We start from the raw sequence: 55,119 nt of genomic DNA on the forward strand, positions 1-55,119 counted from the left end.
AGTTCAACGAGGTCATGACCCCGCTGGCCGACAAGCTGGGCGCCGCCATCGGCGCCAGCCGCGCAGCGGTGGACGCAGGCTATGCGCCCAATGACCTGCAGGTCGGCCAGACCGGCAAGATCGTGGCGCCCCAGCTGTACATTGCGGCCGGTATTTCCGGCGCCATCCAGCACTTGGCCGGCATGAAGGACTCCAAGGTGATCGTGGCGATCAACAAGGACCCCGAGGCACCGATCTTCTCGGTGGCCGACTACGGCCTGGAAGCCGACCTGTTCCAGGCCGTGCCCGAGCTGGTGCAGGCGCTGTAAGCGACCAAAGCTGAAAAATGAGGGGCACAAGGCCCCTCTTTTTCCGTCACGGATGCCGGGATGGCCCGCTGGTCATGGTTCGCGGCAACGACTACAACAACGGCTTTGGCCGCCAGCGGGTGCTGGCAATGGCATGAACCGAGAGGGAGATTGAAATGAAGATGATGCGCTTGCGCCTGGCCCGCACGGCCGTGGCCTTTGTCTGTGGCGCCATGGCGCTGGCCGCCGAGGCCAATGCCTGGGTGGTGGGGCAGGTGGCACCCATGTCGGGAGCCGGCGCGACGCAGGGCCGGGCCTATGCCCAGGGCATGCGCCTGTACTTTGACCAGATCAACAAGGCCGGCGGCGTGCAGGGCCAGCCCGTGCAACTGGTCACGGTGGACGATGTGGGCCACCCCGATGAAACCGTGGACAAGACTCGCAAGCTGCTGGACGAGTCCAAGCCCGTGGTGCTGGCCGGCTACTTCGGCAACCGCAACATGGCTTCGCTGCTGGACAGCAAGCTGCTCGACCAATCCCAGATCTCCCTGGTCGGTTACCAGAGCACGGACACGCGTGTGCTGAGCCATCCCCAGATCTTCAGCACCCGCGCCAACCTGCCCGAGGAAATGGCCAAGATCGCCTCGCACCTGGCCACCGTGGGCATCACGCGCCTGGCCCTGCTGCATGACGAACGCCCGGATGCCAAGGCCGTGGCTGAACTTGTGGACAAGGCGATTGCGCCTTCCAAGGCCAAGCTGGTGGTCAGCGCTTCGCTGAGCACGGGCAAGGGCGCCATGGACAAGGCCGTGTCCCAGTTGCAAAAGGCCCAGCCTTCGGCGCAGGCCGTGATGGTGGTGGCCTCCAGCCCCGTGACCTCGGCCTTCGTCGAGGCGTACCGCATGGCGGGCGGCACGGCCCAGATCTACGCGACATCGGAAGCCGATATCGAGCAACTGGCCAAGCGCCTGCCCGTGGAGTTCATGAGCGGCCTGTCCATTGCCCAGGTCGTGCCCAGTCCCTACAAGGTGACCATGCGGCTGAACAAGGAGTTCAGGGACGCGGCCACCGCTGCCGGCAAGTCGCTGACCGTGCCGGTCAGCTACGCCATGATGGAAGGCTATGTGAACGCCCGCGTCATCGTGGAGGCCATGCGCCGCACCCAGCCGCTGACGCGCGAGAAGCTGGCCGCTTCGCTGCGCGGCCTGGACGCCTTCGATCTGGGCGGCTACTGGGTTACCTATCGTCCGGGCTCGCAGGCGGGCTCGAAATTCGTGGATTTGTCCATCGTCAACGCATCGGGCCGCGTCACGCAATAACGCAGCAATGCAGTAGTGCCGTGGCGGCGCGCCCGCTGTCCCAGGTCGCCGCGCGCTGCGCGCCGGCGGTCCAGGCTCTGTTCAGGAAGGTTCAACAATGACTTACTCGGCTCCCCTCAAAGACATGCTGTTCGCCATGGAGCATCTGGCGCAGATCGACCAGGTGGCGCAGTTGCCCGGTTTCGAGGAGGCTGGCCTGGAGACGGCCCAGGCCGTGCTGGAGGAATGCGCCAAGCTGTGCGAAGGCGTGGTGGCGCCGCTGAACCTGCCGGGCGACGTGTCGCCTTCCAGCCTCAAGGACGGCGTGGTCACCACCACGGCGGGCTTCAAGCAGGCCTTTCGCCAGTACGCCGAAGGCGGCTGGCAGGGCCTGCAGCATCCGCAGGATTTTGGAGGCCAGGGCCTGCCCAAGACGATTGGCGCGGCCTGCGTGGAAATGCTCAACAGCGCCAACCTGAGCTTTGCGCTGTGCCCGCTGCTGACCGACGGCGCCATCGAGGCCCTGCTGACGGCGGGCAGCGATGAGCTCAAGGCCACCTATCTCGAGAAGCTGGTGACCGGCGAGTGGACCGGCACCATGAACCTGACCGAGCCCCAGGCCGGCTCCGACCTGGCCCTGGTGCGCACCAAGGCCGAGCCGCAGCCCGATGGCAGCTACAAGGTCTTCGGCACCAAGATCTTCATCACCTATGGCGAGCACGACATGGCCGAGAACATCGTCCATCTGGTGCTGGCCCGCGTGGCCGGGGCGCCCGAGGGCGTCAAGGGCATCAGCCTGTTCGTGGTGCCCAAGTTCCTGGTCAACAAGGATGGCTCGCTGGGCGCGCGCAACGATGTGCACTGCGTGAGCATCGAGCACAAGATGGGCATCAAGGCCTCGCCCACGGCCGTGCTGCAGTACGGCGACAACGGGGGCGCCATCGGTTACCTGGTGGGCGAGGAAAACCGCGGCCTCGAATACATGTTCATCATGATGAACGCGGCCCGCTACGCCGTGGGCGTGCAGGGCATTGCCGTGGCCGAGCGCTCCTACCAGCATGCCGTGGCCTATGCCCGCGAGCGCGTGCAAAGCCGCCCCGTGGACGGCAGCGTGAAGGCCAGCGCCACCATTATCCACCACCCCGATGTGCGCCGCATGCTCATGACCATGCGCGCCTACACCGAGGGCTGCCGCGCCATGGCGGCCACGGCCGCTGCGGCCTACGACGCATCCCACCACCATGCCGACGCCCAGGTGCGCGAGGCCAATGCGGCCTTCTATGAATTCATGGTGCCCCTGGTCAAGGGCTACAGCACCGAGATGAGCCTGGAAGTCACCAGCCTGGGCGTTCAGGTGCACGGCGGCATGGGCTTCATCGAGGAGACGGGCGCCGCCCAGTACTACCGCGACGCCAAGATCCTGACCATCTACGAAGGCACGACCGCCATCCAGGCCAATGACCTGGTGGGCCGCAAGACGGCGCGCGATGGCGGCCAGACCGCGCTGGCCATTGCGGGCCAGATCGAGAAGACCGAGGCCGAGCTGGCCGCCAGCGGCACGCCCGAGGCACTGGCCGTGGCCCGCCAGCTGGCCGCCGCGCGCCAGGCTTTCGCGGAGGCGGTGCACTTCGTCTCGGGCCAGGCCAAGGCCGAGCCCAATGCCGTGTACGCCGGCAGCGTTCCCTACCTGATGCTGGCGGGCAACCTGGTGGCAGGCTGGCAGATGGGCCGCGCCCTGCTGGCGGCCGAGCAGCTGTTGCACAAGGGACAGGACGAGGCCTTCATGCGCGCGAAGATTGCGACGGCGCGCTTTTATGCCGAGCACATCCTCGTCAAGGCGGCGGGCCTGCGCGATGCCATCGTGCACGGCGCAGGCAGCGTGATGGCACTGCCCATGGACGCCTTCTGACCCGGCGCTCCCGCAAGGCACAACGCAGACAGAGATACCGAGAACCAACGGAGACAACGCATGTCCAAGCTTCCCCCGGCGCTGAAGAAACTGGCCCTGCCAGTGATCGGCTCGCCGCTGTTCATCATCAGCAACCCCAAGCTCGTGATCGCCCAGTGCCAGGCCGGCATCGTGGGTTCCATGCCCGCGCTCAACGCGCGCCCGGCCGAGCAGCTCGAAGACTGGCTGGCCGAGATCACCGAGACCCTGGCCGCCTGGGACAAGGCCCATCCGGACCGGCCCTCGGCGCCGTTCGCCATCAACCAGATCGTGCACAAGAGCAATGACCGGCTCGAGCACGACATGCAGATGTGCGCCAAGTACAAGGTGCCCATCGTCATCACCAGCCTGGGTGCGCGCGAGGACGTGAACCAGGCCGTGCACAGCTGGGGCGGCGTGGTGCTGCACGACATCATCAACAACAAGTTCGCGCACAAGGCCATCGAAAAGGGGGCCGACGGCCTGATCGCCGTGGCGGCGGGCGCGGGCGGCCATGCGGGTGTCAAGAGCCCGTTCGCGCTGATCCAGGAAATCCGCGAATGGTTCGACGGCCCCGTGGCGCTGTCGGGCTCCATCGCCTCGGGCGGTGCCATCCTGGCGGCCCAGGCCATGGGTGCGGACTTCGCCTATATCGGCTCGGCCTTCATCGCCACGCATGAGGCGCGTGCGCACGACGCCTACAAGCAGGCCATCGTGGACGGCACGTCCGACGACATCGTCTACAGCAACCTGTTCACGGGCGTGCACGGCAACTACCTGGCGCCGTCCATCCGCGCGGCTGGCCTGGACCCCGACAACCTGCCCGAGTCGGACCCCAGCAAGATGAACTTCGGCGGCGACGCCAAGAAGGCCTGGAAGGACATCTGGGGCTGCGGCCAGGGCATTGGCGCCATTCGCGAAGTCACGGGTGCGGGCGAGCTGGTGGAGCGTCTCAAGCGTGAATACAACCAGGCGCGCGACCGCCTGCTGTCCACCCCGTAAGGTTGGCAGAGCCCAGGACGGGCTCTTCTCCTACCCCGCCAGACGGCGCCTTCGGGCGCCGTTTTCTTTGGGTATTACCCACGCTGTGCGGGTCCGGTCCTCGAAGTTGTTTGCGCAAAACCCCTTGCGCACGCTTGACTGCTTCACTCGGCTTCCCACTACGAGCGACTTGCCTGGAGCAAGTTTGTTTAGAATTCTTTGCGTAATTTCAGTAAATACTGAAATTACAGAATAAATGAACAAACCTTGTACCCCGTCATTGCCTGAGTTCCACCAGCTGGCGCGTCGTCCGATGGCGGGTACGGGGCGCCTGGTGCTGGCCTCGCTGCTGTGGCTGCCGCAGGCGGCGCTGCTGGCGCTGGCCGTGCAGTCCATGGCCGATGGCGCAGGCGTGGAGCCGCTGTGGCCACTGTGGCAGCTTGCGGCCGGCGTGGCACTGCTGGGCGGGTTGCGCGCCTGGTGCGATGCCAGCGGCACGCGCCGTGCGAATCTGCAGGCGCGCAGCCTGGTGAGTGCGCTGCGCGCGCAGGTGCTGCGCACGCTGGCGGGCACCTCGCCGCTGGACCGCCAGCGCGCGGCCTCGGGCCAGGCGGCCAGCGCCATGGCCGAGCAGGCCGAGGCCATCGTGCCCTGGCTGTCGCGCTACCAGACCGCCATGTGGCGCGTGCGCACCGTGCCGCTGGTGATTGCGCTGGCCGTGGCCAGCCAGAGCTGGGTGGTGGCGCTGATCCTGGTGGTGGCCGCACCGCTGATCCCGCTGTTCATGGCCATCGTCGGCTGGCGCGCCAAGGCGGCCAGCCAGGCGCAGATGGTGGAGCTGGGCGGCATGAACGCCTTCCTGCTCGACCGGCTGCGCGGCCTGTCCACCCTGCGCGCCCTGGGCGCGGTGGATGCCACGGCGCAGCGGCTGCGCGCCAATGCCGAATCCCTGCGCGAACGCAGCATGCGCGTGCTGCGCATCGCCTTTCTGTCCTCTGCGGTGCTGGAGCTGTTCTCGGCCCTGGGCGTGGCCATGGTGGCCGTGTACGTGGGCTTTCACCTGCTGGGCCATCTGCCCTTTGGCAGCTGGGGCCAGACACTGAGCCTGGGCCAGGCGCTGTTCGTGCTGCTGCTGGCGCCCAGCTTCTTCGATCCCCTGCGTGAGCTGTCTGCCGTATGGCACGACCGCGCCAGCGGCGAGGCCGCACTGCAGGCCCTGGGCGATCTGGGTCGCGATGCGCAGCCGCTGCCCGGCGCGCTGAGTGCGCCCGGCAGGGCGGCCGGCCAGGCCTGCGCCCTGCACCTGGAGCAGGTGCGGCCCCAGGCGCCAGGCGGCGCGGTCACGCTGCCGGCGCTCACGCTGGACGTGCGGCCTGGCGAGCATGTGGCGCTGTGGAGCCCCAGCGGCAGCGGCAAGTCGCTGTTGCTGGCGCAGATTGCTGGCCTGCTGCCGGTGGCCGAGCCTGGGCGCATCCATATCGACGGCCAGCTGCTCGACGGCGAATCGGCCGGCCGGCTGCGCGCGCGCATGGCCTGGATGGGGCAGAGCCCGCATGTGTTCGCCGGCTCGGTGGCCGAAAACCTCCGGCTGGGCCGCCCGGGATTCACCTTCGGCGAACTGCGCCAGGCCTTGCGGCTGGCCGGTCTGGGCAAGCTGGCCGAGGCCCGTGCCGGCGCCACGCTGGGCGAGGGCGGAGCCGGCCTGTCGGGTGGGGAGATCGTGCGCCTGGCCCTGGCGCGCCTGGCCCTGTCGCGCGAGGCAGGCCTGCTGCTGGTCGATGAACCCACGGCCCACCTGGACCCGGCCACGGCCGCCCAGGTCACCGATGCCCTGCTGCAGCTGGCACGCGGGCGCACGCTGATCGTCGCCACCCACGATGCCGAACTGGCCGCCGCCATGCACCGCGTGGTGGAGCTGGCGGGCCATGCCGCCCCGCAGGAGCTGGCCGCATGAAGCCCCGCTCCACCCTCCGGCCCGTGCTTGCCGCCCTGGCGCGCATGGCGCCCCGCCGCCTGTGGCTGGGCGGCGCGCTGCTGGCCTTGCTCACGGTGCTCATGGGCATGGCGCTGCTGGGCCTGTCGGGCTGGTTCATCACGGCCACGGCGCTGGCCGGGCTGGTGCCGGCCACGGCCATCGTCTTCGACGTCTTCATGCCCTCGGCCGGTATCCGCCTGCTGGCCCTGGGCCGCACGGGCACCCGCTATGCCGAACGGCTGGTCACCCATGACGCCACCCTGGCCGTGCTGGCCGCCCTGCGCGAGCGGCTGCTGCGCAGTTGGGCCACTCCCGCCGCCGCCCTGAGCCTGCGCCTGCGGCCCGCGCGCCTGCTGCAGCGGCTGACGGCCGACGTGGATGCGCTGGACAGCCTGTACCTGCGCCTGTTCGTGCCCTTGCTGGCCGCCACGGGTGCCACGCTGGTGGCCGCCCTTGCGCTGGGACTGATGCGCTGGTGGCTGGGCCTGGCCTTGGCTGCGTGGCTGCTGGCCACGGGCCTGGGCAGCGCCCTGTGGCTGGCCCGCAGTGCGCGCCGGCCCGCCGTGCGCCGCGCGCTGGCGCTGGAGTCCCTGCGCGCCCGCACGGCCGACCTGGTGGCCGGGCAGGCGGAGCTGGCCATGGCCGGCACCCTGGCCGCGCATTGCGAACGCATTGCCGCCCTGGACGCCCGCGTGGCCGAGGCCGACGCCGCACTCCACGGCCTGGAGGCCCGAACCTCCTTCGTGCAGGGCCTGTGCGGCGCCCTGGCCCTGGCCGGTGTGCTGCTGGGCGTGGGCTGGCTGGCCGAGGCCGGCCTGCTGGGCGCCCCCGTGGCCGCGCTGGCCCTGTTGCTGGCGCTGACGGCCATGGAGCCCTTTGCCGCATTGCGCCGTGGCGCGCTGGAGGCCGGCCGCAGCTGGCTGGCCGCGCGCCGGCTGGCGCCTGCCCTGCGCGACGGCGCTGCGCAAGGCGCCTGCGAACCGGCTGCGCCCGGGCAGGGCTTGGCGGTTGAGCTGGAGCAGGTCGTGGCACCCCGTGCCGCCGTGCTGGCCCAGGACATCCGTATCGCCGAAGGCGAACGTGTCGCCCTGCTGGGCGCCAGCGGCGCGGGCAAGACCACGCTGCTGTCCCTGATGGCCGGCGAGCTCCAGCCGCTGGCCGGCGCCGTGCGTGCCCGGCGCTGCACCTGGATGACGCAGCGCACCGAACTGTTCGAGGACAGCCTGCGCGACAACCTTTTGCTTGCCTGCCCCCAGGCCGCCGAGGACACGCTGTGGGCGGCGCTGGAAGTCGCCGGGCTGGCCGGCGATGTGCGCGCCATGGCGCAGGGCCTGGACACGCGGCTGGGCGAGGGCGGGCTGGGCCTGTCCGGCGGCCAGGCACGGCGCCTGGCGCTGGCGCGGCTGCTGCTGAGCCCCGCGCGCTGCTGGCTGCTGGACGAAGTGACCGAGGGCCTGGATGCACGCACGGCCGCCGACCTGCTGGTGCGGCTGGACAGCGCAGCCCGGGGCCGCACCCTGGTGCTGGCCACCCACAAGCTGCGGGAGGCGCAACTGGCCGACCGGCTGCTGTGGGTGGAGCAGGGCCGCGTGGTGTCCGAGGCGCTGCGCGGCACACCGCCGTTCGAGGCGGCCCTGGCGCGCCTGCGACAGGACGGCTGATCAAGGATTTCACCAAGTACCCCGAGAGAAAGGATCTCACCATGGACCTCGACATCGTCGATCTATCGCGGCTGCAGTTCGCGGTAACGGCGCTCTACCACTTCCTGTTCGTGCCGCTGACCATCGGCCTGGCCGTGATCATCGCCATCATGGAGACCGTCTTCGTGATGACGGGCCGCACCATCTGGCGCGACATGACGAAGTTCTGGGGCACGTTGTTCGGCATCAACTTCGCCATGGGCGTGGCCACGGGCATCGTGATGGAGTTCCAGTTCGGCATGAACTGGAGCTACTACAGCCACTACGTGGGCGACATCTTCGGCGCGCCGCTGGCCATCGAGGGGCTGATGGCCTTCTTCCTCGAAGCCACCTTCGTGGGCCTGTTCTTCTTCGGCTGGGACCGCCTGAGCAAGGTGGGGCATCTGGTGACCACCTGGTGCGTGGCCCTGGGCTCGAACTTCTCGGCGCTGTGGATCCTGATCGCCAACGGCTGGATGCAAAACCCCGTGGGCGCGGCGTTCAACCCGCAGACCATGCGCATGGAGGTCACCGACTTCTTCGCGGTGCTGACCAACCCCGTGGCCCAGGCCAAGTTCGTGCACACGGTCTCGGCAGGCTACGTGACGGCGGCCATCTTCGTGCTGGGCGTTTCGGCCTGGTATCTGCTCAAGGGCCGGCACATCCAGCTGGCGCGCCGCTCCATGACGGTGGCCACCTCGTTCGGCCTGGCCGCCGCGCTGTCGGTGGTGGTGCTGGGCGATGAAAGCGGCTACCTGTCCTCGGAGCACCAGAAGATGAAGCTGGCCGCCATCGAGGCCATGTGGGACACCGAGCCCGCACCGGCCGCCTTCACGGCCTTCGGCTTTCCCGACAAGGCCGCACGGGAGACGCACTACGCCGTTCACATTCCCTGGGTCATGGGCCTGATCGGCACGCGCTCGCTGACCACCGAGATCCCCGGCATCAACGACCTGGTCCAGCGCACCGAGCAGTACATCCGCAACGGCATCGAGGCCTATGGCGCGCTGGAGGCCATCCGCGCCGCCGGCCCCACGGGCCAGGTGCCGGCCGAGGCCAAGGCCGTCTTCGAGGACAAGGGCGGGCAACTGGGCTACGCGCTGCTGCTCAAGCGCTACGTGGACGACCCGCGCCAGGCCACGGACGCGCAGATCGCCCAGGCCGCCTGGGACACCGTGCCGGCCGTGGGGCCGCTGTTCTGGGCCTTCCGCATCATGGTGGGGCTGGGCATGTTCTTCATCGCGCTCACGGCGGCCTTCTTCTGGCTGTCGGTGCGGCGCAGGCTGGACGCCCATCTGTGGATGCTCAAGCTGGCCGTGATCGCCATTCCCCTGCCCTGGATCGCGGCCGAGTGCGGCTGGATCGTGGCCGAGGTGGGCCGCCAGCCCTGGATCATCGAAGGCGTGCTGCCCACGGCGCTGGCCGTCTCCAACCTGGGCGCGGGCACGCTGCTGCTGACGATTGCAGGCTTCATCGCCATCTACTCCGTGCTCTTCGTCATCGAGATGAAGCTCATGGTGAAGGCCATCCGCAAGGGACCGCAGGAGGAAAGCGCACCGCACCTGACCACCTACTTCCCTCTGATGCAAAAACTCGCCCGCGGGCAATGACCAAGGGAGATTGTCACCATGATTCTTCACGAACTGATCAGCTACGACGTCCTGCGCCTGCTGTGGTGGGGCCTGCTGGGCGTGCTGCTCATCGCCTTTGCCGTCACCGATGGCTTTGACCTGGGCGCTGCCGCGCTGCTGCCGCTGGCGGCCAGGACCGACGTGGAGCGCCGCGTCGTCATCAACTCTCTGGGCCCGGTCTGGGAAGGCAACCAGGTCTGGCTCATCCTGGGCGGCGGCGCCATCTTTGCGGCCTGGCCGCAGCTGTACGCGGTCTCGTTCTCGGGCTTTTACCTGGCCATGTTCGCGGCGCTGGTGGCGCTGATCCTGCGGCCCGTGGCCTTCAAGTTCCGCAGCAAGCGCGAGGAGCCGGCCTGGCGCGCGCGCTGGGATGCCGTGCTGTGCATGGCCGGCGTGGTGCCCGCGCTGATCTTCGGTGTGGCCCTGGGCAATGTGCTGCAGGGCGTGCCCTTCCGCCTGGCGCCCGACATGCGCATCTACTACGAGGGCACGTTCTTCGGCCTGCTCAACCCGTTTGCGCTGCTGGCCGGCCTGGTCTCGCTGTGCATGCTGCTCATGCATGGTGCGTCCTGGCTGGTGTTCAAGACCGAGGGCGATGTGGCCGCGCGCGCGCGCCGCCTCGGCATGGTGGCGGCCGTCGCCACCACGGTGCTGTTCGCGGCGGCCGGCGTGTGGCTGGCCGCGCTCAACGGCTACCGCATCACCAGCGAGGTCAACACCACCGGACCGTCCAACCCGCTGTTCAAGACGGCTGCGCTGCAGGCGGGCGCCTGGTTTGCCAACTACCAGGCCCGGCCCGTGCTCTGGGCCGTGCCGGCCATCGGCCTGCTGATGCCGCTGCTGGCGGCGCTGGGCCTGTGGCTGCGCCGCGAGTGGCTGGCCCTGCTGTCCAGCGGCCTGGGCATTGCCGGCATCATCGCCAGCGTGGGGGCGTCCATGTTCCCGTTCATCCTGCCCTCGTCGCTGAACCCGCAGCACAGCCTCACGGTCTGGGACTCTTCGTCCAGCCATGTGACGCTGTTCATCATGCTGGTGTGCGCGCTGATCTTCGTGCCCCTCATCGTGGCCTACACCAGCTGGGTCTACAGCGTGCTGCGCGGCAAGGTCGACCCGATGGCCATCATCGAGGGCCGCGGCCACTCGTACTGATCCACCGAATCAAGCAACGACATTCAACGTCAAGAAAAGGACACAACACCATGTGGTACTTCGCCTGGTTGCTCGGCCTGCCGCTGGCGGCCGCCTTCGCGGTGCTCAACGCGATGTGGTACGAACTGATGGACGACGAGGCCACGCGCCGCGAACTCCTGGCCCGGGAGAAATAAAGCTCCCCCTGAGGCGCTTCGCGCCTTCCCCCTCTCTCTTCGGGAGGGGGACGACACCCTCGCTGCGGGGGCGGCCCTTGCTCGGTGTCCCTCGCTTTGGGCTACGCCAGTTTTTGCACGCGCTTACCGCCAATGAAGCATTGCTGTAAACACAATGAGCTCCCTCGGGAGCTCATTTTTGTACGCAGGCTTGCCAGGTTCAATCGTCGGTGTCGTCCGCCTTGGCGCGGCCCTTGCCGCCCGTGATGCGGTCCTTCAGGTCCAGCAGCCGGGTCACGGCCGTGCCCATGCCCATGAGCTGCATGGCGGTCTCGGGCGACAGGCGCTGTACGTCGTCAAACCAGTTCATGAGCCGGTCGATCAGCTCGTACATGTCGCGCATGCGCTGCTGGGCGTAGCGCTCTTCTTCGGTGGTGACTTCCTCCAGCATGGCGGCGCGCAGCATGGACTGGGTGGGCTCGATCTCGCGGCGGCGGCGTTCCTCTGCCAGGCGGCGGAAGATTTCCCAGACATCCTGCGGCGCCTCGAAATACTCGCGCCGGTCGCCGGGCTGGTGGCGCAACTGCACCAGGCGCCAGGCCTGCAATTCCTTGAGCCCCATGCTCACGTTGGAGCGCGAGAACTCCAGCGTCTCGGCGATCTGGTCGGCATTGAGCGGCTCGGGCGAAAGAAACAGCAGAGCGTAGATCTGGCCTACCGTGCGGTTGATGCCCCAGCGGCTGCCCATCTCGCCGAAGTGCGAGACGAACTGCCGGTTCAACGCCGGAAGAGGTTTGGGTTGCGTCATGGCATGCATTGTGCCTTCGCGTGCCGGCATGTCCTGTGCGGCTTGGAAAGCGGTGCGTCAGCTTTCTGCAAGACGCGGTCAAAAGGCGCACAATGGCGCCTTTGCGGGCTTGCGGCCAGGCGGCCCGGGCCCAGCGCCTCCCGCTTCCCGACCCGTTCGCAGATTGCAGATTGCCCCATGTCCCACGCTAGCCGCAGTGCGCTGATCGACTGCACCAAGGGCCTGGCCTGTGCCGCCATCGTCTGGCACCACCTGGCCTTCTACGGCCCCATGTCCGATATCGCCCATCCGGCCGCGCCGGACCTCATCGACTGGCTCTATGAATATGCGCGCATGGCCGTGCAGATCTTCCTGGTGCTGGGCGGCTACCTGGCGGCAGCCAGCATGGCGCCGCAAGGCCACGGCCTGCACAGCGATCCGTGGTCGCGTATCGGGCGCCGCTTCGTGCGCCTGGTCGTGCCCTATGCCGTGGCCCTGGTCGTGGCCGTCGTCGTCTCGGCGGCCGTGCGGCCCTGGTTCGACCATGCCTCGGTGTCGGGCGAGCCCGATCTCTGGCAGCTGGTGGCGCATGCGCTGCTGCTGCAGAACATCGTGGGCGAGGAGTCGCTGTCCGCCGGCGTCTGGTACGTGTCCATCGACTTCCAGCTGTTTGCGCTGACGGCGCTGCTGCTGGCCGGCACGCGCTGGGGCGGCGCCTTGCTGCGCCGACGCTTCGGCGGCCAGGCGCTGTCGCGCTGCTGGCCCTGGACGCTGAGCGTGGCGCAGGCGCTGGTGGTGATCGGCGTGGCGGCCTCGCTGCTGGGCTTCAATCTGGATGCGCAATGGGATGTGTGGGCGCCGTACTTCTTTGGCGCCTACGGCCTGGGCATGCTGGCCTACTGGGCCGCGCATGCGGACAAGTCCTCGACGGCCTGGAGCTGGTCCCTGCTGATCGTGGCCCTGGTCGTGGCGGCGCTGGCACTGCAGTGGCGCGACCGCATCGCGCTGGCCGGTGCCACGGCGCTGGCCCTGGTCGCGGCCATGCGCAGCCCCGCGTTTGCCCAGGCACAAGGCTGGGCGCCGCTGCGCCGGCTGGGCAAGATTTCGTACTCGGTGTTTCTCGTGCACTTCTCGGTCTGCCTGCTGGTCAACGCCGTGGAAAGCCATTTCTGGCCGCAGTCCATTCCCGCCGCCCTGCTGGGCATGTGCACGGCCTTTGTGCTGTCGATTGCGGCCGGCCATCTGCTGTACGAGCGCGTGGAGCGCCACGTTCCCAGCTGGCACATGGCGCTGCGCTGGCAGGCCGGCCTGGTGGGCACCGGCCTGATCGCGGCATTTGTGGCGGGCCTGCGCTGAGGCGCGGTGCGTCAGTCCACAAACAACAAAGGCAGCCGGTGGGCTGCCTTTTTCGCTTCACGCCGGTCGGCGTTCAACGGTGCAGCTCGCCTGCGCTTTCCGGCTGGAACTCGATGGCATCCACGCGCACGGTGACCTGGCCCGAGGGGCCGGGCATGCGGGACTGGTCGCCCACGCTCAGGCCCAGCAGGGCAATGCCCACGGGCGCGAACACCGACACCTTGTCGGCGCTGCCATCCATCTCCTTGGGATAGACCAGGGTCAGCGTATTGGTCTTGCCCGACTCCAGCAGCGTGAAGCGCACCGTGGAATTCATGGTCACCACGTTGGGCGGCATTTCCTTGGGCTCGAGCACGTCGGCACGGTCCAGCTCGGCCTCGAGCGCCTCGCGGCCGGGAAAGGCGGGCTGCTTGTCCAGCAGGGCCTCGATGCGTTCCAGGTCCAGGGACGAAAGAATGATGTGGGGCTTGCGCTCCATGGTGTTGGCTCCCTTGTGTGCTTGCGCCGTGGCTGCAGTGAAGGGCAGCGGCGCCCAAACGGACAAAAGCCCGGGCAACGCGGTTGTCCGGGCCAAGGCATCTTAAGAAAAGAGAAAAGCACCAAGTTGGTGCGATAAGGCCATTGTGCAGGCCCGTGCGCGTTCTGCCAAGCGAACCCGCACGGTGCGGTGCGGATTGGCGCGGGCACTTGCCAAGCCGGCAAAACCCACTTCGCAACCGCAGGCATGCGGGGAGTGCTTGTTGGTATGACTGTATTTTTATACAGTTGCTTCATGCTTTCCAGTCCTCCCACGCCTCATCACGACACGGCCCGGGTGCCCCTGCACGCCATCAAGGGCCGGGGCGCAGCCAGCCAACTGGCACACCGCTTCACCACCGACCCGCGCGAGGCCTTCGATGACGGCTGGGGCAGCCTTGAGGCGCCGGCCGAAGGCGAAGAGGCCGCTGCGCTGCGCACCGAACTGCGCTGGGAGCAGGCCCGCTCGGCGCTGAGCCGCCACCAGTCGCCCGACCTGCCGTTTCACATGGGGCTCAATCCCTACCGGGGCTGCGAGCATGGCTGCATCTACTGCTATGCCCGGCCCACGCACAGCTACCTGGGCTGGTCGCCAGGGCTGGACTTCGAGACCCGGCTCATCGCCAAGCAGAACCTGCCCGAGCTGCTGCGCGCCGAGCTGTCGCGCGCCAGCCATGTGGCCGCGCCCGTGATGCTGGGCTCGGTCACCGACTGCTACCAGCCCATAGAGCGCGAGCTGGGGCTGACGCGCCGCCTGATCGAAGTGCTGGCCGAGGCGCGCCACCCGTTTTCCATCGTCACCAAGGGCAGCGGGGTGGAGCGTGACCTGGACCTGCTGGCCCCGCTGGCGCGCCAGGGCCTGGCCTCGGTGCACATCACGCTGACCACGCTGGATGCCGACCTGGCACGCCACCTGGAGCCGCGCGCTGCCGCGCCGTACCGCCGGCTGCGCAGCATCCGCGCGCTGACCGAGGCGGGCGTGCCCGTGGGCGTGAGCCTGGCACCGCAGATTCCCTTCATCAACGAAGACCTGGAGAAGGTGCTGGAGGCGGCCGCCGACGCAGGTGCGCGCCACGCCTTCTATGCCGTGCTGCGCCTGCCCTGGGAAGTGGCGCCGCTGTTCGAGCAATGGCTGCAGGTGCACTACCCCGACCGCGCCCGCCGCGTGATGGAGCGCGTGCGCGACCTGCACGGCATCCAGGGCGAGCAGCGCGAGGCCGGCCGCGTGTACAACGCCGAGTTCGGCCAGCGCATGAAAGGTACCGGCCACTGGGCCGAGCTGCTGCGCCAGCGCTTCGCCCTGGCCTGCCGTCGGTACGGGTTCAACCGCGAGCCGCTGCGGCTCGATTGCAGCCTCTACCACCCGTCGCTTTTGCTGCCGCAACGCAGCCTGTTCTGAGAGCGGACCGGCAGGCTCAAACCGCCTCCAGAAACGACCTCACCAGCAGGCTGTCGCTGCGCTCGCGCATGCAATAGACATAGGTGGTGGTGCTGGCCGGGTCGCCCGCGATGCGCAGCGGGCGAAAGCGCGGGTCGGGGATGAATTCGGCTTCGGACACGGCGCCCAGTCCCAGGCCGCGCGCCACGGCTTCGCGTATGGCTTCGCGGCTGCCGATCTCCAGTTCGGTGCGCGGCTGCACCCCGGCGGCCTGCAGCACCGATTCCAGCGCGGTGCGCGTGGTCGAGCCGTGCTCGCGCAGCAGCAGAGGCTGGCCCTGCAGTTCGGACAGCGCGATTTCGCTGCGCCGCGCGAAGGGATGGGCGACATGGGCGAACAGGATGATGGCGTGGCGCGCGTACTCGCGCGCCAGCAGCTCCGGGCGGTCGTAGAGGCCGGCGAGCACGGCCACGTCGGTGTCGTAGCGTTCCAGGTCGGCCAGCACCTGCTGCGAGTTGCCCATGCGGATGGACAGCTGCATGCCCGGGTGCCGTGCGCGGTAGGCGGCCACCATCTCGATCACATGGAAGGGCCCCACGGCGCCGATCTTGAGCTCGCCCTGGTGCAGCTGCCCCGAGTCGCGCAGGAAGAATTCGGCCTCGGCCTCCAGCGCCATGATTTTCTGCGCCATGGGCAGCAGTCTGGCGCCTGCGCCCGTGAGCGTCATGCGGTAGCCGCGGCGGTGGAACAGCTCGATCTGGCTTTGGCGCTCCAGCGTGGCGATCTGGGTGGAGATGGTGGGCTGGCTCACGCCCAGTGCGCGGGCGGCGGCGCTGAGGCTGCCATGGTGGGCGACGGCGATGAAGGCGCGGTAGCGGGCGTTGCTCACGAAAGTCGGTATCTCAAGGTTTTGTCTATGGATGCTGTCAAAACCGATTCTGAAACTTTCACATGGCAGAAATATGTCGCTCCTAGCATTCAGCCATACCCACCCGCCTGCCGATTTGACCGGCGATTCACGGATCCACCGATCCGCCGATGTGCCTGACCTGATGCAAAGGAACACTCCCATGAAGATGAACCGCAAGACCTGGCTGCGCCATGCCGGCGCCGTGCTGGCCCTGGCCGCCACCGCCTCCACCGCTACCACTGCCGCCTTTGCCCAGAGCGCCGAGCTGCGCGTGGGCCTGATCCCCTCGGAGGACGCGCAGGCCATGATCCGCGCCAGCCAGCAGGTCATGGACCAGCTGGCCACCCGCACCGGCATGAAGGTGCGGCCCTTCGTGGCCAATGACTACAACGGCGTGATCGAGGCGCTGCGCTCCAACAAGATCGACATCGCCTTCCTCGGCCCGTTCTCGTACGTGCTGGCCAACCAGGTGGCAGGCGCCGAGGCCTTTGCCGTGGCCGTGACCAAGAAGACGGGCAAGAGCGCTTACCACAGCATGGTGATCTCCCGCAAGGACAAAGGCCCGGCCAGCGTGGCCGATCTCAAGGGCCGCAGCTTTGCCTTTGTGGACCCGACCTCGGCGTCGGGCCACCTGTTTCCCAAGGCGGGGTTGATGGCCGAGGGCTTCGATGCGGACAAGGGCTTTTCGCGCGTGATCTTCTCGGGCTCGCACGACGCCAGCATCATGGCCGTGGCCAACGGCAAGGTGGATGCGGCGGCCGTGGCCGACCGCATCTTCGACTCCGCCGTGAACAAGGGCCTGGTCAAGCGCGAGGACTTCCAGATCGTCTGGCGCTCCCAGCCCATCCCCGAGTCGCCCATGACTTGGCGCAAGAACCTGGACGCCGGCACCAAGCAGAAGGTGGCTGCGGCCCTGGTCGAGGTCAAGGACCTGCCCTGGGGTGACCAGGGCGTGCTCGACGGCTTCGCGGCCACGGATGACAAGGCCTACGACGTGGTGCGCCAGACGGCCAAGGCCCTGAAGCTGGACCTCGGGAGCATGAAATGATCCGCATCCGCCAATTGCGCAAGAGCTATGGCAGCAACCATGTGCTGCATGGCATCGACCTGGATGTGCAGCCCGGCGAGTTCGTCGTCATGCTGGGCCTGTCGGGGGCCGGCAAGTCCACGCTGCTGCGCTGCATGAACGGCCTGGCCCGCGCCGACAGCGGCACGCTGGAGGTGGGCGGCATGGACCTGATGCTGGTCGGCGGCAGGCACAGCCGGCGCGAGCTGGCTCGCCACGTGGCCATGGTCTTCCAGCACCACAACCTGGTGCCGCGCCTGTCGGTGCGCAAGAACGTGCTGACCGGGCGCCTGGGCCAGACCGGCACCCTGGCCTCGGTGCTGCAGCTGTTCCGCGAAAGCGATATCCGCCTGGCCGACCAGTGCCTGGAGCGCGTGGGCCTGGCCCACAAGGCGCTGGAGCGCACCGAGGCGCTGTCGGGCGGGCAGATGCAGCGCGTGGGCATTGCCCGCGCGCTGGCCCAGCAGCCCCAGGTCATCCTGGCCGACGAGCCCGTGGCCAGCCTGGACCCCAAGACCGCGCGCAGCGTGCTGCAGTACCTGCGTGATGCCACGCGCGAGCTGGGCATTGCCGTGGTCTGCAACCTGCACCAGGTGGACTACGCGCGGGAGTTCGGCGACCGCGTGCTGGGCCTGGCCCAGGGCCGCATGGTCTTTGACGGATCGCCGCAGGCGCTGGACGAGGCCGCGCTGCAGGCCATCTACCATGCGCAGCCCACTGCAGGGCAAGGAGCAGGGCAGGGCGCAGAACCGGACACACCACCGGGCACGCAGGCCGTAGGGCCTGCCGGCCTGCATGCGCAGGCGCCGGTGCATGCCTCGTGGATGCGGGCCAGCGCGCCCGCAGGAGGACTGTGATGACCAGCGCCAATTCCTGGAGCCCCGAGCCGCGCGACCGCTGGCAATGGACCGCGCCGCGCCCCCACGGCACCCTGGGCTGGACAGGCTATGCGGCTGCGGCCCTGGCCATCGCCTGGGTGCTGCACTGGAGCGCGGGCGGCGCGCAGATGAGCTGGGGCGAACTGGCGGCAGGCATGCCCCAGATCGCAGACTTCGTGGCGCGCTCCGTGCCGCCGGACTGGAGCATGCTGCCGCGCCTGATGGCGCCCGCGCTGGAGACGGTGCAGATCGCCATCTGGGGCACGCTGCTGTCCGTGGTGCTGGCGCTGCCGCTGTCCTTCATCGCGGCCAGCAACCTGCATGGCTGGCACTGGCTGCGGCGCATCACGCGTCAGTTCCTGAACGTGGTGCGCAGCATCAACGAGCTGATCCTGGCGCTGGTCTTTGTCTCGGCCGTGGGCCTGGGGCCGTTTCCCGGCGTGCTGGCCCTGGCCCTGCATGGCATGGGCATGCTGGGCAAGTTCTTCGCCGAGAGCATCGAAGAGATCGACGACGGCCCGCTGCAGGCCCTGCGCAGCGCAGGCGCCACGCAATTGCAGCTCATCGTCTTCGGCGTGATACCGCAGGCCATCACGGCCTGGATCGCGGTCGTGCTCTACCGCTTCGAGGTCAATCTGCGCTCGGCCACGGTGCTGGGCATGGTGGGCGCGGGCGGGCTGGGGTTCGAGCTGGTCGGCAGCCTCAAGCTGTTCCGCTACCAGGAGACGGCCACCTGCATCGTGGTCATCACCGTGATGGTGATCGCGGCCGATCTCGTCTCCCACTGGCTGCGCCGCCGCATCCAGCAGGGCACCCGCCATTGAGGGCTGCGCTTTTCCCGGCGCCCCCGTTTCATTCAAAGGACCGATTTGTGTGGACCTATCACAACCCCGTTGCCATCCATGCCGGCCCCGGCCGCCTGGACCGCCTGCCCGAGCTGCTGGCCGGGCGCGACTGCCTGCTGGTGACGTTTCCCGAGGCCGAATCCCTGGGCCTGGTGCAGCAGCTGCGCCAACAGCTGGGCAGCCAGCTGCGCGGCGTGGTGGACGGCATTGCGCCCAATCCCGATGTGCAGTGGCTGGCCCCGCTGTATGACCGCGTGCACCGCGAATACGCCGAGGTCCCGTGCATCGTGGCCCTGGGCGGCGGCAGCGCCATCGACTCGGCCAAGGCGCTGATGTGCGCCACGCCCACGCGGCGTTTCGGCGAGCTGCTGCAGGCCCTGGAGCAGGGGCTGGCCCTGCCGGCCGCAGGCCACAAGGCGCTGATCGCCATTCCCACCACGGCCGGCACGGGCAGCGAGGTCACGCCCTGGGCCACGATCTGGGACCAGGCCGCTGGCCGCAAGCACTCGCTGCACCAGCACTGGACCTGGCCCGAGGCCGCCATCATCGACGCGCAGCTCATGCAAAGCCTGCCGGCCGGCGCCACGCTGGCCTCGGGGCTGGATGCGCTGTCGCATGCGCTGGAGTCCATCTGGAACCGGCACCGCAATCCCGTCTCCACCACCTTGGCCGTGGGCGCCGCGCGCCGCACCCTGGCCACGCTGCCCGCGCTGATGCAGGACCTGGGCAGCCTGCCGCTGCGAAGCCGCATGGCCGAGGCCGCCCTGATGGCCGGCCTGGCCTTCTCCAACACCCGCACGGCGCTGGCGCATTCGCTGTCCTACGACATCACGCTGCGCCATGGCGTGGCCCACGGCATTGCCTGCTCGTTCAGCCTGCCGCTGGTGCTGGAGATGGCCCTGGGCGCCGACGATGAGGCCGATGCGGCCCTGCTGTCCATCTTCGATGCCGCCACGGGCGAGCTGGCCGTGCAGCGCCTGCGCAACTTCCTCGAAGGCCTGGGCGTGGCCACCGATCCCGCCCACTACGGCGTGCCTGGGGATGAGTGGCAGCAGCTGCTGCAGTCGGCCGCATCCGGCCCGCGCGGGCGCAATTTCATCCGCACGCTGGAATGAACAGGCGCGTGCGGCCCTCTTCTGTTTGAACCTCTTTCCTAGTCAAAAAGCACCATGAACCACACCACCGTCTCCACCGCCACCGCCGCCGATCTGTCGCCGCTGCAGGCCGTCATCTTCGACTGGGCCGGCACCCTGGTCGATTTCGGCTCGCTGGCGCCCACGCAGATCTTTGTCGAGGCCTTTGCCAGCTTCGGCATCACCATCACCCTGGCCCAGGCACGCGGCCCCATGGGCCTGTCCAAGTGGCAGCACATCCACGAGCTGCTGCAGGACGAGGGCATCCGCGCGCAATGGCACAAGGCCTTCGGCCAGCAGCCTGGCGACGCCGACGTGGATGCCATCTACGCCCGCTTCATGCCCATGCAGATCGCCAAGGTGGGCGAGTTCTCGGCACCCATCGAAGGCGCGCCTGAATTGCTGGGCTGGCTGCGCGCGCAGGGCCTGAAGGTGGGCTCGTGCTCGGGCTATCCGCGTGAAGTCCTGAACCAGCTGCTGCCCCAGGCAGCGGCCAACGGCCTGGCTCCCGACCATGTGGTGGCCGGCGATGAAATGGCCGCAGGCGGCCGCCCCGGCCCCTTCATGGCGCTGGCCAATGTGCTGGCGCTGGGCATCGGCGACGTGCGTGCCTGCGTGAAGGTGGACGACACCGTGCCCGGCATCGAGGAAGGCCGCAACGCCGGCATGTGGACCGTGGGCCTGACCCTGTCCGGCAACGAAGTCGGCTACTCCCCGGCCGAACTGGCCGCCGCCCCCGCCGAAGAAGTGCGCGAGCGCGTGGCCCGTGCCGAAGCCAAGCTGCGCGCAGCCGGCGCCCACCACGTGATCGCCAGCGTGAAGGAGCTGCCGCAGGTACTGGAGCGTATTGCGCAGGACATGCGCGCTGGCCATAGGCCAGGTTGAGGCAAGCTGCCCTGCACCTGTTGGGCGCATCACCCTTTGAAACTGGCGCGGCCAAAAAAACAGGGACGCCGAGCAAGAGCCGCCTCGCGGCGATGGCGTCGTCCCCCTCCCGCGAAGCGAGAGAGGGGGAAGGCGCGAAGCGCCTCAGGGGGTACTCAACTGCTTTGCATGATGGCGCAGATGGTCATCAATGAAGCTCTGGATGAAGTAGTAGCCGTGGTCGTAGCCCCCGTGGCGGCGCAGCGTCAGCGGCTGGCCGGCCTGGGCGCAGGCGGCCTCGAAGGCTTCGGGCAGCAGCTGCTTTTCGATCAGGAACTTGTCGGCCAGGCCCTGGTCCACGAGGATGCCGGCCGGGTAGGGCGCCTGGGTCTGCGCGGCCATCAGGCAGCTGGCGTCATGCGCTTCCCAGGCCTTGCGGTCATCGCCCAGATAGCCTGAGAAGGCTTTCTGTCCCCAGGGGCAGTTGACGGGGTTGGCGATGGGCGCGAACGCCGACAGGCTCTTGAAGCGGCCCGGATGGCGCAGCGCCAGCGTGAGCGCGCCGTGGCCGCCCATGGAGTGGCCGAAGATGCCCAGCCGCTGCGCGTCAATGGGCAGGCGTGCGGCGATCAGCGGCAGCAGCTCGCCCAGCAGATAGCTTTCCATGCGCCAGTGCAGTGCCCAGGGCCTGGTGGTGGCGTCCAGGTAGAAGCCCGCGCCCACGCCGAAGTCCCAGGCATCGGCCTCGCCGGGCAGGCCTGCGCCGCGCGGGCTGGTGTCGGGCGCGATCAGGGCGATGCCCAGCTCGGCGGCCAGGCGCTGGGCGCCGGCCTTGGTCATGAAGGTCTCTTCGGTGCAGGTCAGCCCGGCCAGATAGAGCACGGCGGGCACCTTCTCGCCGGCCACGGCCTTGGGCGGCAGGAAGACCGAGAACTTCATGTTCAGGCCGATCTCGGCGGAGAAATGCTCGTAGAAACGCTGTGCGCCGCCGAAGCAGGCATGGGCGTTCTTGAGTTCCAGGGGCGGCAGTGCGGACATGGTGTTCCTCAAAAAAGAAAAATGCTACGGGCACCTTGGCAAGCGGTGCGTGCAGCATTCAAAGATGGGAGTTGATACGCTATACACGGTCAACGGCCCATGAAACTGGCGCTGCCCAGGCGAGGGCGCCGTCCTCCTCCCTCGCGTAGCGAGTAGAGAGGCGCCGTGCAACGGGGGAGGGCGCGCAGCGCCTCAGGGGGAGCTTCAGTACACGACGACGGAGCGGATGGACTTGCCTTCGTGCATCAGGTCAAAAGCCTCGTTGATCTCCGGCAGGCCCATGGTGTGCGTGACGAAGGGGGCCAGCTGGATCTCGCCGCTCATGGCCTGCTCGACCATGCCGGGCAGCTCGCTGCGGCCCTTGACGCCGCCGAAGGCCGTGCCCAGCCACTTGCGGCCCGTCACCAGCTGGAAGGGGCGTGTGGAGATTTCCTGGCCCGCGCCGGCCACACCGATGATGACCGACTGGCCCCAGCCGCGGTGCGCGCATTCCAGGGCGGCACGCATCACGTTGACGTTGCCGATGCATTCGAAGCTGTGGTCCACGCCCCAGCCCGTCATCTCGACGATGACCTGCTGGATGGGCTTGTCGAAATCCTTGGGATTCACGCAGTCGGTGGCGCCGAAGGTGCGGGCCAGGTCGAACTTGGAGGGGTTGGTGTCCACGGCGATGATGCGGCCGGCCTTGGCCAGCTTGGCGCCCTGGATCACGGCCAGCCCGATGCCGCCCAGGCCGAACACGGCCACGGTGTCGCCTTCCTGGACCTTGGCGGTGTTCTTGACGGCACCCAGGCCCGTGGTCACGCCGCAGCCCAGCAGGCAGACCTGCTCGGGGTTGGCATCGGGGTGGATCTTGGCCAGCGAGACTTCGGCGACTACGGTGTATTCGCTGAAGGTGGAGCAGCCCATGTAGTGGTAGATGGGCTCGCCGTTGTACGAAAAGCGCGTGGTGCCGTCGGGCATCACGCCCTTGCCCTGGGTGGCGCGCACGGAAACGCACAGGTTGGTCTTGCCGCTCTTGCAGAACAGGCATTCGCCGCATTCGGCGGTGTACAGCGGGATCACGTGGTCGCCGGGCTTGACGCTGGTCACGCCTTCGCCGACCTCGACGACGATGCCCGCGCCTTCATGGCCGAGCACGGCGGGGAAGATGCCTTCCGGGTCGTCGCCCGACAGCGTGAACGCGTCGGTGTGGCAGACGCCGGTGTGGGTGATCTTGATCAGGACCTCGCCCTTCTTCGGGGGGGCCACGTCGATCTCGACGATCTGCAGGGGTTCTCCAGCCTTGAAGGCGACGGCGGCTTTGGATTTCATGGGCGTGTCTTTCTGTCGGGGTGGCTCAGGAGCGGCAGTGCGCGCGCTCCGCGAAGCCTTGAATGTAGGCCATGGCCGGGCGGCCCGGCCGCATCATGGCCGCAGCCCCAGGTGATATGTCCGAATCTGAGGGGTGTGGCCGGCGTCGGCCGGGCCTGCAGGCCGTGGGTGCTTGCGTCTTTTCGTATAGTCCGCCCCATTCTTTCCACCCTGACCGCCTCCGAGCCCGCCGTTTCCCATGGACCACCGCCACGCCAGCGCCCACCGCATCGATCTTGTCGTCTACCCCGGCTTCAAGGCGCTGGAGGCCATAGGACCCATGTCGGTGTTCGACTATGCCAACGTGCACCTGCGCGCGCGCGGCCAGAGCGACGGCTACGAGGTGCGCGTGGTCTCGCAGCGGCAAGGGCCCGTGCGCTCGGACACGCTGATGTCGCTGGAGGCCACCCACACGCTGGCCGGGCTGGAGGCTGCAGGCATGGGCTGCACCGTGGTCGTCGTGGGCTCGCGCCATATCGAGCAGGTGCTGGGCGGCTCGGCCGAGCTGGTCGCCTGGCTGGGCCGCGTGGCGCCACGCGTGCAGCGGCTGATCGCGCTGTGCTCGGGCAGCTTCTTCCTGGCCGAGGCGGGCTTGCTGGACGGCCGGCGCGCGGCCACGCACTGGAGCGTGACGGCGCAACTGGCCCAGCGCCATCCGCGCGTGCAGGTCGATGCCGATGCCATCTACCTGCGCGAGGAGATCCGCGATGGCGAAGGCAGCCGCCAGCTGTGGACCTCGGCCGGCGTGACGGCCGGCATCGACCTGGCCCTGGCCGTGGTGGAAGAGGATTTCGGCCACGCGCTGGCGCTGGAGGTGGCGCGTGACCTGGTCATGTACCTCAAGCGTCCCGGCGGCCAGTCGCAGTTCAGCGTGCCGCTGGCGGCCCAGGCCGCGCAGCACGGCGGCGTGCAGGCCGTGCAGCAGTGGGTGATGGCCCATCTGGCCGAGCCTCTGACCCTTGCGCAGATGGCCGAGCAGGCGCACATGAGCGAGCGGCACCTGCGCCGCGTGTTCCAGCAGGAAACCGGGCAAAGCCCCACGGCCTTTGTGGAGAGCGCGCGGCTGGAGGCGGCCAAGCAACTGCTGGAAAGCCAGGCCCATCTGCCGCTCAAGACCGTGGCCGCGCGCGTGGGCCTGGGCTCGGAGCAGGCGCTGCGCCACCTGTTCGTGCGCCACCTGGGCATTACCCCGGTGGCGTACCGGGATCGCTTTGGTGGGCGAGGCGGCGCGGGCTGAACCGGAAACGCTCAGTTCTTTTTTGCGGTCTCGGCTGCTTCGGCGGCCGCGGCGCGCAGCTTGTCCTTCTTGCTGGGGCGGCGGCCCTTGATGCCGCCGTTGCCGTCCTGCGCCACCGGAGGCGGCGGCACGGGCTCGGTGGGCTCGAAGCCCGGCAACTGCTCCAGTTCAAGGTCCAGCTGGTTGCGCTTGCAGATCAGCGCCCAGTGCGCCTGGTCGGCCGGCGTGACAAAGCTGATGGCCGTGCCGTCCTCGCCCGCGCGGCCCGTGCGGCCGATGCGGTGCACATAGTCGGTGGCCGAGCGCGGCAGGTCGTAGTTGACGACCAGGGGCAACTGGGTGATATCGATGCCGCGCGCCGCCAAGTCGGTGGTGATCATCACCTGCCAGCGCCTGGCCTTGAAGTCGGCCAGCGCTTCCTTGCGTGCGCCCTGGCTCAGGTCGCCATGGAAGGCCGTGGCGAAGATGCCGGCCTTGTAGAGCTTTTCCGCCACCAGTTCGGCCGTGTGCCGCGTGGCCACGAAGACCAGGGCGCGCTCCAGCGTGGCGGGGTCGGTGCCGGGCGCCGTCTCCCCCTGTACCAGTGTGCGCAGCAGCTGGGTGCGGCGCGCACGGTCCACGGCAATGGCGCGCTGGGCAATGCTCTGGGGGCTGGCGGCATCCTGGCCTTCGGCGGCATCGACGCGGGCCTGAACGGGATCGTGCAGCAGGCCTGTGGCCAGCGATTGCACGGCATCGGGATAGGTGGCCGAGAACAGCAGGGTCTGGCGCTGCTTCGGCAGCAGGGCCAGCACGCGCTGCAGCTCTTCCTGGAAGCCCAGGTCCAGCAGGCGGTCGGCCTCGTCCAGCACCAGATGGCGCACGGCGGACAGGCGCACGGCGTTGTGCTCCACCAGGTCCAGCAGGCGGCCGGGCGTGGCCACCAGGAAGTCGGCACTGCCGCGCAGCATCATCATCTGCGGATTGATGGACACGCCGCCATAGACCACGCCGATGCGCGGCGGCTGCTTGAGCGCGCGGCCCAGGTCGGACAGCGTCTCGCCCACCTGCTGGGCCAGCTCGCGCGTGGGCACCACGATCAGCGTGGTCAGGGTGCGCACAAAGCCGCCCTGGGCACCCTGGGCCTTGCCGCCATCCATCCAGCGCTGCAGCAGCGGCAGCAGGTAGGCGGCCGTCTTGCCCGAGCCCGTGGGCGCACAGGCCCAGAGGTCGCGGCCCGCAAGCACGGGGGCGATGGACTGGGTCTGTATGGGCGTGGGATCGACCAGGCCCAGGTCTTGGAGGCTGGAGACCAGCGCCGGGCTCAGGCCGAGGGAGGCAAAGTTCATGGTGTGCAGGAATGGCTGGGGCCGGAACCCCGGCGCAAGAAAGGCCCGGCCACGAGGGCCGGGGGGGCATTGTCGGCGAAACCGCGCCGCTGCGTGAAGCAGGGGGCTTGGCCCGGGCGCTCAGGCCAGGCGGCGCTGCCGACCAGCAGGCTGTTCACCAGGCCGCCAGCCGTTGCAGCCGGGCCGGTGGCGCGTGCCTGTCCAGGGATCGGGCATCGCCGAAATGAGTGCCCAGAAGATCGAATGGAGGCGGCTCATGGAGGAAGTCGTCCCTGCCTCTTCAGCTCCTTGAGCCGTCGTTCGGTTGCGCGGTCCAGGGCGTCCTGCAGCAGGTCCATCTTGCGTTTGTTGCAGGGTTGGCAGTCGTAGAAGCTTCCAGGTACTCCAATAGGGTCCAGCTTTTTGTTGGCCTCGAAAAGATTAATACGTCCTGTGGGTTCGATTCCCATGACGATGATTTTTCCGCTCTTGAACTTGACGGACGCTCCTCCTGAACACCCTGTTCTTTCCATATATTCACCGAAGTAGTGCTTCTCTGAAATTTTGCGCATGTGCTGCAGCGCATATCGCACATCCTCTTCGGTCAATATCACATCGTTGCAATCAAGCCAGTTCTTGTCTTCCCAAGAAGAGCCGCCTGAGGGCTCGATGATGTCGATTTTCTGTACTTGCCTGACTGGGTATCTGGCATCGGCCGCATGGAGCATCGATGCCATGGCCATTGCCGAAATCACAGTCACAGTGCGAAAGAAAATGAAGCTCATGGTGCCATTTCCCAGTTTGCGCCTTCTGCCTCGGACAGGTTCTTCCGGCTTACTTCAGGGTGCTTGAAGACTTCACTGGGCGATAGTTGCATGGAATCTTGCAGTGCTTCAACCAGCCATGTCAGAGCACGGTTTTGTGCCTCAGTCGGTGTGGGGTAGACGCCAAATTCTCCCCGAATCCCTTCCGGACTCAGTTCCTTTCGTCGCTGAGGGGGCTTGAACCCTTTCGGCAGCACAGCCCTGCCAACCATCTCGATGCCTATGGCTTCCATGTTGCTCGGATAGCGATCGCCAGGGGCTTTCATCATCTCGATGCGGTGCATTCCCTTTACGCCTGCTCCTTCATAGTCCTTGGCCCTGCATTTCCCCACAAGCAGGCATCTTGCCTTCAGCGGCCCCACATGGTTGGTGCGCTGGTAGATGGCCGCCGTCTGGTAGATGGTGCCGTCCTTGTCGATGAGAAAGTGTGCCGCATTGGCCTTCGGGTTTTTGTAGCTGTTGAGCGAAGACTGGGCCGTGTTGGCATCGGTCTGGTGCACGACGATGCCGGTGATGGCGGCGGTCCGCTTTCCTCTCTCGATGGCGGGGCTGCGCGCATTCTTGACGCGCGCATGGATGAGCATTCCGTCCTTGGTGATTTCGACAAGCATGTGAGTCCCAGGGTTGCGTTGAACGGCAGCGGGCATTGCGCTGAGCCTCCATCCCGTTTCAGGGAGGGTCAACGGTCACCTTAGGGTAGATATGATCAATCGAGATCCATGCCACGATAGTCAGAATGGTGTTCCTAGGACTGGTGCGGCCTTCTGGAACGGTGGACTCGCCCATGAAAAAAGCCCCATGCAAAGGCATGGGGCTTTTGGGTGCCGGGCCGCTGAGGCCCGGACCTGCGATCAGCGCTGGCCGATCGGCTTGACGTCGCGGGACACGGAGCCCGTGAACAGCTGGCGGGGACGGCCGATCTTGTACTCGGGGTCGGCCATCTGCTCGTTGAGCTGGGCGATCCAGCCCACGGTGCGGGCCAGGGCGAAGATGCCGGTGAACAGGTTCACGGGCACGCCGATGGCGCGCTGCACGATGCCGGAGTAGAAGTCCACGTTCGGGTAGAGCTTGCGCTGCACGAAGTAGTCGTCTTCCAGGGCGATCTTCTCGACTTCCTTGGCCAGGGCGAACAGGGGGTCCTTTTCCAGGCCCAGTTCGGCCAGCACTTCATTGCAGGTTTCCTGCATGAGCTTGGCGCGGGGGTCGTAGTTCTTGTAGACACGGTGGCCGAAGCCCATCAGCTTGACGCCGCTGTTCTTGTCCTTGACCTGTTCCATGAACTCGCCGACCTTGGCAACGCCGCCGTTGGCCTGCAGGTATTCCAGCATGTTCAGGCAGGCTTCGTTGGCGCCGCCGTGGGCAGGGCCCCACAGGCAGGCCACGCCGGCCGAGATGGCGGCGAAGGGGTTGGTGCCCGACGAGCCGCACAGGCGCACGGTGGAGGTGGAGGCGTTTTGCTCGTGGTCTGCGTGCAGGATGAAGATGCGGTCCAGCGCGCGCTCGACCACGGGGTTCACCTTGAACTCCTCGCAGGGATTGCCGAACATCATGCGCATGAAGTTGCCGGCGTAGCTCAGGTCGTTCTTGGGGTACATGTACGGCGCACCGATGCCGTACTTGTAGGCCATGGAGACCAGCGTGGGCATCTTGGCGATCAGGCGGATCGCGGCGATGTCGCGGTGCTCGGCGTTGTTGATGTCCATGTTGTCGTGGTAGAAGGCCGACATGCCGCCGACCAGACCCGTCAGGACGGCCATGGGGTGGGCGTCACGGCGGAAACCACGCAGGAAGAACTGCATCTGCTCGTTGACCATGGTGTGCTTGGTCACGCGCTCGACGAAGTCGGCCTTCTGCGACTCGTTGGGCAGCTCGCCGTACAGCAGCAGGTAGCAGGTCTCGAGGTAGTCGCAGTTCTTGGCCAGCTGCTCGATGGGGTAGCCGCGGTACAGCAGCTCGCCCTTGTCGCCATCGATGTAGGTGATGGCGGACTGGCACGAGGCGGTAGAGAGGAAGCCCGGGTCATAGGTGAACATGCCGGTCTGCGCGTACAGCTTGCGGATGTCCACCACGTCGGGACCGACGTTGCCCTGGTAGACGGGCAGCTCGACGCTGGGGGCGCCGTTGCTGAAAGACAGCGTTGCTTTGTTGTCTGCGAGTTTCATTTCCAAACTTCCTTCTCTAGATTGCCTAGCCTACTAGCGGGAGAGAACCGGGCTTGCGCTTGCGCACCAGTTCCAGAACTTCCCTGATTTCTTGGGTATCGAGTTCACCTTCAGGCTCCTTGCGGCGCAAGAAGAGGTCCATCAGGTCGTTGTCTGCCAGGTCCATCAAGGCAGACAGACCGCTCGCGTGTCTCCGCGTGAGCTGGTCTCCGTAGGTGGCGAAGAACTGCGCGATGAACAGGTCGTTCTCGACCAGGCCGCGCCGGCAGCGCCAGCGCAGCAGGTCTCGCTCGCGTTCGTCGAGCAGAGTATTCGTCATGGTCATCAGATGGCCCGACGGACCATCAGTTCCTTGATCTTGCCAATGGCCTGCGTGGGGTTCAGGTGCTTGGGGCACACGTCCACGCAGTTCATGATGGTGTGGCAACGGAAGAGGCGGTACGGATCTTCCAGGTTGTCAAGGCGGTCACCCGTGGCCTCGTCGCGGCTGTCCGCGATGAAGCGGTAGGCCTGCAGCAGGCCGGCCGGGCCCACGAACTTGTCGGGGTTCCACCAGAAGCTGGGGCAGCTGGTGGAGCAGCTGGCGCACAGAATGCACTCGTACAGGCCGTTGAGCTCTTCGCGCTCTTCAGGCGACTGCAGGCGTTCCTTGGTGGGAGACGCGAAGCTGTCGTTCTGCAGGTACGGCTTGATCGAGTGGTACTGCTTGAAGAACTGCGTCATGTCCACGATCAGGTCGCGGATCACGGGCAGGCCGGGCAGGGGCTTGAGAACGATGTCGCCCTGCAGGGTCTTCATGTTCGTCAGGCAGGCCAGGCCGTTCTTGCCATTGATGTTCATCGCGTCCGAGCCGCACACGCCTTCGCGGCAGGAGCGGCGGAACGAGATGGAGGGGTCCATCTCCTTGAGCTTGACCAGGGCGTCCAGCAGCATGCGCTCGTGGCCGTCCAGCTCGACCTCGACGGTCTGCATGTAGGGCTTGGCATCCTTGTCCGGGTCGTAGCGGTAGATCTTGAAAGTGCGCTTCATTTGTCTGTTCTCTCGTGGGCTGCTGGATTAGAACGTGCGGACCTTGGGCGGCACGCTGTCCACCGTGAGGGGCTTCAGGTTCACGGGCTTGTAGTCCAGGCTGTTGGTGGCGCTGTACCACAGGGTGTGCTTGAGCCATTCCTTGTCATTGCGGCCCAGCGGGAACTCGGCGTGGTCGGCAGGATGCTCGTAGTCGTACACGGTGTGGGCGCCGCGGCATTCGTGGCGGGCAGCGGCCGAGATCATGGTGGCCTGGGCCACTTCGATCAGGTTGTCCACTTCCAGCGCTTCCATGCGGGCGGTGTTCCAGACCTTGGACTTGTCCTTGAGAGTCACGGAGCCCACGCGTTCGCGGATGGCGTTGATCTTGACTTCGCCTTCGTCCATGCTCTTTTGCGTGCGGAACACGCCGGCATGCTGCTGCATCGTGGCGCGGATGTCGCCAGCCAGGTCCTGGGCGTAGGTGCCTTCCTTGGAGTCGTCGAGCTGGTTCAGGCGCGTGAGCGTGCGCTCGGAGCCATCGGCCGGCACGGGCTTGTGGTCGCCGAAGCCGTTGACGAACTGCACGATGTGCTTGCCGGCCGACTTGCCGAAGACCAGCAGGTCCAGCAGCGAGTTCGTGCCCAGGCGGTTGGCGCCGTGCACCGACACGCACGAGCATTCGCCCACGGCATACAGGCCATTGACCACGTTGTTCTGCTGGCCGTCCCACACCACGACCTGGCCGTTGATGTTGGTGGGAATGCCGCCCATCTGGTAGTGGATGGTGGGCACCACGGGAATCGGTTCCTTGGTGATGTCCACGTTGGCGAAGTTGTGGCCGATCTCTTCCACCGAAGGCAGGCGCTTGCGGATGGTGTCGGCGCCCAGGTGGTCCAGCTTCATCAGGATGTAGTCCTTGTTGGGACCACAGCCACGGCCTTCCTTGATTTCCTGGTCCATGGAGCGGGACACGAAGTCACGCGGTGCCAGATCCTTCAGCGTGGGAGCGTAGCGCTCCATGAAGCGTTCGCCTTCGCTGTTGAGCAGGATGGCGCCTTCGCCACGGCAGCCTTCGGTCAGCAGCACGCCCGCGCCGGCCACGCCGGTGGGGTGGAACTGCCAGAACTCCATGTCCTGCAGCGGGATGCCTGCGCGTGCAGCCATGCCCAGGCCGTCGCCGGTGTTGATGAAGGCATTGGTCGATGCCTGGAAGATGCGGCCAGCGCCACCCGTGGCCAGCAGCACGGCCTTGGCGTGCAGCTCGTACAGGTCGCCGGTTTCCAGTTCGATGGCGGTCACGCCGACCACGTCGCCCTGGGTGTTGCGGATCAGGTCCAGCGCCATCCACTCCACGAAGAAGTTGGTCTTGGACTTGACGTTCTGCTGGTACAGCGTGTGCAGCATGGCGTGGCCGGTACGGTCGGCCGCGGCGCAGGCGCGCTGCACGGGCTTTTCACCGTAGTTGGCCGTGTGGCCGCCGAAGGGGCGCTGGTAGATGGTGCCGTCGGGGTTGCGGTCGAACGGCATGCCGAAGTGTTCCAGCTCGATCACGACGTTGGGCGCTTCGCGGCACATGAACTCGATCGCATCCTGGTCGCCGAGCCAGTCGGAGCCTTTGATGGTGTCGTAGAAGTGGTAGTGCCAGTTGTCCTCGCTCATGTTGCCCAGCGAAGCGGACACGCCGCCTTGCGCGGCCACGGTGTGCGAGCGCGTGGGGAAGACCTTGGACAGCGAGGCCACGGACAGGCCGGCGCGCGACAGTTCCAGCGCGGCACGCAGGCCGGAGCCGCCAGCGCCGACGATGACGACGTCAAACTTGCGCTTGGTGATGTTTGCTTTGGAGTAGCTCATTCTTAACCTTCAATCGTGGAGACCGCGTCTCTATCAGATACGCCACAGGATCTGGATGCCCCAGCCGGCGCAGCCGACCAGCCAGACCAGGGTGAAAACGTTCAGCACCAGGCGCAGGCCCACGGGCTTGACGTAGTCCATCCAGATGTCGCGCACGCCGACCCAGACGTGCCAGGCCAGCGAGACGATCACGGCGAAGGTCAGGAACTTCATCCACTGCGGGGCAAAGATGCCGGCCCACAGGTCATAGCCGACGGAGCCGGTGCTGAAGATCAGCTTGGCCAGCAGCACGATGGTGAACAGTGCCATCAGCACGCCGGTGACGCGCTGCACCATCCAGTCGCGGATGCCGTAGTGCGCACCGACCACGGTGCGCTTGGAGCCGTAATTCACGGACATGGTTCTTTTTCCTTATCGTGAGGGGGAGATCGTCTATCAGTACAGGCCGAACAGCTTGGCGCCCAGGATCAGGGTCAGGCCCACGCTCAGCACTAGCACCACCAGGGCGGAGGTCTTGCCGAACTGCTTGTTGACCGCATGGTGGTTCACGTCCATGAACAGGTGGCGCAGGCCGGCGCAGAAGTGGTGCAGGTAGGCCCAGATCAATGCCAGGCACACGAGCTTGAGGAACCATCCGAAGGGACCCGCGAAAACCGAGGTGAAGCCGTCGAAGGAGATCTCCGAGGTCAGCGACATGTCCATCATCCACAGGATGAAAGGCAGCAGGATGAACATCAGCAGGCCGCTGATGCGGTGCAGGATGGACACGATGCCGGCCGGCGGCAACCGGTAGGTGGGGAGGTCCTTGAAGAAGTTGATGTTGCGGAACTCTGGCCGCTTTTTGGCTTGCTCAGTCATGGCAGGGTACTTTCGTGGATGTAACTGCTTCGTAATCGCTCAGGGGCGGCGATGCAAAATTCTATTGCAATGCAATAAAAACAGCTTTGCTGGGAATTGCGTATTTTCGCCCGCTTCTCTGGGGAACGGATCGTTCAGCTCAACGCGTTGCGGTAGTGATGGGTGTCGGTGCGGTACAGGCCACGGCGTAACTCCATGGGAACATCGTTGTATGTGTAAGCGGTGCGCTCCACGCTCAGCAGGGGCGTGGTGCTGGGCACGTCCAGCAGCAGGGCCTGTTCGGCCTCGGGCAGGACGGCGCGGATCTTTTCGTCGGCGCGCACCATGCGCACGCCGTAGTCCAGCTCGAACATGGCGTAGGTGGGGCCCTGGTAGGCGGACATCTGCTCGGCGGTCAGGCCCTTGAAGGCGTGGCCCGGCAGCCAGATGTCTTCCAAAATGGTCGGGATTGCGGAGAACGACAGCACGCGGCGCACGTGCATCACGGCATCGCCGCTGCGCAGCGCCAGGCCGCGCGCCACGTCGGCCGATGCGCGCAGGCGCCGGCAGTCGATGATGCGGCGCTCGGCACGGCCCTCGCCCTGCTGGTCGCCGGCGTCGGGCTGCAGCTTGAGGAAGCGGTACTGCACATGCTGGGCCGCGTGGGTGGCCACGAAGGTGCCCTTGCCCTGGCGGCGCATCACCAGGTTCTCCGCGGCCAACTCGTCGATGGCCTTGCGCACCGTGCCCTGGCTCACGCGAAAGCGCGCCGCCAGCTCCATCTCGCTGGGGATCAGCTCGCCGGGCCGCCATTCGCCTGCTTCAAGGCTTTGCAGTATCAGTCCCTTGATCTGCTGGTACAGCGGGCTGAAGGCCGGGGTCGATGCGCCCGCGCCGATGGTGGCAGCGGCGGTTTCAGAGGCGAGGGGAGGCAGGGCTGGCATGGGAAAGTTCGGGGTGGGGAGGCTCCCGGCGACGCAGATGAAAGACTTGGAAACAGACGTCGATCATATCTTATATAAGACATAAGACAAATTGACCGGGCTCCGAAATCGGGAGTACACTTTCGCGTTGTTTGCGGAGCACGGGCTGCTGGTTTCTGACGCTGGTGCGACCTGGCGCCGATAACACCTGATTTTTTCCCCATCCCTGGAGTTTCATCATGAGCAAGAAGCCCGTTCGTGTCGCCGTCACCGGTGCCGCCGGTCAAATTGGTTACGCCCTGCTGTTTCGCATCGCCTCCGGCGAAATGCTGGGTAAGGACCAGCCCGTCATTCTGCAACTGCTGGAGATTCCCGACGAGAAGGCCCAGAACGCGCTCAAGGGCGTGATCATGGAACTCGAAGACTGCGCCTTCCCCCTGCTGGCCGGCATCGAAGCCCACTCCGACCCCCTGCAAGCCTTCAAGGACACCGACTACGCCCTGCTGGTCGGCGCGCGTCCCCGCGGCCCCGGCATGGAACGTGCCGACCTGCTGGCTGCCAACGCACAGATCTTCACGGCCCAGGGCAAGGCGCTGAACGCCGTGGCCTCGCGCAACGTGAAGGTGCTGGTCGTCGGCAACCCCGCCAACACCAACGCCTACATCGCCATGAAGTCGGCTCCGGACCTGCCGGCCAAGAACTTCACCGCCATGCTGCGCCTGGACCACAACCGCGCTGCATCGCAGCTGGCTGCCAAGGCCGGCTTCAAGGTGGGCGACATCCGCAAGCTGACCGTCTGGGGCAACCACTCGCCCACGATGTACGCCGACTACCGTTTCGCCACCGTCAACGGTGAAAGCGTCAAGGCCAAGATCAACGACCAGGCCTGGAACAAGGACGTGTTCCTGCCCACCGTCGGCAAGCGTGGCGCCGCCATCATTGCAGCGCGCGGCCTGTCCTCGGCTGCCTCGGCTGCCAACGCTGCCATCGACCACATGCGCGACTGGGCCCTGGGCTCGGGCGGCGAATGGGTCACCATGGGCGTGCCCTCCAACGGCGAATACGGCATCCCCGCCGGCATCGTCTTCGGCTTCCCGGTCACCACGGAGAACGGCGAGTACAAGATCGTCGAAGGCCTGGAAATCGACGCCTTCTCGCAAGAGTGCATCGACAAGACCCTGGCCGAGCTGCAAGGCGAACAGGACGGCGTCAAGCACCTGCTGTAAGCCGCCGGCAAGCCATGCTCGACTGGAATCCCGCGCTTTACCTGCGTTTCGCCAATGAGCGTACGCGCCCCGCAGCCGAGCTGCTGGCGCGTGTGCCCTTGGCCCAGGCCCGCCATGTGGTGGACCTGGGATGCGGGCCGGGCAATTCCACCGAGCTGCTTGCACAGCGCTATGCCGGTGCCACGATCACCGGCATAGACAACTCCCAGGCGATGCTGGCCACCGCGCGCCAGCATCTGCCTGAGGCCCGCTTCGCGCTGGCCGACATTGCTTCCTGGACGCCCGCCCCCGGCGAGAGCGCTCCCGACCTGATTTATGCCAATGCCTCCCTCCAGTGGGTGGGGGAGCATGAAACGCTGATACCCCGCCTGTTCGCCCAACTGGCGCCAGGGGGCGTGCTGGCGATACAGATGCCCGACAACCGGCAGGAAGCCACGCACCGCGTGATGCGCGAGATCGCCAGCCTGCCCAAGTTTGCCGCCTACATCGGCGATGCCGCCAAGGTGCGGGCCGACATCCTGCCCATCCGCAGCTACTACGACCTGTTGGCCGGCCCGCAGGAGCAGGCCGGCGTCGAGGCTGGCGCCGTCGATGTCTGGCACACCGTCTACCAGCATCCCATGGACTCGGCCGGAGCCATCGTCCAGTGGCTGCGCGGCACCGGCCTCAAGCCCTTCGTCGAAGGCCTGCCCGAAGCCCTGCAGGCCGACTTCCTCACCGAATACGAAAACCGCGTGGACGCCGCCTACGGCGTGCGCGCCGACGGCCGGCGCCTGCTGGCCTTCCCCCGCCTGTTCATCGTCGCCCAGCGCAAGCCATGACCGCCGCCACGTCCACACCCTCTCGCGCACACCCGGCCCAGGTGCTGCTCGATGCGCAGGGCGGTGCCCTGCACCTGCCCGTCTGCGACCACTACAGCGGCGTGGAAGTGCGCATGCGCAAGAGCCTGCAGCTGCAGGCCGAGATGATGGCCGAGTTCGGCACCTGCGTGTTCGACGTCACGCTGGACTGCGAGGACGGCGCCCCCGTGGGCCAGGAGGCCGCCCATGCGCGCCTGGTGGCCTCGCTGGCGCGTGATGCCGCGCCCGGCGCCCGCGTGGCTGCGCGCGTGCATGCCGTGGACCACGCCAGCTTCGCGCAGGACCTGGACATCATCGTCGGCGAGGCCGGCGACCGCCTGTGCCACCTCATGCTGCCCAAGGTGGAAAGCGTGGATGACGTGCTGCTGGCCGAGCGGCATCTGGGCCGACTGGGCTGCCGCGAACTGCCGCTGCATGTGCTCATCGAGTCGCCCGCCGCCGTGCACCGTGCCTTCGACATCGCCGCACACCCGCGCGTGCAGAGCATTTCCTTCGGCCTGATGGACTTCGTCTCGGCCCATGGCGGCGCGATTCCCGCCTCGGCCATGGGCTCGGCCGGCCAGTTCGACCATCCGCTGGTCGTGCGTGCCAAGCTGGAGATCGCAGCTGCCTGCCACGCGCACGGAAAGGTGCCTTCGCACTGCGTGGTCACCGAGTTCAGGAATCCACAGGCGCTGCAGGCCGCTGCCACACAGGCGTCACGGCGGCTCGGCTATACCCGCATGTGGAGCATCCACCCGGACCAGATCCGTCCCATCCTCGCCGCGTTCGCGCCCCAGGCCGACGAAGTGGCGCAGGCCGCACAAATACTTACCGCCGCCGGGGCCGCCGACTGGGCGCCCGTCAGCGTGGATGGTGTATTACATGACCGGGCGAGCTACCGCTACTTCTGGCAGTTGCTCACACGTGCCCACCAGACCGGCCAGGCGCTGCCCCCGCAGGTGCAGCCCTGGTTTGCATCAGAATCACTTGCTTAGCCCACACCGGGAATTTGCAGGAGCCCAACGTATGAAGACAGCTATCGCCTCCATCCTGATCGCAGCCCCCTTGCTGGCCATGGGCCTGGGCGCCAGCGCCGCCGAACCTGCCAAGAAGGCTCCGGCCAAGGCCGCCGCCAAGCCTGCGGTCAAGAAGGCTCCCGCCAAGAAGGCCACCGCGGCCAAGGCCGCTGCCGGCGCTGCCGCAGTCGGCGGTGCGGCGGCCGTGGCAGCTGCTGCCCAGCAGCCGCTGTCCGCCGAAGACCTGGCCATCTCGGAGCGCGTGCACACCGGCCGCATTCCCTGCGAGCTGGGCGCCTTCGTCAATGTGACGGCCGACCAGTCCAACCCCGGCTACTTCAACATCGACGGCAAGGGCTTCAAGTACCACATGGCGCCCGTCAAGACCTCGACCGGCACCGTGCGCCTGGAAGACAAGCATGCCGGCGCCGTCTGGCTGCAGATCGCCAACAAGTCCATGCTCATGAACCAGAAGGTCGGCCAGCGCCTGGCCGACGAATGCATGAGCCCTGACCAGCTTCAGGTGGCCGAGGCCATCAAGAAGAACCCGCCTCCCAGCCTGCTGGAAGCACCCAAGCCCGCCGGCCAGTAATCCAGGCCCGGACCTGAGCGTCCCGCAAGCAGCCCCACTTTAGAAAACCATGGAGAGAGAATCATGTTGAAAGCCTACCGTGACCACGTGGCGGAACGCGCCGCGCTCGGTATCCCCCCGCTGCCGCTGGATGCCAAGCAGGTTGCCGAACTGATCGAGCTGATCAAGAACCCGCCCGCTGGCGAGGACGCCTTCCTGCTCGACCTGCTCACGCACCGCGTTCCTCCGGGCGTGGACGATGCCGCCAAGGTCAAGGCCAGCTTCCTGGCAGCCGTGGCCCACGGTGACATCCAGGTGGCTCTCATCTCCAAGGCCAAGGCCACCGAGCTGCTGGGCACCATGGTGGGCGGCTACAACGTGCACCCCCTGATCGAGCTGCTGGACGACGCCGAAGTCGCCGGCGTCGCTGCCGATGCGCTGAAGAAGACGCTGCTGATGTTCGACTTCTTCAACGACGTGGCCACCAAGGCCAAGGCCGGCAACGCCAAGGCCCAGGAAGTCATGCAGAGCTGGGCTGACGCCGAGTGGTTCACCTCGCGCCCCGAAGTGGACAAGAAGATCACCGTCACCGTCTTCAAGGTGCCCGGCGAGACCAACACCGACGACCTGTCGCCTGCACCCGATGCCTGGAGCCGTCCGGACATCCCGCTGCACTACCTGGCCATGCTCAAGAACACCCGTCCCGACGCGGCCTTCAAGCCCGAGGAAGACGGCAAGCGCGGCCCGATGCAGTTCATCGACGACCTCAAGAAGAAGGGTCACCTGGTCGCCTACGTGGGCGACGTGGTCGGCACCGGCTCCTCGCGCAAGTCGGCCACCAACTCCATCGTCTGGGCCACGGGCCAGGACATCCCCTTCGTGCCCAACAAGCGCTTCGGCGGCGTGACCCTGGGCGGCAAGATCGCCCCCATCTTCTTCAACACGCAGGAAGACTCCGGCTCGCTGCCCATCGAAGTGGACGTCTCCAAGCTGGAGATGGGCGACGTCATCGACGTGCTGCCCTATGACGGCAAGCTGGTCAAGAACGGCGAGACCGTCGCCGAGTTCCAGCTCAAGAGCGACGTGCTGTTCGACGAAGTGCGCGCCGGCGGCCGCATCAACCTGATCATCGGCCGTTCGCTGACCGCCAAGGCCCGCGAATTCCTGGGCCTGTCTGCCTCTACCGTGTTCCGCCTGCCCCAGGCGCCCGCTGCTTCGAACGCCGGCTTCACGCTGGCCCAGAAGATGGTCGGCCGCGCCGTCGGCCTGCCGGAAGGCCAGGGCGTGCGCCCCGGTACCTACTGCGAGCCGCGCATGACCACCGTGGGTTCGCAGGACACCACCGGCCCTATGACCCGCGACGAGCTCAAGGACCTGGCCTGCCTGGGCTTCTCGGCCGACATGGTCATGCAGTCCTTCTGCCACACGGCCGCCTACCCCAAGCCCGTGGACGTCAAGACCCACCGCGAGCTGCCTGCCTTCATCAGCAACCGCGGCGGCGTGGCCCTGCGTCCCGGTGACGGCGTGATCCACTCCTGGCTCAACCGCCTGCTGCTGCCCGACACCGTGGGCACGGGCGGCGACTCGCACACGCGCTTCCCCATCGGCATCTCCTTCCCCGCAGGTTCCGGCCTGGTGGCCTTCGGCGCCGCCACGGGCGTGATGCCCCTGGACATGCCCGAGTCCGTGCTCGTGCGCTTCAAGGGCGAAATGCAGCCTGGCGTCACCCTGCGTGACCTGGTGCATGCCATTCCCCTGTACGCCATCAAGGCAGGCGCGCTGACCGTGGCCAAGGCCGGCAAGAAGAACATCTTCTCGGGCCGCATCCTGGAAATCGAAGGTCTGCCCGACCTGAAGGTGGAACAGGCCTTCGAGCTGTCCGACGCCTCGGCCGAGCGCTCGGCTGCCGGCTGCACGATCAAGCTCAACCCCGAGCCGATCAAGGAGTACCTGACCTCGAACATCGTTCTGATGAAGAACATGATCGCCGACGGCTACGCCGACGCCAAGACGCTGCAGCGCCGCATCGAGAAGGTCGAAGCCTGGCTGGCCAAGCCCGACCTGCTCGAAGCCGACAAGGACGCCGAATACGCTGCCGTGTTCGAGATCGACCTGGCCGACATCAAGGAACCCATCGTCTGCTGCCCCAACGATCCCGATGACGCCAAGTTCCTGTCCGAAGTGGCCGGCACCAAGATCGATGAAGCCTTCATCGGTTCGTGCATGACCAACATCGGCCACTTCCGCGCAGCAGCCAAGCTGCTGGGCGGCCAGCGCGACATCCCCGTCAAGCTGTGGGTGGCTCCGCCCACCAAGATGGACCAGAACGAGCTGATCAAGGAAGGCCACTACGCCGCCTTCGGCACGGCCGGTGCCCGCACCGAAATGCCGGGCTGCTCGCTGTGCATGGGCAACCAGGCCCAGGTCCGCGAAGGCGCGACGGTGATCTCCACCTCGACCCGCAACTTCCCCAACCGCCTGGGCAAGAACACCAACGTGTTCCTGGGCTCGGCCGAGCTGGCCGCCATCGCATCGCGCCTGGGCAAGCTGCCCACCAAGGAGGAATACCTCAAGGAAATGGGCGTGATCGATGCCGACAAGTCCAGCGTCTACCGCTACATGAACTTCGACCAGATCGAAGAGTACGCGGATGTGGCCAAGGGCGTGAGCGCCTGAGTCCGGCCTGATCCGGCTCCATGAGCAAAGCCCGCTTCGGCGGGCTTTGCTGCTTTCTGGCTCTGTACTTTCCGGTTTACGCAGCCTGCCTCAACCGCCCCAGCACCTCCTGCGTCTGCGCATCCGCCGGAAAGAACGACTCCACGGCCAGCTCCTGCAGCGTCACATCCACCGGCGTGCCGAAGATGGTGATGGTGCTGATGAAGTTCAGCCGGCCATGGTCGGTGTCCAGCGCGAAGGGCACGGCGATGTGGCTGGCAGGTGCTGCGCCATGTGGTGAGTCCGCTTCATCTTCCTTGAACGGGTAGGCGGCAATCTCGTCGTGCAGCGCCTGCAACTGCGCATCCGACGTGGCGGCAATCTGCTGCTGCAGGCGGTGCAGCAGATGCGCGCGCCAATGGGCTGCATTGGCCAGGCGCGGGCCCAGGCCTTCGGGGTGCAGGCTCAGGCGCAGCACATTGACGGGCGGCTCCAGCAGCCAGGGCGCCACGCCGGCCAGCAGCAGCGGCACGATGGCGTTGGCGGCCACCAGGTTCCAGTGACGGTCCACGGCCAGGGCGGGATTGGGTTCGTGGCCCTTGAGCACCAGGTCCACGGCCTGGCGCGCGGCGGCCAGATCCGGGTGGTCCAGCGGCCGGGCCTGGTACATGGGCGCATAGCCTGCGGCCACCAGCAGCGCGTTGCGCTCGCGCAGCGGCACGCCCAGGCGCTCCACCAGGCGCAGCACCATCTCGCGGCTGGGCTGGGCGCGGCCGGTTTCCACATAGCTCAGGTGGCGCGTGGAGATCTCGGCCTCCAGTGCCAGGCCCTGCTGGCTCAGGCGGCGGTGCTGGCGCCAGTGGCGCAGATGGTCGCCGAAGGGCGAGCGCGCGGACGGTGGATGGGCGGTGGAGGTCATGGTCCGCATCGTAGCGGCGGGGCCGGCGTGGCGGCCATGACCTGCGAGGTTATCGACCCTGTGCAGCCTGCGGCGGACCATGCAGTCCATGGCATGCACGGTGTGTGCCTGTTGCTCTCAAGGAGTTCGCCATGTCGATGTTCGCTTCCCCCCGTTTCCTGCCCCGCGTGATGTGGGCCGATGCTGCTTCCTGCGCCGCCTCGGGCGCCTTGCAACTGGTGGCGGGGCAGCCGCTGTCGGATGTGACGGGGTTGCCTCTGGCGCTGCTGCAGTCCACAGGCTGGTTTTTGCTGGGCTATGCGCTGCTGGCTGCGTGGATGGCGGCGCGCTCGCCTGTGCCGCGGCGGTTGATCGGGCTGGTGGTTGTGGGGAATTTCGGGTGGGCTGTGGGCTGTGTTGCGCTGTTGGCGTTTGGTGGGTTGGGGTTGTCTGCCTGGGGGGTGGCGTGGGTGTTGGCTCAGGCGTTGGTGGTTGTGGTGTTGGCTGAGTTGCAGTGGACTGGGTTGCTGCGCACGCGCGATGTGGCTGGCGGTGCGCGTGTTGCCATGTCATGACTACAGCGGGCTTGTTTTGACCCTGCCGGGCCGTTGTTTTTCGAGGCCGGGTCTCGGCCCGGCAGCCGACGGCCCTTTCTTGATTCGCCAAGAAAGGTCAGATCTAAGAAGGCGGCCCGACGCAGGCGCTGGCATACGGGGGGGGCTGGTGCGGTCCTTTGCTGCGCTCGGCCGGGTTCAGGGGGCTGCGCTGCTTTTGACGTGGTGGGAGCAGCCCACGGCGACGACTTCGCCGCTGGTTTCGCTGGCCAGCATGTCGTCGCTGTTGCGGATGGTGCGCAGGGCGCTGGCGAGCACGTCCAGGCGGTTGCTGGTCTCGGGCGTTTCCAGCCACAGCAGGGCCATGCGGGAGAGTGCCGAGATCTCGGCACAGCCTTGCTGCACCAGGCGGTCCACCTCGGTCACGACCTGGGTGAAATGCTCGGCGCTTGGTGGGGGTCTGGGGGTCATGGCTCGGCTCTCCGTGCAAGGTTGAGAGAGGCCGTGGCAAGGCAAACGTTGCGCATGCTTCCGTGCTCCTAGTCGAGGCTTGAGACCACCGGGTTGCGTTTTCAAGCGCAGGCAGGTGGGCGGGATGTTGAAAACACGAGACTAGTCGTGCGGGCAGCCTTGCGGTGAGCCCCATCCCGCCCGAAATCGCACAGACGTGGGCAAGCGCCCACGAATACAGGATTCAGACGTGACAAAGCCTCGCTGACGGGGAGGCTGCACCGCTAGTCTTGGAAAAGGTGTTTTCAAGCACCGGCCCCGTGACAGGGGGCTGGTGCGGATTGTGGCATAGCGACTGGAGTTGCTCCAGCGGGGCTGGCATGACCTGGCAGGTCATGGACTCGGGGGGCGGTGGCGGCGGAGCATCGGCGGGGCCGGCTTGCGAGGTGCATGCCCGGCAATCCACAAGAAGTGCTGATGCCGATGTTTTCCCATGTCCGTTTCCTGCCCCGCACTCTGTGGGCCGACGCCATCTGCTGCGCTGCCGCGGGTGCGGTGCAACTGGCCTTTGCGCAGCCGCTGGCCGTTGTCACGGGGTTGCCGCAGGCGCTGCTGCTGGGCACGGGGTGCTTCTTGCTGGCCTGGGCCTGCGTGGCTGGCTGGGGCGCGTGCCGCATGCCGCGCAGCCGGGGGCTGGTGGCCATTGCCGTGTTCGGCAACTTCGGCTGGGCCCTGGCCTGCGGGGTTGTGCTGTACAGCGGCGTGCTGGAGCCTGCGCCCACAGGCTGGGCATGGGTGCTGGGCCAGGCGGCCATCGGCGTGGCGCTGGGCGATCTGCAGTGCGCGGGGTTGTGGCGCAGCAGGGCTTCGCTGGCCGGTTCGATGACAGCCCCGTGAAAGCCTGCCGCTTTTTCCGCGCGGACAGCGTTGTCCGCGTGTGACTATCGCCAATGGACCACAGCATCCGCGGGCACTTCTGGGCACAATGGAAATCAGAGTCTTGGTACATGCCCAGCAGCCCGGAAAAAGGCGGCGCGCATGTGCCTTCCCAGAGTTTCATCCAGGAGTCTCACGATGCGCCACGAATATGAAAACACCCTCAAGACCTTTGCTGCGGCGGGGGGCAAGAAGGGCAAGTTCTTCTCCCTGCCTGAGCTGGCAAGGCAATATCCACAGGTCCGGCGATTGCCCGTGTCGCTGCGCATCGTGCTGGAGTCCGTGCTGCGCAACTGCGATGGCAACAAGGTGACGCGCGAGCATGTGGAGCAACTGGCGAACTGGAAGCCCCAGGCCGAGCGCGTGGACGAGATCCCCTTCGTGGTATCGCGCGTGGTGCTGCAGGATTTCACGGGCGTGCCGCTGCTGGCCGACCTGGCCGCCATGCGCAGCACGGCCGCCAGGCTGGGCAAGAAGCCCAAATCCATCGAGCCGCTGGTGCCCGTGGACCTGGTGGTGGACCACTCCATCATGGTGGACTACTTCGGCACCAAGAAGGCGCTGGACCTGAACATGAAGCTGGAGTTCCAGCGCAACAAGGAGCGCTACCAGTTCATGAAGTGGGGCATGCAGGCCTTCGACACCTTCGGCGTGGTGCCGCCGGGCTTCGGCATCGTCCACCAGGTGAACCTGGAGTACCTGGCGCGCGGCGTGCACAAGACCAAGGACGGCGTGCATTACCCCGACACCCTGGTGGGCACGGACAGCCACACGACCATGATCAACGGCATCGGCGTCGTGGGCTGGGGCGTGGGCGGCATCGAGGCCGAGGCCGCCATGCTGGGCCAGCCCGTGTACTTCCTCACGCCCGATGTGGTGGGCTTCGAGCTGTCGGGCCAGCTGCGCGAGGGCGTGACGGCCACCGATCTGGTGCTGTCGGTGACCGAGATCCTGCGCCGCGAGAAGGTGGTGGGCAAGTTCGTGGAGTTCTTCGGCGAAGGCACGCGCACCCTGGCGCTGCCCGACCGCGCCACCATCGGCAACATGGCGCCCGAGTACGGCGCCACCATGGGCTTTTTCCCCGTCGATGAAAAGACCATCGACTACTTCAAGGGCACGGGCCGCAGCAAGGCCGAGATCGAGGCCTTCGAGGGCTATTTCCGCGCACAGGAACTGTTCGGCGTGCCGGCCGCCGGCGAGATCGACTACTCGCATGTGGTGCGCCTGGACCTGGGTACGGTGGCGCCCAGCCTGGCCGGACCCAAGCGCCCGCAGGACCGCATCGAGCTGGGCAATGTGTCGTCCAAGTTCGATGAGCTGTTCAGTGCCCCTGCGGCGCACAACGGGTTCAACCAGCCGATCGAACGGCTGGGCCGGAGCTTTCCCGTAGGCGGTGGCGGCGAGGGCGAGGTGGCTCCCGAGACGCCGGCCCATCCGCCCGGCGCGCAGCGCTCGCTGGCCGAGATGGAGGCCAACAAGCCCAAGCTGGAGGCCGCCCACAGCGAGGCGCCGGTCGATGCCCCCACGCCGCCCAAGCGCCTGAGCATCGCCAACGGCGACGTGCTGATTGCCGCCATCACCAGCTGCACCAACACCTCCAACCCCAGCGTGATGCTGGCCGCCGGCCTGCTGGCCAAGAAGGCGGTGAAGGCCGGGCTCACGGTGCAGCCGCACATCAAGACCTCTCTGGCGCCGGGCTCGCGCGTGGTGACCGAGTATTTGACCGAAGCCGGCCTGCTGCCCTACCTGGAAAAGCTGGGCTTTGCGCTGGCCGGCTACGGCTGCACCACCTGCATCGGCAACGCGGGCGACCTCACGCCGGAGCTCAACGAGGCCATCACCAGCAACGACCTGGTCTGCGCGGCCGTGCTGTCGGGCAACCGCAACTTCGAGGCGCGCATCCACCCCAACATCAAGGCCAACTTCCTGGCCAGCCCGCCCCTGGTCGTGGCCTATGCCATTGCCGGCACGGTGCGCCGCGACCTGATGACCGAGCCCGTGGGCCAGGGCAAGAACGGCCGTGACATCTACCTGGGCGACATCTGGCCGACCAGCGAAGAGATCCATGCGCTGATGAAGTACGCCATGAACGGCAAGGCCTTCCGCGAGAACTACGAGAAGGTGCGCTCCGAGCCCGGCAAGCTCTGGGAAAAGATCCACGGCGTGACGGGCGCCACCTATACCTGGCCCGAGAGCACCTACATTGCCGAGCCGCCGTTCTTCGACGGCTTCCGGCTTGAGCTGGACGCGCCTGCCGCCGGTGCTGCCGGCGCCGAAGGCTCCAACCCCTACGTGGTGCACGGCGCGCGCGTGATGGCGCTGTTCGGCGACTCCATCACCACCGACCACATCTCGCCGGCCGGCTCCATCAAGGAAAGCTCGCCCGCAGGCCAGTGGCTGCTGGCCCACGGCGTGCAAAAGGCCGACTTCAACAGCTACGGCTCGCGGCGCGGCAACCATGAGGTGATGATGCGCGGCACCTTTGCCAACGTGCGCATCAAGAACCTGATGATTCCGGCGCAGGCCGATGGCTCGCGCGAGGAGGGCGGCCTGACGCTGTACCGCGACGGCACGGGCCAGGTCACCAAGATGTCCATCTACGACGCGGCCATGAAGTACCAGGCCGAAGGCCGTGCCACCGTGATCTTCGCGGGCGAGGAATACGGCACGGGATCGAGCCGCGACTGGGCCGCCAAGGGCACGCAGCTGCTGGGCATCAAGGCCGTGGTGGCGCGCAGCTTCGAGCGCATCCACCGTTCCAACCTGGTCGGCATGGGCGTGCTGCCGCTGCAGTTCCTGGGCACGGACAGCTGGCAGACCCTGGGCCTGACGGGCGAGGAGTTCGTGGAGGTGATTCCCGCCGCCGACCTGGCACCGCAAAGCGAGGCCCAGCTGGTGATCACGCGTGCCGATGGCAGCAAGCAGACCGTGGTGGTCAAGCTGCGCATCGACACGCCCATCGAGGTGGACTATTACAAGCACGGCGGCATCCTGCCGTACGTTCTCAGGCAGCTCCTGGAATGAAGTTGGAAACCCCCTGAGCCGCTATGCGGCTTCTCCCTGCAAGGGGGACGACATCCTGGCAGCGGGGCGGCCCTTGCTCGGTGTCCCTCGCTTCTGGGTCACGCCAGTTTTGGACAGAGTGAACTGAGCAAGGGTGTGGCGTTTATGGCTGCTGCCCCAGCCTGCCCACGCTGTCGCGCAGATGGGCCAGCAGCGATTCGACCAGGGGCTGCACATGGCCCGGGTGCCACATGGCCTGCATCTGCGACTGCGGGTGCCGGCCCTGGATGGGCACGAAGGCCAGCCCCGGAAAGCCCACGCGCTGCAGGCAGGCCGGCACCAGGGACACGCCCTGACGCAGCGAAACCATGGACAGCACGGACAGCCAGTGCCTCACCTCATGGTGCAGGTCGGGCGTGAAGCCTTCGCTCTGGCAGATCTGCCATATCTGCTGGTGGTAGTCGGGCGAGACCTGGCGCGAGAACAGCACCATGCGTTCGCCCGCCAGCTGGCGCACCTGCAGCTTGCGCAGTCCGGCCAGCGCGTGGCTGTCCGGCAGGCAGGCCATGAACGGCTCGCTCACCAGGGTGTGTGATTGCAGGCCTGGCGCGGGGCGCGTGGCGTGCAGCAGGCCCAGGTCCAGCCGCTCCTGCTGCAGGGAGGCGATCTGCTCTGCGCTGTTGAGCTCCAGCATGTCGATGCGCACCAGCGGGTGCCGGGCGCGAAAGCTCTCCAGCGCCTCGGGCAGCCCGCGGTAGATGGCCGAACCCACAAAGCCCAGCCGGATGCGGCCCTGCACGCCGTCGGCGATGGCGCGCATGTCCTGGCGCACGCGCTGGGCCTGTTCCATGATGTCCTGGGCCTGCACGCGCAGGTGCTTGCCGGCGGCCGTGAGCCGCACCTCCTTGCTGGTGCGCTCGAAAAGCTGGGCGCCCAATTCTTCCTCCAGCTGGCGGATGGCCACGCTCAGCGGCGGCTGGGAGATGGACAGGCGCTGGGCTGCGCGGCTGAAGTGCAGCTCCTCGGCCAGCACCAGAAAGTACCTCAGTTGTCTCAGCTCCATGGCGTTCTATCCGGTTTGACTATTGATCAATACGTTATCGATATTTGACTCGAATAGGACTGTTTCCAAGAATGGGGGCATCCCCAAGACCCGGAGCCCATGCGCCCGGGCCAGGTTCCCGCACAGGAGACAGACCATGAACCCCGAACCGCAGGCGCTGGCCGCCATGCAGTCTTCCCCCGCCCAGGCTTTCCAGGCCGTGCCCGACCGCCACGGCAGCAACCTGTACACCACCGATTCGCAGTTGCAGCCCCTGCTGGCGCTGTACCTGCCGCCCGAGGTGAACGCGCACCTGCAGCCCCATCTGGAGCGCATGGGCGCGCTGGCCGGCCGCGAGATCGATGAATGGGCGCTGACCGCCGACCGCAATCCGCCCGAGCTGGAGCACCGCGACCGCACGGGGCGCGATGCGCAGCGCATCGTCAAGCATCCGGCCTATGTGGAGATGGAGCGCGTGGCCTACGGCGAGTTCGGCCTGGCCGTCATGTCGCACCGCACGGGCGTGCTGGGCTGGGATGGCAAGCTGCCGCCGCTGGCCAAGTACGCGCTGACCTATCTGTTCGTGCAGGCCGAGTTCGGCCTGTGCTGCCCGCTGTCCATGACGGACTCGCTGGCGCGCACGCTGCGCAAGTACGGCGAGCCGGCCCTGGTCGAGAAGTACTGGCCGCGCATGACGCAGCTGCGCTTCGAGGACCAGGCCCAGGGCGCCATGTTCATGACCGAGCAGGCGGCCGGCTCGGACATCTCCAACACCCAGACGCTGGCCCGCCCGGCCGCCGACGGCAGCTGGCGCCTGTCGGGCGACAAGTGGTTCTGCTCCAACCCCGATGCCGACTTCGCCATGGTGCTGGCGCGCGTGGAGGGCGCGCCGGCGGGCATGAAGGGCATCTCGCTGTTCCTGCTGCCGCGCCGGCTGGACGACGGCTCGGCCAACCATTACCGCATCGTGCGGCTCAAGCACAAGCTGGGCACGCGCTCCATGGCCAGCGGCGAGATCGTGCTCGACGGCGCCGTCGCCTACCTGGTGGGCGAGCAGGGCCGGGGCTTCGTGCAGATGGCCGACATGGTCAACAACTCGCGCCTGTCCAACGGCGTGCGCTCGGCCGGGCTGATGCGCCGTGCCGTGGCCGAGGCCGAGTACGTGGCGCGCGAGCGCCGCGCCTTCGGCAAGGCCCTGCAGGACATGCCGCTGATGCAGCGCCAGCTCGACAAGCTGCGCATCTACTCCGAGCAGGCCCGCACCATGGTGCTGCAGACGGCCCAGGCGCTGCAGCGTTCGGACGCAGGCGAAGACGGCGCCTACGCGCTGCTGCGCATCCTCACGCCCATGATCAAGTTCCGCGCCTGCCGCGACGCGCGCAAGGTCACGGGCGACGCCATGGAAGTGCGCGGCGGCTGCGGCTACATCGAGGAGTGGAGCGATCCGCGCCTGGTGCGCGACTCCCACCTGGGATCGATCTGGGAAGGCACCAGCAACATCGTGGCGCTGGACGTGATCCGCGCCATCAAGCGCGAAGGCTCGCTGCCCGTGCTGCGCGACCACGCGGCCCAGCTGCTGGCCCAGACCGAGGCGGCCACGGAATTCAAGGCCGCGCTGTCGGCCAGCATGGACAAGGCTGCGGCCCTGGCCCTGCGCGCGGCCGAGGAGGGCGGTGACCGCCTGGCGCGCGCCGCCGCCTCGGGCCTGTACCACTGCTTCACGGCCACGGCCATGGCCTGGGAGGCCTCGTGCACCGGCAGCGCCGAGCGCATGCGCTGGGCCCAGCTGGTGCTGCTGCACCGCGTGCTGCCGCGCGACCCGCTGGCGGCAGGCGACCTGCCCGAAGGCTGGACACGCTGAGCCCATCGACCGCACCGACCCAGAACACACATCCCGTCCACAGGGATGACCGCACAAGTACCGGAGACAAACACCATGCCTTGCACTGACCCGAAGCCGTCCTTCCAGAAACGCCGATTCCTGTGCGCCTGTGCGCTCGCCGCCACCGCCGCGCTGCCGGCCGCCGCACTGGCCGAGCGCTTTCCCGAGCGGCCCATCAGCTTCGTCGTTCCCTTCCCGCCCGGCGGGCCCACGGACGCCATGGCACGCGTGCTGGCCACGGCGCTGACCGAGACGCTGGGCCAGAGCGTGATCGTGGAGAACAAGGCCGGCGCAGGCGGCAACATCGGCGCCGACTTCGTGGCCCGCGCCAGGCCCGACGGCTACACCATCATGTTCGGCACCTCGGGGCCGCTGGCCATCAACAAGCACCTGTACCGCAAGATCAACTACGACCCGCAGACCAGCTTCGCGCCCATCATCCGCGTGGGCCACCTGCCCAATGTGCTGGTGGTCAACCCGACCACCAAGGCCACCACCGTGCAGGAGCTGATCGCGCAGGACAAGGCCAAGCCGGGCAGCCTGGACTATGCGTCCTCGGGCAACGGTGCCTCCTCGCACCTGGCCGGCGTGCTGTTCAACAAGATGGCCGGCACCTCGCTGCAGCACATCCCGTACAAGGGCACGGGCCCGGCGCTCAACGACCTGCTGGCGGGGCAGGTGAACATGACCTTCACCGACATCCTCACCGCCATGCCCTACATCAAGGCCGGCAAGTTCAAGGCCATTGGCGTGGCCACGGAAAAGCGCTCCCAGGCCATGCCCGATATTCCCACCATCGCCGAGCAGGGCCTGCCCGGCTACGACGTGAGCGTGTTCTTCGGCGTGGTGGCACCGGCCGGCACCCCGGCCGACCGCATCGAGACGCTGAACGCGGCCTTCCGCAAGGCCCTGGGCAGCGAGCGCATCCGCAAGACCTTTGCCGACCAGGGGCTGGAGCCGGCATCGGATCTGTCGCCAGCGGGGCTGTCTAGCTTCATCGCTCAGGAAGTGACCAAGTGGAAGGCCGTGGTCGACGCCTCCGGCGCCAAACTGGATTGAATAGATGAAGAACACCCCCTGAGCGGCTACGCCGCTTCCCCCTCTCTCGCACGCGGGAGTGGGACGGCGCCTTCGCTGCGGGGCGGCCCTTGCTGGGCGCCCCAGTGGCTTGAAACACGCCAGTCTTGCACCTTGTGCCAATGAAGAAAGAAACTTTATGAGCAGAGCCAATGGTGCCCTCCAGGGCATCCGTGTCCTCGACCTCTCCCGCATTCTTGGTGGCCCGCTGTGCGGCCAGATCCTGGGCGACCACGGCGCCGACGTGCTCAAGGTGGAGCCGCCGCAGGGCGACGATACGCGCGCCTGGGGGCCGCCGTTCCAGGACGGAGTGTCCTCCTACTACCGGGGCCTGAACCGCAACAAGCGGCTGCAGTTCCTGGACCTGTCCCTGCCCGAAGGCCAGCAGGCCGTGCTGGCGCTGATGGAGCAGGCCGACGTGGTGGTGGAGAACTTCAAGATCGGCACCATGGAGAAATGGGGCATTGGCTGGGAGCAGCTGCGCGAGCGCTTTCCGCGCCTCATCTGGTGCCGCGTCAGCGGCTTCGGCGCCGATGGTCCGCTGGGCGCCTGGCCCGGCTATGACGCGGCCATCCAGGCCATGACGGGGCTGATGAGCGTCAACGGCGAGGCCGGCGGCGATCCGCTGCGCGTGGGCCTGCCCGTGGTGGACATGGTCACGGGCATGAACGGCGTCATCGGCGTGCTGCTGGCGCTGCAGGAGCGCCAGCGCAGCGGCCTGGGCCAGCTGGTCGATGTCTCGCTGTACGACAGCGGCATCTCGCTGCTGCACCCGCATGCGGGCAACTGGTTCATGAGCGGCAGGACGCCGGGGCGCTCGGGCAACGCCCATCCCAACATCTATCCCTACGACAGCTTTGCCACGGGCACCACGCCGGTCTTCCTGGCCGTGGGCAACGACCGCCAGTTCCGCCTGCTGTGCGAGCATCTGGGATGCCCGCAACTGGTGGCCGACGAGCGCTTTGCCACGGCCGGCCAGCGCTCGCACCACCGCGATGCGCTCAAGCCGCTGCTGGAGCAGGCCCTGCAGTCCTGCGACGGCCCCGCCCTGGCCGATGCGCTGATGGCCATCGGCGTGCCCGCCGCGCCCGTGCTGGGCGTGGACGCGGCGCTCAACCACCCGCATACCCTGCACCGCGAGATGGTGGTGGAGATGGAGGGCGGCTACCGGGGCCTGGGCGCGCCCGTCAAGCTCAGCCGCACGCCGGCCAGCTACCGGCATGCGCCGCTGGCCGAAGGCGACATTTTCGAGTGATTTGCGTGGTGCACTCAGGGGACGATGGGGCGCAGTTGCGCGTCAGCCATGCCCACCAGCAGCGCACGCCCGTCGGGCTCCACGCGGAACTCGCCGTAGCGGGCTTGCTCCCAGCGCTGGCCATCGCCTTCGCGGAAGTACCAGGCATCGGTCACCAGCGTCCACCGGCCGCCGCGCGGGGTGAGTTCAAAGCGCTGCTCGCCGGGCGCCAGCGGCTCGCTGGCCGTGCCGGTGCGCAGCCACTGCACCACGCCCTGCTCATCGAGCTTGCCGATGGCGTAGAGGCGTCCGCTGCGCAGGTTCTCTTTCTCCACGTCCCTGTCCTCGGAAGGCAGGCGGAAGTTCAGGCGCATGTAGTCGCCCTGCATCAGAGAGCGCGGGTCCACCGGCGCCAATTCCACGAACACCTTGCGGCCCTGGGCGATGGTGCGCTCCTTCTGCGCAATGCCGATATTGGCCACCGCCAGCGTGCAGGCCGCCGTCAGCACCACCAGCCACGGCGCCCAGCGCTGCAGGGGCGCGGCGCCCGATGCGGCGGCGGTCTCCGCGCTGCCCGGCAGGACTGCGGCGCGCGGCCCTGCCCAGGCCAGCAGGCCCAGCAAGGCGCCGCAGCCGGCCAGCACCAGGGCCTTGGTGGCCAGTGGCCAGGCCAGCTGGTAGTAGAAGCTGCCCACGATCCAGGCCGCAGCCAGGGCGGCCGCTGCGGCCTGCCGCCAGCGGCCGCTGGTGCCGGTCACCGCCAGCGCCAGCAGGCAGGCGCCCAGCCAGGGCAGAAAGGCACTCAGCACGGCCAGCACCACGGCAGCCACGGCGGCGCGCGGCTGCCGCAGCGTGGGCCATGCGCGCTGGGCGAACCAGGCGGCTGCCAGGGCCAGCACGGCCGAGCCGGCCTGCGTCAGAACGCCCATGGAGATGTTCGGGGCGGCTTCCTGCGCCAGCTCGCCCGCCAGGCCGCCGCCCAGCACGCCGGCCACCATGAAGCTCCTGCCGGACAGAAAGGCCAGGCCAGCCAGCACCGCCAGCAGCCAGCCCGTGGCAAAGGGCTCCAGCGCCGCCGCCATGCGGGTCTGTGCCGCAGACTGCCCCAGCGCGCGCCACTGGGCTGCCAGCAGCAGCATCCAGAGCAGCAGCGCCGCATGCACGATGACCCAGGTCGGCAGGCCTGCGTACAGGGTGGATGGATCGTTGTCCGGCCAGAGCATGGTGCAAAACAGCAGCGCGCAGGCGGCGCCCAGCAGCACGCGCAGCCAGGGCCTTGCAATGGCGGCCGTGCAGGCCAGCGCAATGGCCAGGCCTATCGCGGCCGCAGCCTGCCCCGACAGGTCGCGCGCCAGGCCAAAGCCCAGCAGGCCGGCGCCGGTCAGCATGGCAGGCAGGGCCAGCTGCTCCAGGAAGACGGGCAGCTCCTCGGCGCGCAGCACGGCCACGGCTGCGGCCAGCATCATGGCGCCGATCACATAGGTGCCGGCGCCGCGCTCTATCCAGTCGGACAGGGCAAACGCAAACAGAATCAGCAAGGGAAGAAGGGCCAGCCAGGCGCCCAGCGCCGTGAGCAGCACCACCGCCCAATGGCGGTCGTTGGCGGCAGGGCGGCGGTCCTGCAAGGCGGCAGGCGGCAGGATGCCCTGGTCCACGGCCTGGCGCAGCAGGGTGTCGTGTTCGTGGCTCATTGAAGGCCTCCTTCCGCGTTGCGGGACATTCGAAGCACCAGGCTCACCGTGGCCGCCAGCAGGCACGCAGCGCCCAGGCCGACGAGCAGCAGCATGCCCGTGAAGTCCGCCCCCAGTTTCTCCAGCAGCAGGTAGACCAGGCCGCACACCAGCAGCACGTTCAGGCCCAGCGCCGCACCGCTGAGCAGGAAGATGTCGAAATGCCTGCGCAGGCCCGCCAGCGCCGCCGCGCCTGCCAGCAGCACCAGCCCCAGCGGGTACTGCGGCGCCACCGTGCTGTGGAACAGCCCGCTGATGGCGGTGGAGGTGATCATCGCCAGCGCCAGTGCGCCCGCGCCGCGCAAGGCCCACAGCCCCGCGCCCGTGAAGCGCCGCAGGGCCGGTGCCATGACCGCGGTGACGGCAAGGGCGGCGCCCAGGGCCACGGCATGCACGCCCAGGTCGCGCGACTCCACCTCCCAGAACTGCGGCGTATGGGCCTGCGCCCACAGCGCAATGCCCGTCATGGCAACCACCACCCAGGGCACCCAGACGCCATCGCTGCGGGCCGCCAGGGCCAGCGGCAGGGTCAGCGCTGCCCACAGCGCAAACAGCTGCCAGGGGTCTGCTCCCGTCTGGTAGGTCTGCCCGAAAAAGGCGAACAGCGCACCCGTGCCCAGCAGCGCCAGCACCGACAGCGGCACGCGCGCCGCCGCGCGCCATGCCGCGCCAAGACACATCACGAGCACGAAGCCCTGCAGCAGGGCAAAGCGCTGCATGCGGCCCATGCTCTCCCAATTGGCGGCAATCCACAGCACGATGCCCAGCCCGACCAGCGCCGCGCCCAGCAAGGCCACCACGGGCCACAGGCGGGTTCTGAGGGCGGCCGGTTCATGCCCGAATCCCGCCAGTGCAAACAGCTGCACGGCGGCCTTGCGGTCCAGGCCATGCTGGCGGACAAGCTCATGCAATAGGGGGCGCAGGTTCATGGTGTGGATGTTCCTTGGCTTGAAGATGCGGATGCCCGACTTTGCCAGAACCTGTCCGGGATGGATTGCAACGCGGCAGCCCGGTGCCGGTGCAACCTGCTATCTTCCTCCCACTCTCCGGAACACTGCCGCCATGCATCCTGCGCCTGCCCCTTTTTGCCGACCTCGCATGTACCCCGCCAAGCCGCTGGCATGCCCTTTGAACGCAACGGCGTTGCTGGCGCCATGAAGCGCGGCGCCGACCTCGACGATTTCGACGACCCGGTCGAATGGACGCCGGTCACACGCCCTGCCGCCATCGCGCTGACGGCTTTCGGCGCCTGGATCATCTGGGGCCACTTCTTCAGCGAGGACCGCTGGCTGATGCTGCTGGACAACGCCAACCTCGCGCTGCACGAGGCCGGGCACCCGCTGGTGGCCCTGTTCTCGCAGCATCTCTCGGTCTACGGCGGCACGCTGTTCCAGTTGCTGTTCCCCGCCCTGTTCATGCGCCATTTCCGCAGGCAGGGCCAGCGCACGGGCTGGATCGCCTCGCTGATGTGGCTGGGCGAGAACCTGATGAACGTGGCCCGCTACATGAAGGACGCGCGCGCCCAGGTCCTGCCGCTGGTGGGCGGCGGCGACCATGACTGGACGGAGATCTTCAGCCGCTGGGGCGTGCTCCAGGCCGATGTGCGCATCGGCACGCTGACGTCGCTGCTGGGGCTGTGCCTGGTGGCGTGGGGGTTGCGGCTGGCGGTGCCGCGTCTTCGTGCTCCCCAGGCCTGAAGCTCCATCTGATACGGTCGAATTCACCGCATCTGCTGCTACCCGCGGAGCAGGGCGCTGGGCATAGTCCAGGCAGTCCCCGGCAATTCATGACAAGCCCGCATCACGGGCGCACCGGCCGGGGCGAAGGCCCCGCATGTCAGAACGACCGAAACCGCTTCCCGATGAAACCGCCGCAGCCACCCGGCCGCGGCCCGCGCCGCGCAAGGTGATTCCCATCGCCGACGCCAGCGCGGATTCCCCGCTGTTCGAGTCACGCCGCAAGATCCAGCCGCGCTCCATCTCGGGGCGCTTCGCCAACTGGCGCTGGGCCATGGTCTGGCTCACGCAGCTGTTCTTCTACGGCATACCCTGGCTGCAGATCCACGGCCGGCAGGCCCTGCTGTTCGACCTGGAGCAGCGGCGCTTCTACATCTTCGGCTGGCTGCTGTATCCGCAGGATTTCATCTACCTGGCCGTGCTGCTCATCGTCTCGGCGCTGGCGCTGTTCCTGTTCACCACGGTGGCGGGGAGGCTGTGGTGCGGATTTTCCTGCCCGCAGACGGTCTACACCGAGCTGTTCATGTGGGTGGAGCGCCGGCTGGAAGGCGACCGCAGCGCACGCCTGCGCCTGGATGCCAGCGGCTGGGGTCCGGAGAAGATCGCGCGGCGTGGCGGCAAGCATGCGCTGTGGCTGCTGATTGCGCTGTGGACGGGGCTGACCTTCGTGGGCTACTTCGTGCCCATCCGCAGCCTGCTGCCCGAGGTGCTGGCGCTGACCGGCGCGTGGCAGATCTTCTGGGTGCTGTTCTATGCGCTGGCCACCTACGGCAACGCGGGCTTCCTGCGCGAGCAGGTCTGCAAGCACATGTGCCCCTATGCGCGCTTCCAGAGCGCCATGTTCGACAAGGACACCCTGGTCGTCACCTACGACACCGCACGCGGCGAATCGCGCGGCCCGCGCCACAA

General features: G+C 67.5%; 50 protein-coding genes (1 of these 50 only partly in view). 30 read left to right on the top strand and 20 right to left on the bottom strand.

Translation table 11 applies throughout. The annotated features are described in order from the left end of the window. From HFGMBDPB_RS27080 to cydX, 9 genes are all read left to right on the top strand, one after another. A partial coding sequence (locus HFGMBDPB_RS27080) for an electron transfer flavoprotein subunit alpha/FixB family protein (RefSeq protein ID WP_212646642.1) occupies positions 1 to 308 on the top strand: 308 nt, incomplete at its 5' end. A gap of 155 nt (positions 309 to 463) precedes the next feature. Further along, entirely contained in the window at positions 464 to 1,606 is a 1,143-nt protein-coding gene (locus HFGMBDPB_RS27085) for an ABC transporter substrate-binding protein (RefSeq protein ID WP_016450177.1), read from the top strand. A 97-nt stretch (positions 1,607 to 1,703) separates the two neighbouring features. After that, the gene (locus HFGMBDPB_RS27090) at positions 1,704 to 3,494 is read left to right on the top strand and encodes an acyl-CoA dehydrogenase (protein WP_203399758.1); all 1,791 of its coding nucleotides are present in this window, start codon (positions 1,704 to 1,706) and stop codon (positions 3,492 to 3,494) included. A 60-nt stretch (positions 3,495 to 3,554) separates the two neighbouring features. After that, entirely contained in the window at positions 3,555 to 4,514 is a 960-nt protein-coding gene (locus HFGMBDPB_RS27095; protein WP_012204314.1) for an NAD(P)H-dependent flavin oxidoreductase, read from the top strand. A 292-nt stretch (positions 4,515 to 4,806) separates the two neighbouring features. After that, positions 4,807 to 6,447, top strand: coding sequence for a thiol reductant ABC exporter subunit CydD (gene cydD / locus HFGMBDPB_RS27100; RefSeq protein ID WP_212646678.1), 1,641 nt, complete (start codon positions 4,807 to 4,809; stop codon positions 6,445 to 6,447). Then, entirely contained in the window at positions 6,444 to 8,129 is a 1,686-nt protein-coding gene (locus HFGMBDPB_RS27105) for an amino acid ABC transporter ATP-binding/permease protein (RefSeq protein WP_212646643.1), read from the top strand. Before cydD ends, HFGMBDPB_RS27105 begins: the two co-directional genes overlap by 4 nt. 41 nt (positions 8,130 to 8,170) lie before the next feature. Beyond that, positions 8,171 to 9,757 (top strand): cytochrome ubiquinol oxidase subunit I, encoded by a 1,587-nt coding sequence (locus tag HFGMBDPB_RS27110; protein ID WP_212646644.1) that lies wholly within the window; start codon positions 8,171 to 8,173, stop codon positions 9,755 to 9,757. 18 nt (positions 9,758 to 9,775) lie between these two features. After that, positions 9,776 to 10,927: a cytochrome d ubiquinol oxidase subunit II gene (gene cydB / locus HFGMBDPB_RS27115; RefSeq protein ID WP_016450182.1), complete on the top strand. Its 1,152-nt coding sequence runs from the start codon at positions 9,776 to 9,778 to the stop codon at positions 10,925 to 10,927. Between the two features lie 50 nt (positions 10,928 to 10,977). Further along, a complete protein-coding gene (cydX, locus tag HFGMBDPB_RS27120) occupies positions 10,978 to 11,103 on the top strand; it encodes a cytochrome bd-I oxidase subunit CydX (protein ID WP_012204319.1) in 126 nt (41 codons plus the stop codon). 199 nt (positions 11,104 to 11,302) lie between these two features. Here the strand turns inward: cydX and HFGMBDPB_RS27125 are convergent, their stop codons facing one another. Next, positions 11,303 to 11,899 (bottom strand): GbsR/MarR family transcriptional regulator, encoded by a 597-nt coding sequence (locus tag HFGMBDPB_RS27125; RefSeq protein WP_026062606.1) that lies wholly within the window; start codon positions 11,897 to 11,899, stop codon positions 11,303 to 11,305. Positions 11,900 to 12,067: 168 nt separating this feature from the next. On the opposite strand from HFGMBDPB_RS27125, the gene HFGMBDPB_RS27130 reads away from it, so the two are divergent. Further along, positions 12,068 to 13,225 carry an acyltransferase family protein gene (locus tag HFGMBDPB_RS27130; protein ID WP_212646645.1) on the top strand — a complete coding sequence of 386 codons (1,158 nt, stop codon included), beginning with the start codon at positions 12,068 to 12,070 and terminating at the stop codon, positions 13,223 to 13,225. Positions 13,226 to 13,298: 73 nt separating this feature from the next. Here HFGMBDPB_RS27130 and rnk read toward each other — a convergent pair whose 3' ends face one another. Continuing rightward, positions 13,299 to 13,703: a nucleoside diphosphate kinase regulator gene (gene rnk, locus HFGMBDPB_RS27135; protein ID WP_026062607.1), complete on the bottom strand. Its 405-nt coding sequence runs from the start codon at positions 13,701 to 13,703 to the stop codon at positions 13,299 to 13,301. A 294-nt stretch (positions 13,704 to 13,997) separates the two neighbouring features. Here rnk and HFGMBDPB_RS27140 point away from each other — a divergent pair, with 294 nt between their 5' ends. After that, a complete protein-coding gene (locus tag HFGMBDPB_RS27140) occupies positions 13,998 to 15,140 on the top strand; it encodes a PA0069 family radical SAM protein (protein ID WP_212646646.1) in 1,143 nt (380 codons plus the stop codon). 16 nt (positions 15,141 to 15,156) lie between these two features. Here HFGMBDPB_RS27140 and HFGMBDPB_RS27145 read toward each other — a convergent pair whose 3' ends face one another. Then, entirely contained in the window at positions 15,157 to 16,008 is an 852-nt protein-coding gene (locus HFGMBDPB_RS27145; protein WP_016450187.1) for a LysR substrate-binding domain-containing protein, read from the bottom strand. A gap of 181 nt (positions 16,009 to 16,189) precedes the next feature. Here HFGMBDPB_RS27145 and phnD point away from each other — a divergent pair, with 181 nt between their 5' ends. The 5 genes from phnD to phnX are packed head-to-tail and all read left to right on the top strand — an operon-like array spanning position 16,190 to position 20,836. Beyond that, complete coding sequence (gene phnD, locus HFGMBDPB_RS27150; protein WP_212646647.1) at positions 16,190 to 17,077, top strand: phosphonate ABC transporter substrate-binding protein; 888 nt, start codon at positions 16,190 to 16,192, stop codon at positions 17,075 to 17,077. Next, complete coding sequence (gene phnC / locus HFGMBDPB_RS27155; RefSeq protein ID WP_212646648.1) at positions 17,074 to 17,952, top strand: phosphonate ABC transporter ATP-binding protein; 879 nt, start codon at positions 17,074 to 17,076, stop codon at positions 17,950 to 17,952. The genes phnD and phnC overlap by 4 nt, the downstream gene beginning before the upstream one ends. Beyond that, the gene (gene phnE, locus HFGMBDPB_RS27160; protein ID WP_016450190.1) at positions 17,952 to 18,797 is read left to right on the top strand and encodes a phosphonate ABC transporter, permease protein PhnE; all 846 of its coding nucleotides are present in this window, start codon (positions 17,952 to 17,954) and stop codon (positions 18,795 to 18,797) included. The genes phnC and phnE overlap by 1 nt, the downstream gene beginning before the upstream one ends. A gap of 47 nt (positions 18,798 to 18,844) precedes the next feature. Further along, positions 18,845 to 19,933, top strand: a complete 1,089-nt coding sequence (psrA, locus tag HFGMBDPB_RS27165; RefSeq protein WP_212646649.1) for an iron-containing alcohol dehydrogenase PsrA — start codon at positions 18,845 to 18,847, stop codon at positions 19,931 to 19,933. Positions 19,934 to 19,987: 54 nt separating this feature from the next. Next, positions 19,988 to 20,836: a phosphonoacetaldehyde hydrolase gene (phnX, locus tag HFGMBDPB_RS27170; RefSeq protein WP_212646650.1), complete on the top strand. Its 849-nt coding sequence runs from the start codon at positions 19,988 to 19,990 to the stop codon at positions 20,834 to 20,836. A gap of 144 nt (positions 20,837 to 20,980) precedes the next feature. Here the strand turns inward: phnX and fghA are convergent, their stop codons facing one another. Both fghA and HFGMBDPB_RS27180 read right to left on the bottom strand, forming a co-directional pair. Then, complete coding sequence (fghA, locus tag HFGMBDPB_RS27175; RefSeq protein WP_154834924.1) at positions 20,981 to 21,853, bottom strand: S-formylglutathione hydrolase; 873 nt, start codon at positions 21,851 to 21,853, stop codon at positions 20,981 to 20,983. Between the two features lie 204 nt (positions 21,854 to 22,057). Next, positions 22,058 to 23,167 carry an S-(hydroxymethyl)glutathione dehydrogenase/class III alcohol dehydrogenase gene (locus tag HFGMBDPB_RS27180; RefSeq protein WP_012204334.1) on the bottom strand — a complete coding sequence of 370 codons (1,110 nt, stop codon included), beginning with the start codon at positions 23,165 to 23,167 and terminating at the stop codon, positions 22,058 to 22,060. A 238-nt stretch (positions 23,168 to 23,405) separates the two neighbouring features. Here HFGMBDPB_RS27180 and HFGMBDPB_RS27185 point away from each other — a divergent pair, with 238 nt between their 5' ends. After that, positions 23,406 to 24,443 carry a GlxA family transcriptional regulator gene (locus HFGMBDPB_RS27185; protein ID WP_016450194.1) on the top strand — a complete coding sequence of 346 codons (1,038 nt, stop codon included), beginning with the start codon at positions 23,406 to 23,408 and terminating at the stop codon, positions 24,441 to 24,443. A gap of 11 nt (positions 24,444 to 24,454) precedes the next feature. Here HFGMBDPB_RS27185 and HFGMBDPB_RS27190 read toward each other — a convergent pair whose 3' ends face one another. The 10 genes from HFGMBDPB_RS27190 to HFGMBDPB_RS27235 all read right to left on the bottom strand — a co-directional run bounded on the left by HFGMBDPB_RS27190 (position 24,455) and on the right by HFGMBDPB_RS27235 (position 33,379). Continuing rightward, entirely contained in the window at positions 24,455 to 25,771 is a 1,317-nt protein-coding gene (locus HFGMBDPB_RS27190; protein ID WP_212646651.1) for a DEAD/DEAH box helicase, read from the bottom strand. A gap of 254 nt (positions 25,772 to 26,025) precedes the next feature. Continuing rightward, on the bottom strand, positions 26,026 to 26,535 hold the full coding sequence (locus HFGMBDPB_RS27195; RefSeq protein WP_016450196.1) for a hypothetical protein: 510 nt from the start codon (positions 26,533 to 26,535) through the stop codon (positions 26,026 to 26,028). Further along, positions 26,532 to 27,185 (bottom strand): peptidoglycan recognition protein family protein, encoded by a 654-nt coding sequence (locus HFGMBDPB_RS27200; protein WP_227469545.1) that lies wholly within the window; start codon positions 27,183 to 27,185, stop codon positions 26,532 to 26,534. The genes HFGMBDPB_RS27195 and HFGMBDPB_RS27200 overlap by 4 nt, the downstream gene beginning before the upstream one ends. A 240-nt stretch (positions 27,186 to 27,425) precedes the next feature. Continuing rightward, a complete protein-coding gene (locus HFGMBDPB_RS27205; protein ID WP_016450198.1) occupies positions 27,426 to 28,736 on the bottom strand; it encodes a citrate synthase in 1,311 nt (436 codons plus the stop codon). A gap of 25 nt (positions 28,737 to 28,761) precedes the next feature. Then, entirely contained in the window at positions 28,762 to 29,061 is a 300-nt protein-coding gene (locus HFGMBDPB_RS27210; RefSeq protein WP_012204343.1) for an FAD assembly factor SdhE, read from the bottom strand. Next, positions 29,061 to 29,765: a succinate dehydrogenase iron-sulfur subunit gene (locus HFGMBDPB_RS27215; RefSeq protein WP_012204344.1), complete on the bottom strand. Its 705-nt coding sequence runs from the start codon at positions 29,763 to 29,765 to the stop codon at positions 29,061 to 29,063. Before HFGMBDPB_RS27215 ends, HFGMBDPB_RS27210 begins: the two co-directional genes overlap by 1 nt. 27 nt (positions 29,766 to 29,792) lie before the next feature. Next, positions 29,793 to 31,598, bottom strand: coding sequence for a succinate dehydrogenase flavoprotein subunit (sdhA, locus tag HFGMBDPB_RS27220; RefSeq protein WP_016450199.1), 1,806 nt, complete (start codon positions 31,596 to 31,598; stop codon positions 29,793 to 29,795). Positions 31,599 to 31,631: 33 nt separating this feature from the next. After that, a complete protein-coding gene (gene sdhD / locus HFGMBDPB_RS27225) occupies positions 31,632 to 31,997 on the bottom strand; it encodes a succinate dehydrogenase, hydrophobic membrane anchor protein (RefSeq protein WP_012204346.1) in 366 nt (121 codons plus the stop codon). Between the two features lie 36 nt (positions 31,998 to 32,033). Next, positions 32,034 to 32,456, bottom strand: coding sequence for a succinate dehydrogenase, cytochrome b556 subunit (gene sdhC, locus HFGMBDPB_RS27230; RefSeq protein WP_016450200.1), 423 nt, complete (start codon positions 32,454 to 32,456; stop codon positions 32,034 to 32,036). 134 nt (positions 32,457 to 32,590) lie between these two features. After that, on the bottom strand, positions 32,591 to 33,379 hold the full coding sequence (locus HFGMBDPB_RS27235) for a GntR family transcriptional regulator (protein WP_016450201.1): 789 nt from the start codon (positions 33,377 to 33,379) through the stop codon (positions 32,591 to 32,593). A gap of 218 nt (positions 33,380 to 33,597) precedes the next feature. On the opposite strand from HFGMBDPB_RS27235, the gene HFGMBDPB_RS27240 reads away from it, so the two are divergent. The 5 genes from HFGMBDPB_RS27240 (at position 33,598) to acnB (ending at position 39,689) form a co-directional block, all read left to right on the top strand. Next, positions 33,598 to 34,584 carry a malate dehydrogenase gene (locus HFGMBDPB_RS27240; RefSeq protein WP_012204349.1) on the top strand — a complete coding sequence of 329 codons (987 nt, stop codon included), beginning with the start codon at positions 33,598 to 33,600 and terminating at the stop codon, positions 34,582 to 34,584. A gap of 14 nt (positions 34,585 to 34,598) precedes the next feature. Then, positions 34,599 to 35,405 (top strand): trans-aconitate 2-methyltransferase, encoded by an 807-nt coding sequence (tam, locus tag HFGMBDPB_RS27245; protein ID WP_013803434.1) that lies wholly within the window; start codon positions 34,599 to 34,601, stop codon positions 35,403 to 35,405. Next, positions 35,402 to 36,421: an HpcH/HpaI aldolase/citrate lyase family protein gene (locus tag HFGMBDPB_RS27250; protein ID WP_047218611.1), complete on the top strand. Its 1,020-nt coding sequence runs from the start codon at positions 35,402 to 35,404 to the stop codon at positions 36,419 to 36,421. Before tam ends, HFGMBDPB_RS27250 begins: the two co-directional genes overlap by 4 nt. A 31-nt stretch (positions 36,422 to 36,452) precedes the next feature. Next, complete coding sequence (locus HFGMBDPB_RS27255; RefSeq protein WP_016450203.1) at positions 36,453 to 37,034, top strand: hypothetical protein; 582 nt, start codon at positions 36,453 to 36,455, stop codon at positions 37,032 to 37,034. Positions 37,035 to 37,097: 63 nt separating this feature from the next. After that, positions 37,098 to 39,689 carry a bifunctional aconitate hydratase 2/2-methylisocitrate dehydratase gene (gene acnB / locus HFGMBDPB_RS27260; protein ID WP_016450204.1) on the top strand — a complete coding sequence of 864 codons (2,592 nt, stop codon included), beginning with the start codon at positions 37,098 to 37,100 and terminating at the stop codon, positions 39,687 to 39,689. Positions 39,690 to 39,765: 76 nt separating this feature from the next. Here acnB and HFGMBDPB_RS27265 read toward each other — a convergent pair whose 3' ends face one another. Then, a complete protein-coding gene (locus tag HFGMBDPB_RS27265) occupies positions 39,766 to 40,587 on the bottom strand; it encodes a helix-turn-helix domain-containing protein (RefSeq protein WP_074923101.1) in 822 nt (273 codons plus the stop codon). A gap of 131 nt (positions 40,588 to 40,718) precedes the next feature. Between HFGMBDPB_RS27265 and HFGMBDPB_RS27270 the strand changes: the two genes are divergently transcribed. Beyond that, positions 40,719 to 41,141 (top strand): hypothetical protein, encoded by a 423-nt coding sequence (locus tag HFGMBDPB_RS27270; protein WP_212646652.1) that lies wholly within the window; start codon positions 40,719 to 40,721, stop codon positions 41,139 to 41,141. A gap of 177 nt (positions 41,142 to 41,318) precedes the next feature. Here the strand turns inward: HFGMBDPB_RS27270 and HFGMBDPB_RS27275 are convergent, their stop codons facing one another. Then, positions 41,319 to 41,591: a hypothetical protein gene (locus HFGMBDPB_RS27275; RefSeq protein ID WP_212646653.1), complete on the bottom strand. Its 273-nt coding sequence runs from the start codon at positions 41,589 to 41,591 to the stop codon at positions 41,319 to 41,321. 456 nt (positions 41,592 to 42,047) lie between these two features. On the opposite strand from HFGMBDPB_RS27275, the gene HFGMBDPB_RS27280 reads away from it, so the two are divergent. Both HFGMBDPB_RS27280 and HFGMBDPB_RS27285 read left to right on the top strand, forming a co-directional pair. Next, on the top strand, positions 42,048 to 42,467 hold the full coding sequence (locus tag HFGMBDPB_RS27280; RefSeq protein ID WP_212646654.1) for a hypothetical protein: 420 nt from the start codon (positions 42,048 to 42,050) through the stop codon (positions 42,465 to 42,467). A 177-nt stretch (positions 42,468 to 42,644) separates the two neighbouring features. Beyond that, complete coding sequence (locus tag HFGMBDPB_RS27285; protein WP_212646655.1) at positions 42,645 to 45,530, top strand: aconitate hydratase; 2,886 nt, start codon at positions 42,645 to 42,647, stop codon at positions 45,528 to 45,530. Between the two features lie 142 nt (positions 45,531 to 45,672). On the opposite strand, the gene HFGMBDPB_RS27290 is transcribed toward HFGMBDPB_RS27285, so the two are convergent. Next, on the bottom strand, positions 45,673 to 46,572 hold the full coding sequence (locus tag HFGMBDPB_RS27290) for a LysR substrate-binding domain-containing protein (protein WP_047325741.1): 900 nt from the start codon (positions 46,570 to 46,572) through the stop codon (positions 45,673 to 45,675). Between the two features lie 136 nt (positions 46,573 to 46,708). On the opposite strand from HFGMBDPB_RS27290, the gene HFGMBDPB_RS27295 reads away from it, so the two are divergent. The 3 genes from HFGMBDPB_RS27295 to HFGMBDPB_RS27305 all read left to right on the top strand — a co-directional run bounded on the left by HFGMBDPB_RS27295 (position 46,709) and on the right by HFGMBDPB_RS27305 (position 50,765). Continuing rightward, the gene (locus HFGMBDPB_RS27295; RefSeq protein ID WP_151020826.1) at positions 46,709 to 48,412 is read left to right on the top strand and encodes an acyl-CoA dehydrogenase family protein; all 1,704 of its coding nucleotides are present in this window, start codon (positions 46,709 to 46,711) and stop codon (positions 48,410 to 48,412) included. Between the two features lie 75 nt (positions 48,413 to 48,487). After that, positions 48,488 to 49,492 (top strand): Bug family tripartite tricarboxylate transporter substrate binding protein, encoded by a 1,005-nt coding sequence (locus tag HFGMBDPB_RS27300; protein ID WP_212646656.1) that lies wholly within the window; start codon positions 48,488 to 48,490, stop codon positions 49,490 to 49,492. Positions 49,493 to 49,649: 157 nt separating this feature from the next. Next, entirely contained in the window at positions 49,650 to 50,765 is a 1,116-nt protein-coding gene (locus HFGMBDPB_RS27305; RefSeq protein ID WP_212646657.1) for a CaiB/BaiF CoA transferase family protein, read from the top strand. 14 nt (positions 50,766 to 50,779) lie between these two features. On the opposite strand, the gene HFGMBDPB_RS27310 is transcribed toward HFGMBDPB_RS27305, so the two are convergent. Together HFGMBDPB_RS27310 and HFGMBDPB_RS27315 are read right to left on the bottom strand one after the other, a co-directional pair. Further along, the gene (locus HFGMBDPB_RS27310) at positions 50,780 to 52,435 is read right to left on the bottom strand and encodes a GDYXXLXY domain-containing protein (protein WP_070080548.1); all 1,656 of its coding nucleotides are present in this window, start codon (positions 52,433 to 52,435) and stop codon (positions 50,780 to 50,782) included. Beyond that, on the bottom strand, positions 52,432 to 53,403 hold the full coding sequence (locus HFGMBDPB_RS27315) for a DUF2157 domain-containing protein (RefSeq protein WP_212646658.1): 972 nt from the start codon (positions 53,401 to 53,403) through the stop codon (positions 52,432 to 52,434). The genes HFGMBDPB_RS27310 and HFGMBDPB_RS27315 overlap by 4 nt, the downstream gene beginning before the upstream one ends. Before the next feature lie 192 nt (positions 53,404 to 53,595). On the opposite strand from HFGMBDPB_RS27315, the gene HFGMBDPB_RS27320 reads away from it, so the two are divergent. Together HFGMBDPB_RS27320 and ccoG are read left to right on the top strand one after the other, a co-directional pair. Further along, a complete protein-coding gene (locus HFGMBDPB_RS27320; protein WP_034368158.1) occupies positions 53,596 to 54,171 on the top strand; it encodes a hypothetical protein in 576 nt (191 codons plus the stop codon). Between the two features lie 136 nt (positions 54,172 to 54,307). Beyond that, positions 54,308 to 55,119, top strand: partial view of a cytochrome c oxidase accessory protein CcoG gene (ccoG, locus tag HFGMBDPB_RS27325; protein ID WP_212646659.1) — the 5' portion only. 658 nt of this gene lie beyond the right edge of the window; the window shows 812 of its 1,470 coding nt (coding positions 1-812); it begins with the start codon at positions 54,308 to 54,310; its stop codon lies off the right edge, out of view.

It is taken from the genome of Delftia sp. PE138 (assembly GCF_018320755.1).
Taxonomy (GTDB): Bacteria; Pseudomonadota; Gammaproteobacteria; order Burkholderiales; family Burkholderiaceae_C; genus Comamonas; species Comamonas tsuruhatensis.

Excerpts from the sequence above, each read along its gene's own strand:
- HFGMBDPB_RS27185 (WP_016450194.1), top strand. The coding sequence starts at position 23,406 with ATGGACCACCGCCACGCCAGCGCCCACCGCATCGATCTTGTCGTCTAC.
- phnD (WP_212646647.1), top strand. The coding sequence starts at position 16,190 with ATGAAGATGAACCGCAAGACCTGGCTGCGCCATGCCGGCGCCGTGCTG.
- sdhA (WP_016450199.1), bottom strand. The coding sequence starts at position 31,598 with ATGAGCTACTCCAAAGCAAACATCACCAAGCGCAAGTTTGACGTCGTC.
- rnk (WP_026062607.1), bottom strand. The coding sequence starts at position 13,703 with ATGGAGCGCAAGCCCCACATCATTCTTTCGTCCCTGGACCTGGAACGC.
- HFGMBDPB_RS27250 (WP_047218611.1), top strand. The coding sequence starts at position 35,402 with ATGACCGCCGCCACGTCCACACCCTCTCGCGCACACCCGGCCCAGGTG.
- HFGMBDPB_RS27095 (WP_012204314.1), top strand. The coding sequence starts at position 3,555 with ATGTCCAAGCTTCCCCCGGCGCTGAAGAAACTGGCCCTGCCAGTGATC.
- cydB (WP_016450182.1), top strand. The coding sequence starts at position 9,776 with ATGATTCTTCACGAACTGATCAGCTACGACGTCCTGCGCCTGCTGTGG.
- HFGMBDPB_RS27090 (WP_203399758.1), top strand. The coding sequence starts at position 1,704 with ATGACTTACTCGGCTCCCCTCAAAGACATGCTGTTCGCCATGGAGCAT.
- HFGMBDPB_RS27320 (WP_034368158.1), top strand. The coding sequence starts at position 53,596 with ATGCCCTTTGAACGCAACGGCGTTGCTGGCGCCATGAAGCGCGGCGCC.
- HFGMBDPB_RS27130 (WP_212646645.1), top strand. The coding sequence starts at position 12,068 with ATGTCCCACGCTAGCCGCAGTGCGCTGATCGACTGCACCAAGGGCCTG.
- HFGMBDPB_RS27310 (WP_070080548.1), bottom strand. The coding sequence starts at position 52,435 with ATGAGCCACGAACACGACACCCTGCTGCGCCAGGCCGTGGACCAGGGC.
- HFGMBDPB_RS27110 (WP_212646644.1), top strand. The coding sequence starts at position 8,171 with ATGGACCTCGACATCGTCGATCTATCGCGGCTGCAGTTCGCGGTAACG.
- fghA (WP_154834924.1), bottom strand. The coding sequence starts at position 21,853 with ATGTCCGCACTGCCGCCCCTGGAACTCAAGAACGCCCATGCCTGCTTC.
- HFGMBDPB_RS27200 (WP_227469545.1), bottom strand. The coding sequence starts at position 27,185 with ATGCTTGTCGAAATCACCAAGGACGGAATGCTCATCCATGCGCGCGTC.
- HFGMBDPB_RS27270 (WP_212646652.1), top strand. The coding sequence starts at position 40,719 with ATGTCGATGTTCGCTTCCCCCCGTTTCCTGCCCCGCGTGATGTGGGCC.
- HFGMBDPB_RS27085 (WP_016450177.1), top strand. The coding sequence starts at position 464 with ATGAAGATGATGCGCTTGCGCCTGGCCCGCACGGCCGTGGCCTTTGTC.
- HFGMBDPB_RS27105 (WP_212646643.1), top strand. The coding sequence starts at position 6,444 with ATGAAGCCCCGCTCCACCCTCCGGCCCGTGCTTGCCGCCCTGGCGCGC.
- HFGMBDPB_RS27265 (WP_074923101.1), bottom strand. The coding sequence starts at position 40,587 with ATGACCTCCACCGCCCATCCACCGTCCGCGCGCTCGCCCTTCGGCGAC.
- HFGMBDPB_RS27190 (WP_212646651.1), bottom strand. The coding sequence starts at position 25,771 with ATGAACTTTGCCTCCCTCGGCCTGAGCCCGGCGCTGGTCTCCAGCCTC.
- sdhC (WP_016450200.1), bottom strand. The coding sequence starts at position 32,456 with ATGACTGAGCAAGCCAAAAAGCGGCCAGAGTTCCGCAACATCAACTTC.
- HFGMBDPB_RS27300 (WP_212646656.1), top strand. The coding sequence starts at position 48,488 with ATGCCTTGCACTGACCCGAAGCCGTCCTTCCAGAAACGCCGATTCCTG.
- HFGMBDPB_RS27275 (WP_212646653.1), bottom strand. The coding sequence starts at position 41,591 with ATGACCCCCAGACCCCCACCAAGCGCCGAGCATTTCACCCAGGTCGTG.
- tam (WP_013803434.1), top strand. The coding sequence starts at position 34,599 with ATGCTCGACTGGAATCCCGCGCTTTACCTGCGTTTCGCCAATGAGCGT.
- HFGMBDPB_RS27140 (WP_212646646.1), top strand. The coding sequence starts at position 13,998 with ATGCTTTCCAGTCCTCCCACGCCTCATCACGACACGGCCCGGGTGCCC.
- sdhD (WP_012204346.1), bottom strand. The coding sequence starts at position 31,997 with ATGTCCGTGAATTACGGCTCCAAGCGCACCGTGGTCGGTGCGCACTAC.
- HFGMBDPB_RS27305 (WP_212646657.1), top strand. The coding sequence starts at position 49,650 with ATGAGCAGAGCCAATGGTGCCCTCCAGGGCATCCGTGTCCTCGACCTC.
- HFGMBDPB_RS27195 (WP_016450196.1), bottom strand. The coding sequence starts at position 26,535 with ATGAGCTTCATTTTCTTTCGCACTGTGACTGTGATTTCGGCAATGGCC.
- phnX (WP_212646650.1), top strand. The coding sequence starts at position 19,988 with ATGAACCACACCACCGTCTCCACCGCCACCGCCGCCGATCTGTCGCCG.
- cydD (WP_212646678.1), top strand. The coding sequence starts at position 4,807 with ATGGCGGGTACGGGGCGCCTGGTGCTGGCCTCGCTGCTGTGGCTGCCG.
- HFGMBDPB_RS27255 (WP_016450203.1), top strand. The coding sequence starts at position 36,453 with ATGAAGACAGCTATCGCCTCCATCCTGATCGCAGCCCCCTTGCTGGCC.
- HFGMBDPB_RS27205 (WP_016450198.1), bottom strand. The coding sequence starts at position 28,736 with ATGAAACTCGCAGACAACAAAGCAACGCTGTCTTTCAGCAACGGCGCC.
- HFGMBDPB_RS27240 (WP_012204349.1), top strand. The coding sequence starts at position 33,598 with ATGAGCAAGAAGCCCGTTCGTGTCGCCGTCACCGGTGCCGCCGGTCAA.
- HFGMBDPB_RS27290 (WP_047325741.1), bottom strand. The coding sequence starts at position 46,572 with ATGGAGCTGAGACAACTGAGGTACTTTCTGGTGCTGGCCGAGGAGCTG.
- cydX (WP_012204319.1), top strand. The coding sequence starts at position 10,978 with ATGTGGTACTTCGCCTGGTTGCTCGGCCTGCCGCTGGCGGCCGCCTTC.
- HFGMBDPB_RS27295 (WP_151020826.1), top strand. The coding sequence starts at position 46,709 with ATGAACCCCGAACCGCAGGCGCTGGCCGCCATGCAGTCTTCCCCCGCC.
- HFGMBDPB_RS27210 (WP_012204343.1), bottom strand. The coding sequence starts at position 29,061 with ATGACCATGACGAATACTCTGCTCGACGAACGCGAGCGAGACCTGCTG.
- HFGMBDPB_RS27285 (WP_212646655.1), top strand. The coding sequence starts at position 42,645 with ATGCGCCACGAATATGAAAACACCCTCAAGACCTTTGCTGCGGCGGGG.
- HFGMBDPB_RS27125 (WP_026062606.1), bottom strand. The coding sequence starts at position 11,899 with ATGCATGCCATGACGCAACCCAAACCTCTTCCGGCGTTGAACCGGCAG.
- phnC (WP_212646648.1), top strand. The coding sequence starts at position 17,074 with ATGATCCGCATCCGCCAATTGCGCAAGAGCTATGGCAGCAACCATGTG.
- HFGMBDPB_RS27180 (WP_012204334.1), bottom strand. The coding sequence starts at position 23,167 with ATGAAATCCAAAGCCGCCGTCGCCTTCAAGGCTGGAGAACCCCTGCAG.
- phnE (WP_016450190.1), top strand. The coding sequence starts at position 17,952 with ATGACCAGCGCCAATTCCTGGAGCCCCGAGCCGCGCGACCGCTGGCAA.
- acnB (WP_016450204.1), top strand. The coding sequence starts at position 37,098 with ATGTTGAAAGCCTACCGTGACCACGTGGCGGAACGCGCCGCGCTCGGT.
- HFGMBDPB_RS27280 (WP_212646654.1), top strand. The coding sequence starts at position 42,048 with ATGCCGATGTTTTCCCATGTCCGTTTCCTGCCCCGCACTCTGTGGGCC.
- HFGMBDPB_RS27215 (WP_012204344.1), bottom strand. The coding sequence starts at position 29,765 with ATGAAGCGCACTTTCAAGATCTACCGCTACGACCCGGACAAGGATGCC.
- HFGMBDPB_RS27315 (WP_212646658.1), bottom strand. The coding sequence starts at position 53,403 with ATGAACCTGCGCCCCCTATTGCATGAGCTTGTCCGCCAGCATGGCCTG.
- HFGMBDPB_RS27235 (WP_016450201.1), bottom strand. The coding sequence starts at position 33,379 with ATGCCAGCCCTGCCTCCCCTCGCCTCTGAAACCGCCGCTGCCACCATC.